The sequence below is a fragment of the Micromonospora sp. WMMC264 genome (assembly GCF_027497275.1).
GTDB lineage: Bacteria > Actinomycetota > Actinomycetes > Mycobacteriales > Micromonosporaceae > Micromonospora > Micromonospora chalcea.
This window is the reverse complement of sequence record NZ_CP114907.1, coordinates 6,744,051-6,792,554: the sequence shown is the minus strand read 5'-3', so window position 1 is coordinate 6,792,554 and position 48,504 is coordinate 6,744,051. Positions and strand designations below refer to the sequence as shown.

Genomic DNA, 48,504 nt, shown 5'->3' with positions numbered 1-48,504 from the left:
CCGCCCTCGCCGCTGTAGGTGTAGTACTGCTCGCCACCGGTGGAGGTGGGCCGGTCGAACTCGACGTTGCGGTCGCCGTTCTGGCCGACGATCGCGTAGTCCCCGGGCTCCATCCGCTCGCCGTAGTAGATCCGCGGCTGCTGGGCCGGGATCTCCTCGGCCGGCGAGGAACACGCCTCCTGCGCCTTCTCACCCAGGAAGCCGGAGACGAAGTACGGCTGACCGCCGCAGACCACCTGGTTCGCCGGGGCGGCCACCAGACCGTACCCGTGGGTGTAGACGGTGTGGCGGTTGATCCAGTTGCTCTGCTGGTCGGTCAGCTCGCCGTAGTTGATCTCACGGACGCCGACCACGTAGTCGGAGGTCTTGTCCTTGACCGAGTACCTGTCGATGTCCAGCTTCGAGCCGAAGTCGTAGAAGCCACGTACCTGCTGGAGCTGGGTGTACGTCTCGGAGACCAGCTGCGGGTCGAGCAGCCGGATGTTCTGCACCACCGAGGTGTCGGTGGCCAGGCTGGCGGGTGGAACGAGGTTGCTCGCCGCGTACGGTGTGGTCTTCGTGCCTTCGAGGCCGAACGCGGTGCGGGTGGCCTTGATGCTGCGTTCGATGTACGGCGCTTCCTTGTCCCGGGCGCTCGGCTTGACCTCGAACGTCTGCACGGCCCACGGGTAGATGCCGCCGATCGCGACCGCGGAGACGCCGAGCAGGGCGAGCGAGATGCCCGGCCAGACCAGGTTCCGCATGACCGCGTTGGAGAACACGATGATCGCCAGCGCCACCAGGACGGAGATCCAGGCGAGGATCTCCTTCGCCGGCAGCAGCGCGTTGACGTCGGCGTAGCCGGCGCCGTAGAGCTTGGCGCTGTCGTTGTACTCCAGCAGCATGGCCCGCCGGTCCAGCACGTACGCGACGGCCTTGAGCAGCACGAAGAACGCGACCAGCGAGCTGAGGTGGGCGCGGGCGGCGTTCGTCATCCGGTCGCCGACGCCCTGCAGCCGCACCCCGCCGAAGATGTAGTGCACGGCGAGCGCGCCGAGCAGGGACAGCACGACGGCGGTGAAGCCGACGCCGAGCAGGTAGCGCCAGAACGGGAGCTGGAAGACGTAGAAGCCGACGTCGATGCCGAACTCGGGGTCCTTCACGCCGAAGTCGCCGCCGTTGCGGAACAGCAGCCACTGGCTCCACCGGCTCTGCGCGGACAGGCCGGCGAACAGCCCGACGACGGCGGCGGCGAGCGCGATCCAGGTGCCGAGGCGAGGGCTCAGGAGCATCCGGTAGCGCTCCAGCGTGGCCTGCTCGGCCGAGTGCGGGCGCATCCGGGGTCGCAGCCGGTAGGCGAGCCAGAGGTTGCCGGCCACGATCAGCGCCATGCCGACGCCGACCACCAGGAACAGCAGCAGCCGGGTGGCGAGCACGCCGGTGAAGACCTGGGTGTAGCGGACCTCGTTGAACCAGAGCCAGTCCGTCCATGCGTTGACGCCCCAGCCGAGCAGGGTGAACAAGACGAACACCCCGATCAGGACACCGATGGTGACGCGTCCGCGTCGGCTCATCCTCGGCAAGGGACTGCTACGCATGACCACTGTTGGCTCCGCACGCTCGATGTGATCGGCTCCGACCAGGCACCAAGAGTACGGGGTCATCCTGAGCACGTCGGGTCAAGGTCACGTCACGATCGGCACAGCAGTCGTGGTCCCGGCCGGTTCAGCAGCGCGTCGGCTGCCCCCCGGTACGCAGCGCCTCGAGTGCCTTCAATGCCTCGTCCAGCGTGGCGACCTTCAGCATCGGCAGGCCCGGCTGCGGGTTGCGGACGGCCTCGGCGCAGTTGTCGGCGGGCACCAGGAACGCGTTCGCGCCGGCCTCCTTGGCGCCGACGAGCTTCTGCGCGATACCGCCGATCGGGCCGACGCGGCCCTCGTCGTCGATGGTGCCGGTACCGGCGATGATCTTGCCGCCGGTCAGGTCGGCCGGCTCCAGCTTGTCGATGATGCCGAGCGAGAACATCAGCCCGGCGCTCGGCCCGCCGATGTCCCCCAGGTCGATCTTGAGGGTGAACGGGTGCGGCTGCTGCTGATCGATCTCCACGCCGATCCGCGGCCGGCCGTCCTGCTCCTGGCTGGTCACCGTGGCCGTGCCCGGGGTGTCACCACGGGTGTAGCCGATCCGCAGCGCGGTGCCGGCCGGCTTCGACCGGATCAGCTCGGTCAGCTTGGCCGCGCTCGTCACCGGCACCCCGTCGACCGAGGTGAGCACGTCGTCGGGGCGCAGCACGTCGGCCGACGGCCCGCCCGCCGTGACCGCCTTGACCAGCACCTTGATCGGGTAGCCCAGCTCACGCAGGGCCGCCGTCTCGGCGCTGGTCTGCGAGTTCTGGAAGTCCTCCGCGTTGCGCTTCTCGACCTCCTCCTGCGACTGCCCCGGCGGGTAGACCAGCTCGCGCGGCACCACCGCCTCGTCCGAGGAGAACCATCCGGCCAGCGCCGAACGGAGCCGCACCGTCGGCTGCACGCCGACCGTGGTGAGCCGGAGCTGACCGGCGGACGTCGACGTCGAGCGGCCGGTCACCTGGATGACCTCCTTGCCGTCCTCGCTGCCCAGCGTGTTCACCGTCGGACCCGGGCCGAGCACCACGTACGGCAGCGGCACGCTCAGCACACCGACGCTGAGCAGTGCGGTGAGCAGGGCACCGAGCAGGACGGTCACGCCGCGACGTCTCATGCGCCAGAGCGTACCGATCCGCGCCCCGCCGCCCGGCGCGGTGACCCGAGGACTTCGCCCTCAGCGCAACGCCGAGTGGCACGACCTGCGGCGGGGCCCGCGTACCGTAGACGTCGTGCCTGATATTCCGTTCGGTTTCGCGCTCCCGGGTGGTCAACCACCGGACCCCAACGATCCCGCGGCGATGCAGCAGTTCATGTCGCAGTTGCAGCACCTGCTCTCGGCGCCGGGCAGCGGGCCGGTCAACTGGGACCTGGCCCGGCAGGTAGCCGCCAGCCAGCTCGCCGCCGCCGGCGACCCGGCGGTGTCGCCGTTCGAACGCAACGCGGTCGAGGAGGCGCTGCGCATCGCCGACCTCTGGCTGGAGCCGGCGACCTCGTGGCCCTCCGGCATCCGCACCTCGGTCGCCTGGAACCGCAACGAGTGGATCTTCAAGACGCTCGACGTGTGGCGCAAGCTCTGCGACCCGGTCGCCAGCCGGATGGTCGGCGCGATGGGCGACCTGGTGCCGCCGGAGGCCCGCGCCCAGCTCGGCCCGATGCAGTCGATGGTCGCCACGCTGGGCGGCGCGCTCTTCGGCGGCCAGCTCGGCCAGGCGCTCGGCTCGCTCGCCGCCGAGGTGCTCTCCGCCGGCGACATCGGCCTGCCGCTCGGCCCCGCCGGCACCGCCGCGCTCGTCCCCGCCAACATCAAGGCGTACGGCGAGGGCCTGGAGCTGCCCGAGGACGAGGTACGCCTCTACGTGGCCCTGCGCGAGGCCGCCCACCAGCGGCTGTTCCAGCACGTGCCGTGGCTGCGCGGGCACGTGCTGACCGCGGTGGAGAACTACGCCGCGGGCATCCGGGTCAACCGGGAGGCGATCGAGGAGGCGATGGGCCGGGTCGACCCGACCGACCCGGAGTCGATGCAGGCGATCGCGCTGGAGGGCATCTTCACGCCCGAGGACACTCCCGCGCAGAAGGCGTCGCTGGCCCGGCTGGAGACCGTACTCGCCCTGGTCGAGGGCTGGGTCTGCCACGTCGTCGACAGCGCCGCCGGTGACCGCCTCCCCAACGTCGTACGCCTCGGCGAGGCGTTCCGCCGCCGCCGCGCCGCGGGTGGCCCGGCCGAGCAGACGTTCGCCGCGCTCGTCGGTCTCGAACTGCGGCCCCGCCGGCTGCGCGAGGCCACTGTGCTGTGGGCGGCGCTGACCGAGCACCGCGGCATCGCCGGCCGGGACGCGATCTGGGGCCACCCGGACCTGCTGCCCTCCGACGACGACTTCGCCGCGCCGGAGGCGTTCGCCACGACCAGCACCGATCTCGACGACGAGCTGGCGAACTTCGACTTCTCCGCGCCGGGCGCCCCGGAGGAGAAGTCCCCCGGCGAGGACGACGACAAGCGCTGACGCAGCACACCCCCGGGCCCGCCCCGGCCCGGCCCGCCCGCCCCGGCCCATCGATCTTGGAGTTGTGGCGCCCAGGATGCCCGGGTAGCGACGTTTGTCAGGCACCACAACTCCAAGATCGGCGGAGTGGCCGGATGCGCGGAGTGGCCGGATGCGCGGCGAGGCAGTAGGGACAGGGGTCAGACGGGGCGGCCGGACAGCAGGGCCCGGGTGGCCTCCCAGCCCTCGACGGCCGGGTCGAGCGCGGCCAGGTCGGCGGGACCGCGCATCCGGCGCCAGCCGGCGGTGACCGCCACGTCCCCCGGGCTCGGCGCGGCCCGGCGCACCTCGGCCGGCGCGGTCGTGTCCAGGTCCAGCGCCGGCAACCACGCCGGTACGGGCAGTCGAGCAGCCACTCCCAGCAGACCGGTTCCGCCTCCCTCGACCGGGGCCACCGCCACCGGCCGGGTGGTCAGCGGCCGCAGCAGCTTGCCGAGCGTCAGCCCCGGCACGTCCGGCGCGTCCGCCGCCACCACTGCCACCTGGTCGTAGCCCGCAGCGGCGAGCGCCGCGAACACCGCGTTCGGCGTCGGCTCCGGCACCTCGTACACCGGGGTGCCGGGCCAGACCACGGCGTCGGCCAGCCAGCGGTCCCGCGCGGCGACCGCGACGGCGGTCTCCACCTCGTTCAGCGTGGCCAGCAGGTCCACCACGTCCTCGGCGAGGGCGGTACGCCATCGCGCCGGCTCGATTCCGGGCGGCGTCCAGGTCACCGGGCCGAGCAACGCCACCACCACACGTCGGGACACCCGCCGACCTTAACCCCACCCCACACGCGATCATGAAGTTGACGGTGACGAAACGGACGGATCACCAGGTCAACTTCATGATCGACCGCGCGGGCGCCAGAGGGCGGGGGCGCGGTCAGGGGATGGCGGCGGTGGCGGCCACGCCCTCCAGGTAGCCGCGCGCCCGCTCCGAGCGCGGGTACCGGGCGACCAGCGCCCAGAACTCGGCGTTGTGACTGGGCACGATGAGGTGCGTCAGCTCGTGCAGGAGGACGTAGTCGATCACCCAGTCGGGCATGTCCTGGATCCGGTGCGAGATCCGGATGGTGCGGTCGGCGGGGGTGCAGGAGCCCCAGCGGCCGTTCTGGTTGGTCACCCAGCGCACGCTCGCGGGCACGGCGGCCGAGCCGTACTCGGGAAGGTAGCTGTCGATCAGGCGGCGGGCGCGGGCGAGCAGTTCGGCGTCCGAGCGGGCGAGCCGGCCCTCGCGGGCGGCGAGCCGGGCCAGCATCCGGTCGACCCACTCGCTCTCCTCGGCCCGGGAGAACTGGTCGGGGATCAGCACGACGACGCGCTCCCCGTCCCGGTACGCGGACACCGTGCGCCGCCGGCGCTGACTGCGCCGTACCTCGACGACGGGCTTCCGCGTCACGGCCATTACCGGCCCGCGCAGCCTCGGTTGACTGTCACGATGGAAAGCTAATGCGTACTGACCAGGACTCCGCAAGAGTCAACACGACGACACGCGCCCGGAAAATGGCGGTTGATTGTCAGGAGTCCAGAAAAAATTCTTTGCGCTGGTAGATGACCATCACCAACCGACCCTCTGCAACGTTAAGTGATCTACGGTGAGTGACCGGCGTCAGGGGCACACGAAGGGGATCTGGGCGCTTTTACCCGGCGTGTCCGCGCGAAACTGACTTATCCGACGTAACTCGGCATGCACACTCTCGACGTCGACTAGCTCACAGAGTCGGCGTACAGCTGACATGGAACCGCCCAGACCTGGGTAGGGTCCGCCAACCACGGTCAGGTGACTGATCGCGGAGAACCCCCCGGCGCCGACGTCACGTTCGGCCGCAGGGAGACCGCCGGGACAACCTCCGGCGGACGAGACGAGGAGGCTACCGTGGCCGACCAGGCCCAGACCTACAACGGTTACTGCGTCAAGTGCAAGGAGAAGCGGGACTTCGAGGGGCACGTGGAGGTCTCGAAGACCGGCATGAACATGGCCAAGGGCAAGTGCCCGGTGTGCGGCACAACAGTGAACCGCATCCTGGGCAAGGCCAAGGTCTGACCGCTCCACGGGGAGGGCGGCCCTCGGCCGCCCTCCCCGTCGGGTAACCGACACAGTTACCCGCCAGTTGTGGAAAACCGGCGAGATCCTGTGGACAAGGCTGGCCACGGCTCGCCGCACCTGTGGACAACGAACGACGGAGCGCTTGGAGACGGTCACTATCGGTGCCGTGACCGATCCGACACCGCTCGTCCGTCCGATCCTGCTGCCCGGCCTGACCCGGCTCTGGCGCGACCGCCACACGCTCCAACTCGGTGAGCTGCCCGGCCGGGCGGTGCTGCTGGAGATGTCCTCGCCGGGCACGGCCCGCCTGCTCGACCTGCTCGACGGCACCCGCAGCGAACGCGCCGTGCTGGCCGAGGCCGGCGCCGCCCGGGTGCCGCCCGACGAGGCACGCGCGCTGCTCGACACGCTCCGCGACGCCGGCCTGGTGGTGCCCGCGCAGGCCCTGTTCCCCCGTGACCTCGCCGGCGCGGTCCGGACCCGGTTGGCAGCCGAGGCCGCCGCGCTGGCGCTTACCTGCCCCGACCTGCCCGGCACACCGGCCCGGCTGCTGCGCCGCCGCCGGTCCGCCCGGGTGCTGGTCACCGGCACGGGACGACTCGGCGCGGCGGTCGCCGTCGCGCTGGCCCAGGCCGGCGTCGGGCACGTCGTACCCGATCTGGCCGGCCCGGTCGGCGTCGGCGACCTGGTCGGGACCGGCCTGACCGCCGCGGAGCTGGGCCGGCCGCTGGGCCCGGCGGTACGCGCGGCGCTGGAGCGGTGCGCGCCGGGCACTGCCACGACCCCGATCCGGGCGGCCCGGCCGGACCTGGTGGTGCAGCTCGGCGTGGACCGGCCGGCCGAGCTGCTGGCCACCGGGTACGCCCGGCGACGCCAGCCCCACCTGCTGCTCGACCTGCGCGGCGGCGTACCCGTGATCGGCCCGCTGGTCCGCCCACCCGTCGGTCCGTGCCTGCGCTGCCTCGACCTGCACCGCGGCGACCGGGACCCGGACTGGCCGGCGCTCGCCGCCCAGCTCGCCGCCGACCGGGGCGAGCGGGCCTGCGCCGCCACCACCCGGCTCGCCGCCGCCGCGTTCGCCACGGCCGAGGCGCTGGCCCAGCTCGACGGCGGCCACCCGGAGACGCTCGGCGGCGCGGTGGAGGTCGCAGCCCCGGGCCGGGTGCGTCACCGACGGTGGCCGCCGCACCCCTCCTGTGGCTGCTGCCGGCGTCGCCCGATCCGGTCGGCCCCGGCCGCTCCCGGCCGCACGGCAGCAGCGAGGGCCCCGAGTCGGTAACAATGGCCGGGTGACCGACATCCCGCGCCGGGCCGTGTCCCGCACCGCCAAACTCGCCGCCCTGCCGCTCGGATTCGCCGGTCGAACCGTCCTCGGCATGGGCAAGCGGGTGACCGGGCTCGCGTCCGACGTCATCTCCGCCGAGATCCAGCAGCGCACCGCCGAGCAGCTGTTCAGCGTGCTCGGGCAGCTCAAGGGCGGGGCGATGAAGTTCGGCCAGGCCCTGTCGGTGTTCGAGGCGGCGCTGCCCGAGGAGGTGGCCGCACCCTACCGGCAGGCGCTCACCAAGCTCCAGGAGGCCGCCCCGCCGCTGCCGGCGGCGACAGTGCACAAGGTGCTCGCCGAGCAGCTCGGCCCGGACTGGCGCGACCGGTTCGTCGAGTTCAACGACACCCCGGCCGCGGCGGCCAGCATCGGCCAGGTGCACCGCGCCCTCTGGCGCGACCCCGGGTACGGCCCGAACGGCGGCCCGCAGCACCGGGACGTGGCCGTGAAGATCCAGTACCCGGGCGCAGGTGACGCCCTGCTCGCCGACCTCAAGCAGCTCTCCCGGCTCGGCGGCATGTTCCGGGCGATCCAGCCGGGGCTGGACGTGAAGCCGCTCCTGGCCGAACTGCGCGAGCGCATCACCGAGGAACTGGACTACGAGCTGGAGGCGGAGTCGCAGCGGGCGTTCGCCGCCGCGTACGCCGACGACCCGGACATCTTCATCCCCGAGGTGCTCGACGCCGCGCCCCGGGTGCTGATCACCGAGTGGGTCGAGGGCATCCCGCTGTCCCAGATCATCCGGGAGGGCACCGAGGAGCAGCGCGACGAGGCCGGCCGGCTGATGGCCGAGCTGCACCTCTCCGCGCCGGAGCGGGCCGGGTTGCTGCACGCCGACCCGCACCCGGGCAACTTCCGGCTGCTGCCGGACGGGCGGCTCGGCGTGATCGACTTCGGCGCGGTGGCCCGGATGCCGCAGGGCACGCCGGAGCCGATCGGCCGGATCGCGGCGCTCGCGCTGAACGGCGACGCCGACGCCGTGGTGGAGGGGCTGCGCGCCGAGGGCTTCGTCAGCCGCACCGAGTCGATCGACGCCCCGGCGGTGCTCGACTTCCTGCGTCCGATGCTGGAGCCGATCGCGGCCGACGAGTTCCGCTTCACCCGGGCCTGGCTGCGCGCCGAGGCGACCCGGCTGGCCAGTCCCCGCTCCCCCGCGTACCAGCTCAGCCGCCAGCTCAACCTGCCCCCGTCGTATCTGATGATCCACCGGGTCACGCTGGGTTCGATCGGCGTGCTCTGCCAGCTGGAGGCGAAGGCGTCCTACCGGTCGATCCTGGAACGCTGGCTGCCCGGCTTCGCGCCGGTGCCCTGAGCACCGGCTGGGCACGGAACAGGCGAAGGGGCGGTGACCAGCAGGTCACCGCCCCTTCCTCACGCGATCGTTCTACAGGACGCCCAGGTCGCGTGCCGACTGGCTGCGACTCCGCATGGCGACGGTACGGGCGGAACGGGTTGCCTCAGTGCTCGTGGTGGTGCGACCGGCCTGAGGCCGGCGCATTCGGGCCCTGGACAACGCTTCGTGGAGTAGTTGCATCTCGAATCCGTTCGGCAGGTTCAGCATCAGAATTTCTCTCTCAGGTCGGCCGGTGGAGGGACACCGGCATCGGTCGGTCTTGGAACGTAGGTGTGTCAGGCTGCCAGCCGGACGGCGCTACGCGACTCGGACAGCCCGCTGGCCGCCAGTCGCGCCTCCGCCTCGACCCGGAGCTGCGCGTCGCGGGCGAGGTCCTCCTTGCGCGGACGGCCACGGGGCCGCTTGCGCGGGACGACCGCGCCACGCTCGAAGATCTCGCCGCCCCAGACGCCCCAGGGCTCGGCTCGCTCGACCGCCCCGGCCAGGCACTCGACGCGCAGCGGGCAGTCCCCGCAGAGCGACTTGGCCAGCTCGAGCTCGGCGGGCGAGTCGGAGAACCACAGGTCGGGGTCGAACTTCCGGCAGGGCAGGTTCGCCTCCACGTCGACGCTCACGTCGAGGGGGGCCAACGCCAGACTCATCCTCCGGTCACCTCTCTCTCACTTCGATCTCGTGGATCGCATTCCGACGTACTTCGGCGGGACAAAAAACTGAGGCCGCGGATCCCGGTGTGCGGGTTCCGCGGCCTCGAGGTGAGCCGGCGTCTGATGGATCAGACCGGTCTACCTCGAGGTGGAACGCCGCGGACATCCGTGCGCTTCTTGGCGCCATCGATGCCCTTGCCCGCGAAGCCACTGGTCCCCTCGACTCCGGCGATCGGCGCAACGGTCAGGTTCAGCTCGGCCTGAACCTGGACCTGGTGCACCTGCGGAGCCGACGGTCGAGCGGCGAGGGCCACCCGGACAGCCGACAGCGGAGCGACGGCAGACGGCATCGCCGCGAGACGCTCATAGTTGAAGATCTTCACTGGTGCCACCTCCCTACTCTCCTCGTGCCGACCGTGGACTCATCCCCGTTGAGCAGCCAGAACAGCGCCGCTCGCGAGGTGTGTCATGAGGCTATTCCTCGCCCTCGGGCGAGGGCAAACGATTTACGGCTAGTTTTCAGAAGTTTTCTGTGAGCAGACCTCGTCCACCGTGGCGCCCGCCACCAGGGCGAGGACCGTATCACCGTAAAGCCCGACTTTTCGGGGCCCGATCCCGGCGATCGCCACCAGTTCCTCGGTGCGACCGGGCTTCCGTTCGGCCAGCGCGGTGAGCGTGGCGTCGGTGAAGACCACGTACGCCGGCACCTTCTGCGCTCCCGCGACCCGCTGCCGCCACTCGCGCAGCCGCTCGTACAGCTCCTCGTCGATGTCCGACGGGCAGGTCGGGCAGCGGCCCAGTTTGCGGTCCGCGCCGGCGAGCAGCGTCGCGCCGCAGATCCGGCACGAGACCACCTGCGGCCGGCGCCGCTCGGCCCGCCGCGCCGGTCCGCCGCCGCCGGCCCGCTCGCCGCCGCCGGAGCGGTCGAGCTGCGGCAGGAAGCGCGACGGCCTCCGGGCCCGCCCACCCGGCGAGCGCGCCGTGGCGTACGACAGCCAGAGCCACTCCCGGGCCCGGGTGATCCCGACGTAGAGCAGCCGCCGTTCCTCCTCGACCTGCTCCATGGTCTTCGCGTACGTGGTGGGCAGCGTGCCCTCGGCCAGCCCGACCAGGAACACCGCGTCCCACTCCAGCCCCTTCGCCGAGTGCAGCGACGCGAGCGTGACCCCCTCGACGGTGGGCACGTGCTGCTGGGCGGCCCGCCGGGCCAGTTCCTCGGTGAACCCGGTCAGCCCCGGCTCCGCCTCGGCGTCGGCGGCGTACTCCTCGGCGAGCTGGACCAGCGCGGCGAGCGCCTCCCACCGCTCGCGCGCGGCGCCGCCGGGCGGGGGCGCGTCGGGCGCCCAGCCGACCGCCGAGAGCCCTTCGACCACGGCGGCCGGCAGCGGCGTGTCGACGGACGCCGACCGGGTGGCGGCGCGCAGCGCGATCATCGCCTGGCGCACCTCGGGCCGTTCGAAGAACCGCTCCGCGCCCTGGAGCACGTACGGCACGCCGGCCTCGGAGAGCGCCTTCTCGTACGCCTCGGACTGCGCGTTGGTGCGGAACAGCACAGCGATCTCCCGCGCCGGGGTGCCGCCCGCGACCAGCGCCCGGCAGCGGGCGGCGACCGCGTTCGCCTCGGCCGGCTCGTCGGTGAAGATCCGCAGTTCCGGCTCCGGACCGGGCCGGCGCTGGCCGTGCAGCTCCAGCCGCAGCCGCGCCTCGGTGCCCCGCGCCTGGGAGATCACCGCGTTGGCCAGCCCGACCACCTGCGGGGTGGAGCGGTAGTCGCGGACCAGCCGGACCACTGTCGCGCCCCGGTGCAGCCGGGGGAAGTCGACCAGGTACGACGAGGTCGCGCCGGTGAACGAGTAGATCGTCTGGCTGGCGTCGCCGACCACTGTCAGGTCGTCCCGGCCACCCAGCCACGCCTCCAGCAGCCGCTGCTGGAGCGGGTTGACGTCCTGGTACTCGTCGACCACGAAGTGCCGGTACTGGTTGCGCACCTGCTCGGCGACGTCCGGATGCTCCTCGATGCCCCAGACCGCGGCGCGCAGCATGTCCTCGAAGTCGATCACCCCGTTGCCGCGCTTGAGCCGCTCGTACGCGTCGAACACGTCGGCCACCCGGGCCGGCTCGTACGGCGTCTCGCGCAGCGCCTTGGCCGCGGCGACCACGTATTCCCCGGGCTCGACCAGCGACGACTTGGCCCATTCGATCTCGGCGGCGAGGTCGCGCGCGGCGGCCCGGTCGGCGCGCAGCCCGACCTTGGCGGCGGCGAGCGTGACCACCCGCACCTTGCTGTCCAGCAGCTCCGGCATGGCCCGCCCGGCCAGCAGCCGGGGCGCGAAGTAGCGGACCTGCCGCAGCGCCGCCGCGTGGAACGTGCGCGCCTGCACCCCCTGCACGCCGAGCACGGTGAGGCGGCTGCGCATCTCGGCCGCGGCGCGGGCGGTGAACGTGACCGCCAGCACGTGCCGGCCGGCGATGTCGCCGGTCAGCGCCCGGTACGCGATCCGCGACGTCACCGCCCGCGTCTTGCCGGTGCCGGCGCCGGCCAGGATGCAGACCGGCCCGGCCGGGGCGGTCACCGCGGACCGCTGCTCCGGATCCAGCCCGGCCAGCACCCGTTCCGCACCTGAGTGAACGCCCACAGCAGGGAATCATCCCAGCATCGTGTGACGTTGCAGCGGTTAGCCTGGCCTGATCGGACCGGGCGCGAGCCACCCCTTGGAGGACCAGACCATGCTGACGATGTATTCCACCCCGTGGTGCGGCTACTGCCACCGGCTGAAGTCGCAGCTCGACCGGGAGGGCATCGCGTACGAGGTGGTCGACATCGAGCAGGACCCCGCGGCCGCGGACTTCGTGATGAGCGTCAACGGCGGCAACCAGACCGTGCCGACGCTGCGCTTCGCCGACGGCAGCGCCCTGACCAACCCCTCGATCAACCAGGTCAAGCAGCACCTGGCCGCGCTGCCCGGCTGATCTCCCGCGACACTGCGAGCGGCCGTACCCGACCCGGGGTACGGCCGCTCGCCGTCGTTCAGGAGCCGCCCCGACTGAGCACGCCGTCGTCGGCCGGCTTCCGGGGCCCCGGGATCCGCACCGGCCCGGCGACCGGCGCGCTCAGCCCGCGGCCCCGCCACAGGTAGAGGCCGGCCGCCGTGGTGACCGCCCCGACCACTGCGAACAGCAGCCGGTAGTCGAACACCCCGACGAGCAGCGCGCCGGTGCCGATGGAGAGCGCCTGCGGACCGCTGACCAGGGCCTCCGACGCCGCGGTGACCCGGCCGAGCAGCCGCGGCGGCGTCCGCCGCTGGATCAGCGTGTTCAACCCCACCATGGTCAGCGGCAGCGACAGGCCGGCCAGCAGCAGCGCCACCACCCCGAGCCACAACCGGGGGTACGCGAGCGCCAGCGCGGCCGGTCCGAAGAACGTCACCCCGGCGGCCAGCGCCCCGACTTCGCCGTACCGGCGGACCACGGCGGCCGAGAACAGGCCGCCGACCAGGCCGCCGACGCCCTGCACCATGACCAGCACGCCGACGAACGCGGCCTCGCGGCGCAGACCCAGGTCGACGTACGCGAAGATCAGCGACTCGGTGAAGCCCATCACCAGCGAGCCGAGCCCGTACCCGAGCAGCGCCCGGCGCAGCGCCGGCTCGCCGGTCAGGTGGCGCAGCCCGGCGCTCAGCTCGGACGGCCCGCGGCGGCCGGACCGGGACGGTTCCCGCTCCTGCGCCCGCAGCCGGCCGACCACCGCCGCGGCCACCAGGAATCCGGTCATGGCCAGGACGGCGAGCAGCCAGCCGCCGACGGCGGCGTAGACGCCCGCCCCGGCGAGCGGCCCGATCAGCCGCAGGCCCTGCCGGACCGTCTGCAGCAGTCCGTTCGCGTCGGCCAGCGACTCGGCCGGAACCAGATGCCGGATCAGTCCGTTGAGCACGGCGGCGAGGGTGATGTACGACAGTCCGTAGAACGCCGCGACCACGTAGATCACCCAGACGTCGGAGCGGTCCCGGACCGTGAGCAGCGGACTGAGCAGCGCCGCGGCGACCAGGTTGGCGGCGATGAAGAAGGGTTTCCGGCGGTAGCGGTCGACCACCCAGCCGACGAGCGGGGCGAGGGCCATCGGTGCGATGACCGCGAAGATGGTCGCCCCCGCCATGCTGTCCGACCCGGTCAGATCCTTGACCCAGACGGCCAGGGCGAGCAGCAGCACCGACTCCGCCGCCATGCTCGCCACCACTGCGGCGAAGAGGAGACGGAAGTCGGGGCGGCGCAGGACGGTGCGCATCGGGTTGCCTCCGGCAGGGGTGCGCCACCAGGGGCGCGTCGGGGGTGGGCGCTGGTGAAGACACCCTCCACAGTCCTCTTTTTGTCTCGTGACACGCCCGTGCCGGAACCTCCGACGCCGGTCGCGACGTCCATACTGACCGTGGGGGGCGAATTTCATACAGTTACCGTCGCGTCCTGCGACGGTCGACGGGAAAGAGGACGCCGTGCCTCCTGCCGTACCAGGCCCGATTCTGCGCCGCCGTCGACTCGGCATCGAGCTGCGCCGGCTCCGCGAACAGGCCGGTCTGACCGGTGACCAGGTCATCGAGCGGATCGGCTGGGCCTCCGCATCCAAGTTGTCCCGCCTGGAGAACGGCCGCAGCCGGCCCGACCCGGACGACGTGGACGTGCTGTTGACGCTCTACGGCGCCGACGAGGAGCAGCGCGCGGAACTGACCGGCATCACCCACGAGGCCGGCGACATGCGCGGCTGGCTGCGCAACTTCCCGGTGATGACCCAGCAGCAGCGCGCCTTCGCCGAGCTGGAGGCCGGCTGCGCGGAGATCTCCGAGTACAACCCGGTGCTGGTCCCGGGGCTGCTGCAGACGCCCGGGTACGCCCGGCACCGGATCATGTCGGCCGCGCAGGTCGCCGCCCAGGCCGGCGACCAGGAGCACGAGGACCCGGAGACCGAGGTACGCGCGCGGCAGGCCCGCCAGTCGCTGCTGACCCGCTCCCCCGACGTGCCCCGGTACACGGCCGTGCTGGAGGAGGCCGCCCTCGGCCGGCGGGCCGGCCCGCCGGAGGTGCTGCACGACCAGCTCGTCCACCTGTGCGAGATGGCCCTGCTCCCGAACGTGACGTTGCTGCTGCTGTTGCGGGACACCCGGGTCGGCGACTGGTACCTTCCGCCGACCGCGTTCTCGGTCTACCGGTTCGCCGATCCGCTCGATCCGGAGACATTGGCCATCGAAGGTGGGTTCACCGACGTCATGTCGACCGAGGTGAACACCCTAAATCGCTATAAAGTGGTGTTCGAGTGGCTATGCTCGTCGGCACTCTCCGCATCGGACACCCTCTCCTGGTTGATCGAGGCGACAGGACGGCTGACCGGCACGGCAGTCGAGTCCACGGCGGTGTACGGGCCGGCAACGGCGCCGACCCAGCGCCGCCGGGACTCGGGGCGCCTCACCACGGAGCGGTGATCCGGTAGGACACCGTCCGCGCTCCGGCGTCGCTCGGTCCCATCGGAGCACCTCACCAGGAGCAAGCACCATGAACAAGATCCGTACCAGCACGACCGCCCTCTCGGGACAGCTCGTGGGCGCCGCCTGGCGCAAGAGCACCCGCAGCCAGACCTCCAACTGCGTGGAGGTCGCGCCGCTCGGCACCGGGCCGGCGACCATGGCGCTGCGGGACAGCAAGGACCCGAGCGGGCCGGTCCTGCTGTTCGACCGGGCCGGCTGGCTCGGCTTCCTCGCCGGAGCGAAGAACGGTCAGTTCGATCTAGACTGATCCGGCGAACGTTCGGGGCCGTCGGCGTCACGCCGGCGGCCCCTCGCGTGTCCGGCCCCGACAACGGTGCTGACCTGGCATCCCCCGATCGGTCGAGGTGGCGCGTTCCACTTGTCGGGAGGACACATCGGCGTAACATGACGCGGGAGTGACGTGGAAGTTCCAGCGGGTAACCGTCCACTCTCCGGGGGACACCATGCGGTTCCTGATCGTCCGCACCGAGATCCGTACCGCCGCCGACGCCGACATCGCCGCCGCCTGGGCCGGTGGGGGCCGCCTGCGGGACGAGACGAGCACGCCGGAACCCCGCCGCCAGGTCGTCCACGCCGAGGACCGGGACGCCGCGCTCCTGCTCGCCCGAGCGCTGTCCGCCGTCGGGGCGGTACGCGCCGGCCGGCACCGGGTCAAGGTGCTGCCCATCGAGGAGCCCGCACCGGGGCAGCCGTACCGCTGGCACGGTGGATGACCGGACGCTGACGTCCGTCGTGGCCGGACCGGCTTCCCCCGCCGATCATCGCCTCACCCGGCCACGACGGCCCGTGTTCCCGGCCCGCGACCGTCGCGGCAACGACGGTCCGGGCCGGGACCGTGCCCGCCCGGCCCTGCGCCCGCCAGCCGAAACGCCCCAACCCGACGGGCGGGCGGAACCAGGGCGGGTCAGCAGTGGCCGTCGAGCCAGCGGTGCACCAGGAACAGCGCGATCGACGACGGCGGCGGCAGGACCAGCCGGTCTCCCCCGCCCACCGGCACCGGCTCGCCGGCCAGCGCGCCCCCGATCTCCCGGCGGGTGAACCAGCGCGCGTGCGCGATCTCAGCCAGGTCGACCCGGATCGGCGCGTCGGCGTCGGCGCGGGCCAGGAAGCCGAGCATCAGCGAGCCGGGGAACGGCCAGGACTGGCTGCCCACGTACGCGATCTCCTCGACCGGGACGCCTACCTCCTCGCGGACCTCGCGGAGCACGGCGGCCTCGGCCGACTCGCCGGGCTCGACGTATCCGGCCAGGCAGGAGTAGCGGCGCTGTCCCGGGGTGCGCGGCCAGGCCGCGTTGTTGCCGAGCAGGCAGCGGCCGTCCGCGCCGTCCATGCCGTCGTGCACCAGCACGATCATGGCCGGGTCGGTACGCGGCCAGACCCGGTCGCCGCCCGGGTCGATCCGTGACCAGCCGGCCTCGTCGGCCTGCGTCGCCTTCCCGGTCGTGGACGAGTAGCCGTGCCGCAGGTGCCAGTTCAGCAGCGCCAGCGCGGTGGTGAACAGGCCCGCGTCCCGGTCGGTCATCAGGTGGCCGACCTCGCGCAGGTGCGCCGGGCGGGTCTCCGGCAGCGCCGGCAGCGGCCCGTCGACCGCGAAGACCGGCACGCCGTCCGGCTCGACGCCGAGGAACATCGGCACCGACCGGGGCACCTCGGGCAGGTCGCCGGGGCCGACCAGGACCAGTTCGGGTGGGCTCGCCACGCCCCGGACCAGGGCACGCCCCTCGGCGGCGGAGTCGAGCACCAGCACCCGCGCCCGCTCCCACGCCTCGGCCAGCCAGGCCGGGTCGGTACGCCGGTGGGCGGCCCGGTCGAGCGTGGACCGGGCCAGCGGCGGCGCGGGCTCGCCGCTCACGCGGATTCCGTACGCACCGGTGTCAGCGCGGCGAGCGAGTCGGCCACCCGTTCGGCGTCGCCGAGCACGACGGTGACCGCGCGGGCCGGCGCCAGGTAGCGGGCGGCCACCTCGGCCACGTCGTCCACAGTCGCGGCGGCGAGCCGGGCTGCGTGCTCGGCGAGGAAGTCCAGCCGCAGCCCGTTGCCGGCGTACGCGCTGGTCAGCGACGCGAGCCCGGCCTGGGTCGACATGCCGAGCTGGAGCGTGCCGAGCGCGTACTGGCGGGCCTGCTCCAGCTCGTCGGCCTTCGGCGGCACCGTGGCGAGCCGGCCCAGCTCGTAGTTCGTCTCCACCAGCGCCGCCGCTGTCACCTCGGTGGCCACCTCGGCGCCGGCGACGAGCACCGAACCGGCCACCGAGTGCTCGACGAGCGAGTGCGGCCCGTACGTGTAGCCCTTGTCCTCGCGGATGTTCTCCACCCAGCGGGAGGAGAAGTAGCCACCGAAGATGAGGTTCGCCAGTTGCAGCGCGGCGTGGTCCGGGTGGGTGCGCGGCACCGCGGGCAGGGCGAGGCGCAGCGACGACTGCACCGAGCCGGGCCGGTCGACCAGCAGCAGCGGCCCGGGTTCCAGCGGCGGCGCGGGCGGCAGTTCGGCGACGTGGCCGTCGCCGCGCCAGCCGGCGAGCGCCTGCTCGGCCGCGTCCAGCGCCCGCTCCGGCGCCACGTCGCCGACGAGCACGAGCACCGCCCCGGCCGGGTGCACCCGCTCGGCGTGCAGCCGGCGCAACGCGGCCGGGCGGACCGCCCGGACCTGGTCCGGGTCGGGCGTCTGCACGGCGTACGGGTGGCGGCCGTACACCCGCTTGAGCAGGGCGGTTCGGGCCAGGTGCGAGGGCTGGCTCTGGGCGACCTGGATGCGGTCGACCAGCCGGTCCCGTTCGGTCTCCACCCAGTCGGCCGGGTAGTTGGCGCCGGTGAGCACCTCGGCGAGCAGTTCCAGCATCCGGTCCAGGCCGGTGACCAGGCCCGCGCCGGAGAGCATCAACCGGTCCGGGTCGAGCCCGGCGGTCAGTCCGCCGCCGACCTTCTGCAGCTCGGCCGCGATCTCGGTGGCGCTGTGCGCCTGCGTGCCGGCGAGCATGGTCTGCGCCAGCATCGCGCCGCGGGCCAGGTGCGTGCGCCCGAACGGCATCCACAGTCGCAGCTCGACCAGCGGTACGGCGGAGCGGCGTACCGCGATCACGGTGAGGCCGTTGCGCAGCGTGCGCTCGGCCTGCTTGGGCACCTTGAGACGGCGGTTCGGGCGCAGCGCCGGAAGCGGCCGGACGGCGGTGGCGGTGGTCGTACTCGTGCTCATCGGGCTCCTCCGGCGACGACCTCGACGGACGCGCGGCGCTCGGGCCGCAGGGTCGCGGCGGCGGCGCGGACCTGGTCCTCGGTCACCGCGCCGACCAGCCGGGGCAGCTCGTTGAGCAGGCCCGGCTCGCCGCGCTGCTGTTCCAGCACGGCCATCCGCAGCGCCCGGCCGAGCACCGCGTCGGTGTCGCGCAGCAGGTGGGTGGCCATCCGGGCCTGGGTGCGCGCCAGCTCCCCGTCGGTCAGCCCGTCGGTCGCCAGCCGGTCCAGTTCCTCGTCGATGGTGCGCAGCACCTTGTCCACGTCGCCGCCGGGCGGCAGGTGCGCCTGGAGCAGCAGCGCGGTGGGATCGCGCACGTCGAACGGGTCGCCCATGAAACCGACGTACCCGCCGAGGCTGGTGACCGACCGGTCGCGCTGCACCAGCCGCTCGACCAGCCGGGACGCGTCGCCGTCGGTGAGCACCTCGGCCAGCACCACGTAGGGCAGGTAGCCGGCGAAGTCGTCGACCGGGTCGGGCACCCGCCACGCGCCGGCCACCGCCGGCAGCGGCGCCAGCGCGTCGGTGTACGTGCTGCGCCGCTCGGTGGTCAGGTCGGGCTCGGCGAAGTCGGGCCGCTGCGGGGCGGGACGGGCCGGGACGTCGCCGAAGTGCCGTTCGATGAGCGTGGTCGCCTCGGCCACGTCGATGTCGCCGCTGACCGCCAGTACGGCGTTGCCGCTGGCGTAGTAGCGGCGGAAGAAGTCGGCGGCGTCGGCCACCGTCGCCGACTCCAGGTCGTCGAAGGAGCCGTAGCCGTCGTGCGCGTTGGGGAAGGTGTCGAACATCACCGGAGGCAGCGTCAGCCAGGGGAACCCGCCGTACGGCCGGTTCAGCACGTTGACCCGGATCTCCTCCTTGACCACGTCGACCTGGTTGCGCAGGTTCTCCTCGGTCAGCCGGGGGCCGCGCATCCGGTCGGCCTCCAGGAACAGCGCGCGTTCCAGGGCGTTGGCGGGCAGCGTCTCGAAGTAGTCGGTGTAGTCCAGGTGGGTGGAGCCGTTGAACGTCCCGCCGGCGCCCTGGACGTGCCGGAAGTGGGCCAGCTTCTCCAGGTTCTCCGACCCCTGGAACATCAGGTGCTCGAAGAGGTGGGCGAAGCCGGTGCGTCCCTCCGGCTCGGAGCGGATGCCGACGTCGTAGACCACAGCCACCCCGATGACCGGGGCGCTGCGGTCCGGCGTGAGCACCACACGCAGGCCGTTGTCGAGGGTGAACCGTTCGGCCGGGTACTTCGTCGCTGGGATCTTCGCTCTCCGCGTGGACACGAGATCGACATTAGCGCTTCCGTACCGGCTCTATCGCCGGTGTGCCCTGGCCGAACGGTGGACTGTTGCGGGACGGGTCTTGACGCCGACGGCCACTTGCCCCACTCTTCCTACCAACTAAATAGGAATACTGCGGATTGGACATTCGATGAGAGGGCTTCCCCTGCGCCGCCTGGTCACCCTGGCGACCCTGGCCGCGGTCGGCGCGGCCACGCTCGGCACCACCGCCGCCTGCGGCGAGGACAGCGACGCCGCCGGCGGGTCCGGCCCGGTCACGCTGCGCCTGGGCTACTTCCCCAACATCACGCACGCCCCGGCCGTGGTCGGCGTGGAGAAGGGGATCTTCAAGGAGAAACTCGGCAGCGACGTCGAGCTGGACACCAAGACCTTCAACGCCGGCCCGGCCGCCATCGAGGCGGTCTTCTCCGGCGCGCTCGACGCCACGTACATCGGCCCGAACCCGACGGTGAACGCCTTCTCCAAGTCCAAGGGCGAGGCGGTCCGGGTCATCTCCGGCGCGGCGTCCGGCGGCGTCGCGCTCGTGGTCAAGCCCGGCATCACCTCGGTGGAGCAGCTGCGCGGCAAGAAGATCGCCACTCCGCAGCTCGGCAACACCCAGGACGTGGCGCTGCGCTTCTGGCTCAAGGAGAAGGGCCTGGAGACCACCAAGGAGGGCGGCGGCGACGTCAAGATCGTGCCGCAGGAGAACGCGCAGACGATCGAGACGTTCGGCAGCGGCGCCATCGACGGCGCATGGGTGCCCGAGCCGTTCGTCTCCCGGCTGGTCAACGCCGGCGGCAAGGTGCTCGTCGACGAGCGTGACCTCTGGCCGGACAAGAAGTTCGTCATCACCAACCTGCTGGTCAGCACCAAGTTCCTCAAGGCACACCCGGACGTGGTGAAGAAGCTGGTCGAGGGCCAGGTCGCGGCGAACGAGTTCGTCAACACCAAGCCGGACGAGGCGCAGCAGGCCATCTCCGACCACATCGGCAAGATCACCGGCAAGCCGCTGGACCTCAAGCTGATCAAGCAGGCCTGGCCGACGCTGGAGTTCACAAACGACCCGATCCCGGCCTCGCTGAAGACCGGCCTGGACCACGCCGTCGCGGTCGGGCTGACCCAGCCGGTCGACCTGAACGGCCTGTACGACCTCAAGTACCTCAACGAGGTCCTCAAGGCGCAGGGCAAGGCCGAGGTCAGCCAGCCGTGACGTCGACGACCACGACCCCGCGCAGCGCGACCGGCTCGGTCGCGCTGCGCGGCGTCACAAAGGTGTACGGCCAGGGCGACCAGGCCGTCCTGGCGCTGGACGGACTGTCCCTGGACATCGCGCCCGGCGAGTTCGTCTGCATGGTCGGCGCGTCCGGCTGCGGCAAGAGCACGCTGCTCAACCTGGTCGCCGGCCTGGACCGGGCCAGCGGCGGCACCATCGAGCTGGGCGAGGGCGTCAACCCGGGGCTCATGTTCCAGGAGCCGGCGCTCTTCCCGTGGCTCACCGTCGAGGGCAACGTCGAGGTGCCGCTGAAGCTGCGCGGTCTCCCCCGCGACCAGCGCAAGGAGCGGGTGGCCGAGCTGCTGCGCACGGTCCACCTGTCGGAGTTCGGCCGCAAGCGCCCGCACCAGCTCTCCGGCGGCATGCGGCAGCGCGTCGCGCTGGCCCGCACACTCGCGCTGGAGACGCCGGTGCTGCTGATGGACGAGCCGTTCGGCGCGCTGGACGCGATGACCCGCGACATCCTGCACGACGAGCTGGAGCGGATCTGGACCGAGCGCAAGCTCACCGTCCTGTTCGTCACGCACAACGTCCGCGAGGCGGCCCGGCTCGCCGACCGCATCGTGCTGCTCTCCAGCCGGCCCGGCCGGATCATCTACTCCACCGAGGTCGCCGTGCCGCGCCCCCGGCGGATCGACTCGCCGGAGGTCTCGGCCATCGCCGCCGAGGTCACCGACCGGCTGCGCAAGGAGGTGGGCCGGCATGGCCAGTGACACCCTGTCCGCGTCGGCGCGGGCCGACGCGGAGATCTCCGGGCTCGACGCGCTGGAGATCGCCGGCCGGGAGAAGGGCCCGTCCCGGGTACGCCGCCTGTGGTCGGCCACCTGGCCCAAGCTCGCCGCGCTCGCGCTCGCGGTGGCGATCTGGCAGGCGGTGGTCTGGTCCGGGTGGAAGGAGCCGTGGGCGCTGCCCGGCCCGGCCGTGGTCTTCGGCGACCTCGGGGAGTACCTGCTCAGCTCGGCGCTCTGGGAGGGCCTCGCCACCACGGCCCGGCGGGCGGCCGTCGGGTTCGCCGCCGCGGTCGCGGTCGGCCTGCTGCTCGGCCTCGGCGTGGCCCGGGTCAAGGTGCTCCGGGCCGCGCTCGGCTCGATGATCACCGCGTTGCAGACCATGCCGTCGATCGCCTGGTTCCCGCTGGCCATCCTGCTGTTCCAGCTCAGCGAGCAGGCGATCTTCTTCGTGGTGGTGCTCGGCGCCGCGCCGTCGGTCGCCAACGGCGTCATCCACGGCGTGGACTACGTGCCGCCGCTGCTGGTCCGCGCCGGCCGCAACCTCGGCGCCCGGGGGCTCAACCTCTACCGGTACGTGATCGCGCCGGCCGCGCTACCGGCCATCGTGGCCGGGCTCAAGCAGGGCTGGGCGTTCGCCTGGCGCAGCCTGATGGCCGGTGAGCTGCTGGTGGTCATCGCCACCCGCACCTCGATCGGCGCACAGCTGACGTACGCGCGTGAATTGAGCGAGGCGCCCCGGCTGATGGCCATCATGATCGTCATCCTGGTGGTGGGCCTGCTCGTGGACACCGCGTTCGGGGCCGCCGACAAGGCGATCCGCCGCCGCTGGGGCGTGCTGGACCAGGCCGGCAACTGACGTCGTGTACATCTCCGCGCGCGCCGACTACGCGCTCCGGGCCATGCTCGCCGTCGCCGACGCCGCCGGTACCCCCGGCGACGCGGTGTCCGGCGGCGGCGAGCTGGTCAAGGCGGCGAGCCTGGCCGAGAGCCAGGACATCCCGCTCAGCTTCCTCCAGGGGATCCTGCTCGACCTGCGGCGGGCCGGGCTGCTGCACAGCCATCGCGGCACCGAGGGCGGGTACGCGCTGACCCGCCCGCCGGACGAGATCAGCGTGGGCGACGTGCTCCGCGCGGTGGGTGGCGCGATCACCAGCGTCCGGGGCATCCCCGCCGACCGGGCCGGCTACCACGGCGTGGCCACCGGCCTGCGGGACGTGTGGCTGGCGGTGGACGGCGCGATCGCCCTGGTCGTGGACCGGACCACGCTCGCCGACCTGCTGAGCGACCGGGCGACGGCACCCTGACGCGCGTCCGGTCACAGGGCGACGGCGCGCGGGGTCGCGGACCCGGCCGGTTGTCGGCCACAGAGGGCATGACTCCTGGCCGATATGACTCTCGGGCATATTTATACCTGAGAGTCATATCGCTTTCCGGGCATCATCCGCCCGGCGCGGCTACTGAGCGTGCGGGATGCTCATCCCGGGCGTGAAGCTGCGGGCGGCGCCGCGATCCGGCGAGCCGCCGTCGGAGGGCCGCCAGGGCCCGAACGCGGCCACCGCGGCGAGCGCCAGGCCGGCCCCCGCCACCGCGAGCACCAGCAGCACTTCCCGTGCACCGCCCGATCCGGCTTCCCCCGCCATGAACCGCTCCCTCCGCGTCCGGCCGACCCCCCGACCGGTCCCCGCCCGACAGCATCGCCGCCACGGCGAGGCCGGACAGTCGGACAGCCGACCGAACGTCGACTGATTCCCGACTCAGGGACGGTCGGCCGGCCCGCTCGAAGCCGAGCCGGTCAGGCGCGGTCAGCGGCGGCGCGGACGCCGGCGAGGACGGGTCGCCGGGGCGGGGTGCGCGGCAGCGGGCGCGGCGATGGTCACCGGCACACCGGACGGCTCCCGGGCGCCGGTGAGCCGGCTCAGCTCGCTGTCGCCGGGGCGTACCCGGGTGGTCTTGGGGTTGATGCCCGCGGTGCTCATCAGCCGGGCGACGTCGCGGCGCTGCTCCGGCAGCACCAGCGTGACCACGGTGCCCGACTCGCCGGCCCGCGCGGTCCGGCCACCCCGGTGCAGGTAGTCCTTGGCCTCCGCGGGCGGGTCGGCGTTGACCACCAGGTCCAGCCCGTCGACGTGGATGCCCCGGGCCGCCACGTCGGTGGCCACCAGCGCGGTGACCTGGCCGGTGCGGAACTGCTCCAGGATGCGGGTGCGCTGCGGCTGCGACTTGCCGCCGTGCAGCGCCGCGGCACGTACGCCCTTGGCGAGCAACTGCCGGGCCACCCGGTCGGCGCGGTGCTTGGTGGCGATGAAGACGATGGTGCGGCCCTCGCGGGCGGCGATGTGCGCCAGGGCGGCCTGCTTGTCGTCCGCCTCGAGGTGCAGCACGTGGTGGGTCATCGCGGTGACGGTGGCGGTGCCCGGGTCGACGGAATGCGTCACCGGGTCGGCCAGGAATCGGCGGACCAGCCGGTCCACGCCCCGGTCCAGGGTGGCCGAGAAGAGCATCCGCTGCCCGCCCGGCGCGACCTGCTCCAGCAGCTTCGTCACCTGCGGCAGGAAGCCCATGTCGGCCATCTGGTCGGCCTCGTCCAGCACCGTGATGGTCACCTGGTCCAGCCGGGCGTCCCCGCGGTCGATCAGGTCGTGCAGCCGGCCCGGCGTGGCCACCAGCACCTCGGCGCCGGCGCGCAGCGCGGCCGCCTGCCGGGTCAGGGAGAGCCCGCCGACCACTGTGGCGCAGCGCAGCCCGAGCGTGGCAGCGTACGGGGTGAGCGCGGCGGTGACCTGCGCGGCCAGTTCCCGGGTGGGTACGAGCACCAGCGCGAGCGGACGGCCCGGGCGGGCCCGGCGGCCGGCCGTACGGTGCAGCAGCGGCAGCCCGAACGCGAGCGTCTTGCCGGAGCCGGTGCGGCCCCGGCCGAGCACGTCGCGGCCGGCCAGCGAGTCCGGCAGCGTGGCCGCCTGGATCGGGAACGGCGCGGAGATGCCCTGCGCGGTCAGCTCGGAGACGAGCGCCGGCGCCAGGCCGGTGGCGGCGAACGTGGGCAGGGTCGTGGTCATGCGGAAAGCCTTCCTCGAGGCGGCACGTGTCGAGGAAGGGCGCCGGGCTGCGGCGCGTCACCGGCGTCACCGGTGGTCACAAGCACGAACCGAAAGGGACGGGCCGGCCCGGCAGAGGCGGGCCGGCCCGTGCACCGCGCCCGAGAGGGCGCGGTGGTGGTGCCGGTTGATCCGAAGATCAGAGCGGGCGGATGTTCTCCGCCTGCGGGCCCTTCTGGCCCTGGGTCACCTCGAACTCGACCCGCTGGTTCTCGTCCAGGCTCCGGTAGCCGGAGGTCTGGATCGCCGAGAAGTGGGCGAAGACGTCGGCGCCGCCGTCGTCCGGGGTGATGAAGCCGAAGCCCTTGTCAGCGTTGAACCACTTGACGGTGCCAATTGCCATGTGTTTCGTCTCCTTGACGGAACGGTCGGCCCGCACGTGTTGCGGGCCGGAGAGGAGCACCCCGCGCGTGGAATACGCGGCGTGCCTGTCGCTGCTGGTCGCCCCGCCCGGAGAACTCCGGACACAACAAAGAGCGCCTGGGGCCACAATCCGCCAGGCGCACACAGAGTCTCTGGAAACCAAAACTGCAACCCGGACAACGTATCACGGACTCGTGCGCTGCGGTAGATCCCCCGGGATTTCCGGCACGGCGGCCACCAGATCGGCCAGCCCGTCCGCGTCGAGCAGGTCGGCCGGGCGGACGGTCACCGAGTCCCGGACGTAGTGGAACGCCGCGCCGACCCGCTCCACCGGCACCCCGGCCAGTTCCGCCCAGGCCAGCCGGTAGACCGCCAACTGCACCGCCGCCGCGTCGGCCTCCCGGCCGGTGGGCTGCCGCCCGGTCTTCCAGTCGACCACGTCGTAGCGCCCGCCCGGGCGGGCGAACACGGCGTCCATCCGGCCCCGGATCACCACCCCGGCGACGACAGTGGCGAACGGCACCTCCACCTCCACCGGCACCCGGTCGGCCCACTCGCTGGCCAGGAAGCGCTCCTGCAACTCGACCAGGGCCTCGTCCGGGGCCGCGTCCTCGTCCGCCGCGCCGGGCAGCTCGTCCACGTCGAGCAGCCGGTCCGCGCCGAAGCGCTGCTCCAGCCAGGCGTGGAACGCGGTGCCGCGCCGGGCGTACGGCGTCGGTTCGGTGGGCATCGGGCGGCGCAGCGTACGGGCCAGCGCCTCCGGGTCGCGGCGCAACGCCACCAGCTGGGTCACCGAGAGATGGCCGGGCAGTTCGACCTCGACCGCCTCGGCCTGCCGGGCCAGCTCCGCCCGCTCGGCGAGCAGCAGCTCGGCCTCACGCCGCCAGCGGGCCACCTCGGCGTCCTCCGCCGCGCCGGTGGTGGCGAGCAGCGCCGCCTCGCGCCGGGCCACCTCCGGGTCGGCGAGGTACCGGCGGACCAGCGCCGCCGCCTCGGTCAGCGCGGGCCGGCGGGCGCCCAGCGGGTCGGCCGGCCACTCGGCCCGCAGCACCGTCTCGGTGGTCGGGTTCACCGCGTCCCCGGCCGGCTCGGGCGTCCACGCGTCGACCACACGGCCGTCCGGGTCGGCCAGGCAGGCGTCGTGCACCTCCCGCAGGAACACCGACGGGCCGCGGAACCGCTTGGTCCCCTCCCCCCACCAGTAGCCGGAGCAGAGCAGCAGGCGGCGGGGGCGGGTCACCGCCACGTACGCCAGCCGGCGCTCCTCCCGCTCGTCGTGCGCCCGCCAGTCGTCGGTGAACTCGGTCAGCGCCCGGGCCACCCCGCGCTGGTCCTCCGCCTCCGGCAGGGCCAGCTCGGGCAGCCCGTCCGCGTCGCCGCGCAGCGGGAACGGCAGCACGCCCAGCCCGCCCAGCCAGTGGTCGGAGTTGCGCACCGGCCCCGGCCAGACGCCCCGGGTCATCCCGGCCACCGCCACCACGTCCCACTCCAGGCCCTTGGCGGCGTGCGAGGTGAGCACCTGCACCGCGCCGGCCACCACCTCGACCTCGCCCGGCGCCAGCCCGCGCTCCTCGTCCTCGGCGGCGGCCAGGTAGGCGAGGAAACCGGCGAGCGTCGCGCCGGGCGTCTCGCCGCTGAACCGGGCCGCCACGTCGCCGAGCGCGTCCAGGTGCGCGCGGGCCAGCCCGGCGTCGCCCGCGCCGTCCCGGCCGGCCCGGACCGCCACCTCGACGTCGAGGCCGATGGTCCGCTCGATGTCCGCGATCAGTTCCGGCAGCGACTGGTCCAGGCGGTAGCGCAGCAGCGCCAGTTCCATCCCGTACGAGCGCAGCCGCGCGTAGCCCTCGGCCGAGTACGCCTGCGCCGGCCCCAGGTCCGCCAGCGCCTCCACGAGCGTCGCCTCGTCCAGCACGTCCACGGTGATCTCCGGGCCCTCGTCGCCGGTCAGTTCCCGGCGGCTGCGGGCGATCGCGCGAGCGCGGCGGTGCAGGGCGACCAGGTCACGCGGGCCGATCCGCCAGCGCGCGCCGGTGAGCAGTCGCAGCAACGCCGCCCCGTCGGTCGGGTCGGCGAGCACGCGCAGCGTGCACACCACGTCCCGTACCTCGGGGGTGTCCAGCAGCCCGCCCAGGCCGACCACGTCGACAGGAAGCCCACGGGCGCGCAACGCCGCCTCGATCGCCGGGATCTGGCTGCGCAGCCGCACCAGCACCGCGGTGGTCGGGCGGCGGTCGGCCGGGATGTGCTCGGGCAGCGCGCCGGGCATCCCGGCCGCGCCCCGCCAGGCCGCCAGCACGCTGTCCGCGATCCAGTCGGCCTCGTCGGCGTACGTCTCCAGCAGCGCGCAGTGCACGGTGCCGGCGGCCTGCCCGCCCGGGGTACGGTGCGGGATCGGGTCGCGGACGCTGAGCGCGGCGTGCAGCTCCGGCACCCGCGCGCCGGCCGCCCGCAGCGGCACCGACAGCGTGTTGGCGACACCGAGGATCTCCGGCCGGTTGCGCCAGCTCGTGGTCAGGCTGAGCACGTCGGCGGGGCTGCCGTCGGTGCGGGCGAACTCGGCCGGGAACCGGTCGAGCGTGCCGGCGCTGGCCCCGCGCCAGCCGTAGATGGACTGGCACGGGTCGCCCACGGCGGTGACCGGGTGGCCGCCGCCGAACAGCGCGTTGAGCAGCACCACCTGGGCGTGGCTGGTGTCCTGGTACTCGTCGAGCAGCACCACCCGGAACCGGTCCCGCTCGATCACGCCGACGCCGGGGTGGTCGCGGGCCACCCGGGCCGCGCGGGCGAGCTGGTCGGCGAAGTCCATCGCCTCGAAGTCGTCCTTGCGCCGGGCGTACGCGCGCACCAGCGGCAGCAGCTTCAGCCGGGTCCGCTGGAGCTGGAGCGCCTTGCGCACGTCGGCGTAGACCCGGCCGGGACGCGACTGCACCTCGGCGAAGAACCGGCCGGTCCAGCCGGCCAGCTCGTCCGGGTCGACCAGGTGCTCGTCCAGCTCACCGGCGAGCGCCAGGACCGCGTCGGTGATGGTGGACGGCATCCGGTCCACCTCGGACATGTCCCCGTCGTAGTTGCGCACCAGCATGTCGACGAGCTGCCAGCGGGACGCCTCGGTGAGCAGCCGGGTGGTCGGCTCGTACCCGGCGCGCAGCCCGTGCTCGGTGACGATCCGCCCGGCGTACGAGTGGTACGTGGACACGGTCGGCTCGCCCGCCAGCGGGTCGTCGTGCGGGTCCCGCCCCTGCCGGCCGAGCCGCCGGATGAGCTGGTCGAGCCGCGTGCGGACCCGGTGGGCCAGCTCGCCGGCCGCCTTGCGGGTGAAGGTGAGGCCGAGGATGTGCTCGGGGCGTACGTAGGAGTTGGCGACCAGCCACACCACCCGCGCGGCCATCGTCTCGGTCTTGCCGGAGCCGGCGCCCGCGACCACCAGCAGCGGTTCCACCGGCGCGGCGATGATCGCGGCCTGTTCCCGGGTGGGCGCGGGCAGCCGCAGCAGCCGGGCCAGCTCGACGGGCGTGTAGCGGGGCCCGGCGTCGGCGGTACGCGGCGCGGGCGTGGCGGAGGCGCCGAACAGCGCCGGCTGAACGCTCACGGTGCCGTCCTTGTTCGCGACTGCGGGGCTCGCAGAACCGGCTCACTCCTCGCGCTCACGAGCCCTCCGGGGGCGGCTCGACCACCTGGCGGCCCTGGCCGGAGACCGGGCAGCTGGTGCGTACCGGGCAGACCCGGCACTTGGAGTTGGCCACCGCGGCGAACGTCGAGGCGGCCATCGTGTCGGCGGTACGGCGCACCAGCGCGGTGGCCCACCCGGCCTCCGGCCCCTCCCCGGCCGCGGCCTGGGTCTGCTCCTTGGCGTCCCGCGCTCCGGTGCCGAGCTGCACCAGCGCGGCCCCGCCCGGTTCCTCGCCGAACTCGGCGAACCCGCCCGCCTCCACCGCCGCCTGGTACGCGCCGAGCTGCGGATGCTCGGCCACCTCCCGCTCGGTGACCGCCGTCGACTTGCCGGTCTTCAGGTCGATCACCACGAGCCGCCCCTCGGCGTCGACCTCCAGCCGGTCGACCCGGCCGGTCAGCTCGATCGGGCGGGACGGATCGTCGAGGCGGACCGCGAACTCGTGCTCGATCGCCAGCAGCCGGCGCGGGTTGCCGGCCAGCCAGCGCAGCAGCTTGTCCACCATCGCCTCGGCGCGCTGCCGCTCCGGACCGGCCATCCACCGGGCGGCCAGCTCGATCGCGTCGAACCGCGCGGCCACGTACTCCAGCAACGCCTCCCGGTCGACGCTGGCGTCCTCGGCCAGCATCGCGGCGGCGTGCACCAGGTTGCCGACGCCCTGCGCGGCGCTCGCCGGCCCGCTGCCGCCGTGCCGTTCCAGCAGCCAGCGCAGGCTGCACCGCAACGCGCTCTCCATCGCCGACGGGGTGACCCGCACCGGCTCGCCCTCGTCGACCAGCGGCCGGTCGTCGGAGAGGCCGCGCAGCCCCCACCAGTCGTCCGGGTGCGCGCCGGGCACCCCGGCGGCGGCCAGCCGCGCCAGCTCACCCGCCGCCGCGTGCCGCCGGGTGATCGGCGCCGCCGGGTCGGTGACAGCGGTACGCAGCTCCGCCACCAGCGCGGACAGGGTGAGACCGCGTGGCGGCAGCGTGACCGGGAGTACGGCGGGCGGCCCGTCCTGCGGATGCTCGTCCCCGTGCGGCACCGGCCCGTCAGCGGTTTGCCCGCGCGTGACCTGGCCGGTCGGTCCGTTCCCGGTCGGGTCCGGGCCGGTCGGGTCCGGGCCGGTCGGGGCGGTGCCGCCTGCGCCGGTGGCGGGTGGGTCGGCGGCTGCGATTTCGTGCAGGAAGCGGCTCGGCTGCTCCTCGTGGTCGTCCCCGCCGACCGCCGCCGACGCCACAGCGGTGACCAGCAGCCGCCGCCGGGCCCGGCTGATCGCCACGTGGAACAGTCGCCGCTCCTCGTCCAGCAACGCCGACGTCTGCCCGACCAGGCTGGCCCGCAGGCCGGCCCCGTCGGCGCGACCGGCCAGCACGTCGACCAGGCGCTCCGAGCCGAGCAGGCTGCCGCGCAGGCGCAGGTCCGGCCAGACGCCCTCCTGCACCCCGGCCACCGCGACCAGGTCCCATTCCAGGCCCTTCGCGGCGTGCGCGGTGAGCAGGCGTACCGCGTCGCCCCGGTCGGCGGCGGCGGCGAGCGTGTCGGCGGGCAGTTCCTGCCCGAGAACGTGGTCGAGGAACACCTCGGTACGCGCGCCGGGCAGCCGGTCGGTGAACCGGGCCGCCGCGTCGAACAGCACGAGTACGGCGTCCAGGTCCCGGTCGGCGGCCTCGGCCCGCCACCGCTGGGCGGTCTCGTGCTCGCCGGTGGCCGCCCGCCCCCTGGTGATCGCCCCGGCCCAGCGTTCGGCCAGCCCGCTCTCCCGCCACACCGCCCAGAGCACGTCCTCGACCGTCGCGCCCGGGGTGGCGGCGGCCTGCCGGGCGGTCTCCAGCAGGTGCGCCACGGCCTGCGCGGGGGCCGCCCAGCGGCGCTCGATGGTGGACAGCTCGGCCGGGTCGCGCAGCGCCTCCACCAGCAGGTCGCCGGAGGGACGGCGGTCGCCGCCGGCCAGCGCCAGCGCCCGCAGCCCTTGACGCAGCCGCCGCTCGGCCAGCGGGTCGGCCCCGCCCAGCGGCGAGTGCAGCAGCGCGACAGCGGCCTCCTCGTCCAGCCGGTCCGGTTCGAGCGCACAGCGCAGCAGGAGCAGCAGCGGGGCGACCGCCGGCTGGAGGTGCAGCGGAAGGTCCTCGCCGTGCACGACGGTCGGCACCCCGGCCGTGTGCAGCGCGCGCCGCAGCGACGGCAGTTGCCGGCCGGTGGAGCGGACCAGCACCGCCATCCGGGACCACGGCACGCCGTCGAGCAGGTGCGCCTCGCGCAACGCGTGCGCCAGCCAGGCCGACTCGCTGGTGGCGGAGCGGAACGTCCGTACCTCCACCGTTCCGGCCGGCGCATCGGGCAGCGGGCGCAGCCGCCGGTGCGCCGCCGGGCCGCGCAGCCGCCGGGCCAGCCGGGCGGTGGCCGCGAGCAGTTCCGGCCCGGCCCGGTACGAGGTGGTGAGCGTGACCTGGGCAGCCGGCGCGCCGGAGGCGGTGCGGAAGCGGTGCGGGAACGTGGCGACGCCGGCCGGGTCGGCGCCCCGGAAGGCGTACGTGGACGAGTCCGGGTCGGCGAACGCCACCAGGGACCGCCCGCCTCCGGCCACCACGGCGAGCAGGTCGAGCTGCGCCGGGTCGGTGTCGGCCAGCTCGTCGACGTACACGTGGGCCAGGCGGCGGCGCTCAGCGGCGAGCAGCTCGGGATCGTCGAGCAGCATGCCGGTGGCGGCGCGCACCAGCTCCGCCGGGTCGTACGCGACCGAGCCCCTGTTGCTCACGTCGCGCAGGGCGAGCACGGCGACGTACTCGCGCAGGAAACGCGCGGCGGCCGGCCAGTCGGCGCGGCCCAGCTTCTCGCCGAGCCGGGCCAGCTCCACCGGCCCGACGCCGCGCTCCGCGGCCCGCATCAGCAGGTCGCGCAGCTGCTGGGCGAACGCCCGGGTACGCAGCGCGGGGCGCAGGTCCTCCGGCCAGCCGACCGGGTCGTCGCCGGGCTCCTCCCCCACCACGTCGAGCAGCTCGCGGATGATCAGATCCTGCTCCGGGCCGGTGAGCAGCCGGGGCGAGGGCTCGCCGCGTTCGGCCGCGGCACGACGCAGCAGCCCGAAGGCGTACGCCGGGAACGTGCGCACCAGCGGCTCGCGGACCACGCGGTGTCCGTCCCCGGCGATACGCGCCTCGATCCGGTGGCGCAGCTCGGTGGCGCCCCGCCGGCCGAAGGTGAGCACCAGGATCCGCTCCGGGTCGACGCCCTCGGCCACCCGGGCGGCGACCGCCTCGACGAGCGTGGACGTCTTGCCGGTGCCGGGACCACCGACGACGAGCATCGGCCCGTCGGTGTGCGCCACCACCTCGGCCTGCACCGGATCGACCCGGCGCGAGACGTTCGTGCCCGCCCCGGCCCCGGTCCCCGCCGAAGCGGCCGACGGTGACGACGCCCCGGTCCCGGTCTGCGGCGAAGCGCTGTCGTGCGGCGTGGCGGTCTGTGGGTGCGCGGCATCGCCCGCCGACCCCCCGGATCGCGGCTCCGCCTCGGCCGGCCCACCGGACCGACCCACCCCCTGCCCCGCCCCGGCGTCGTGGGTGACCCCCGCCCCCGCGCCGCCGGGCCGGCGCACCAACCGGTACGCCTGCATCACCGACATCCCACCACGCCGGTACGACACCCGGAAACCGACAGTCGTCCCGCCCGTCACCAGCTCACCTTGCCCGCGGCGCGCACCATTGCCGGCTCCGCCCCACGCCCGGCTCCATGCGTTCACGCCACCTCGGCGAAGTGGCCACATCACGCGCGCCCGGACACCACCACCTCCCCGAAGTGGTGTCGATCAAGCACGCCGAGACGGTGGTGAACAAGCACGCACGAGCCGGACAGGCGCACGTCAGGTGAGGCGGGCGTCGATCAGGTCGAGCGCGGCGGGCACGCTGTCGGCGACCATCAGCAGGTCCAGCGCGGCCGGCTTGAGGAAGCGCTGCTCGCCGAGCCCGCGGATCCAGTCGAGCAGCGGCCGGTAGAAGCCGTCCACGTCCACGATCACCATCGGCTTGGCGTGCAGGGCCAGGGTGGCTGTGGTCCACACCTCGAACAGCTCGTCCAACGTGCCCAGGCCGCCGGGCAGCGCCACGAACGCGTCGGACTTCTCGTCCATCAGCGTCTTGCGGTCGGCCAGGCTGTCGGTCACCAGCAGCTCGTCGGAGTCCAGGTCGGCGACCTCCAGGTCGACCAGGGACTGCGGGATGACGCCGATGGTGCGGCCGCCGGCCGCCCGCGCGCCCTCCACCACGGCGCCCATCATGCCGACGCAGCCGCCGCCGCTCACCAGCGTGTGACCGCGCCGGGCGAGTTCCTCGCCGGTCTCGGTGGCCAGCGCGAGCCAGCGGTCGTCGAGGGTACGGGAGGACGCGCAGAAGACACAGACGTTCGCCACGTTCAGCTCCGTCCGGCCGGGCCCTCGGGGGCGGCCTCGGCGGCGGCGCGCTGGTCGGCGGCGACCCGGGCGACCGCCTCCTCGCGTACCGCCTCCTGCTCGGCGGAGAGCACCGCCTCGGCCTCCACGATGTGCCGGACCGCTTCGTTGACGTCGTCGGTGAGCCGGATCAGGTCGAGGTCGGCCGGGCCGATCTTGCCCTCGGCGGCCATCGTCGTACGCAACCAGTCGAGCAGTCCGCGCCAGTAGTCGGTGCCCATCAGCACCACCGGGAACCGGGTCACCTTGCCGGTCTGCACCAGGGTGAGCGCCTCGAACAGCTCGTCCAGGGTGCCGAAGCCGCCGGGCAGCACCACGAACGCCTGGGCGTACTTGACGAACATGGTCTTGCGGGCGAAGAAGTAGCGGAAGTCGATGGCCAGGTCGACCCAGTCGTTGAGGCCCTGCTCGAACGGCAGCTCGATGCCGAGCCCGACGGAGAGGCCGCCGGCTTCGCCGGCGCCACGGTTGGCGGCCTCCATCACGCCGGGGCCGCCCCCGGTGATCACCGCGTAGCCGGCCCGGGCCAGTGCCGCGCCCACTTCCTCGGCCATCCGGCACTCCGGGCTGTCCGGCTTGCTGCGGGCGGAGCCGAAGACGCTCACCGCCGGGGGCAGGTCGGCGAGGGTGTCGAAGCCCTCGACGAACTCGGACAGGATCCGCAGGGCCCGCCAGGCGTCCTTGGTCTTCCAGTCGCTGCGTCCCCGGGAGTCGAGCAGTCGCTGATCAGCGGTACTCGTCGGAATCGCCCGGTTGCGCAGCGTCACCGCACCGCGGTGCCGTTCCGCCCGACGCGTCTCCCCCCGCTGCCCCTGCCCAGCCGTCTTCCCGCTGCTCTCGCCCATGTGGTCACCGTAATGGAGCGGATCCGGCGGGACGCGCTGGCCCGGGAGCCGAAGAAAATCTGGGATACGGGCAACTAAATCGCTGGCTCGTACGTCTTACTATTCACATACCCGGTATACCCCGGGCGACGCGCCTTCGGGGGAGGAGCCAGCGTTGATCAGTAACAGCGAGATGATCCGGATTCGCCGTCAGATGCAGCGGCGGATCCGCGACGTGGTGGCCGAGCGCCGCCGCGCCCGGATGATGGAGACCCACCGCACCGACCTCACCGGCGAGACCGGCGAGGCGGACGCGCCCCTGACGACCAGCGTCTGACGATCCGGGGCCCGCCAGGCGGGTGCGGGCCCCGGATCGCGGCGCGTCAGGCCGGGGCCAGCCAGCGGTGCAGGGTGGCCGCGCCGTCCCGGATCTTGGTCAGTTCGACGTGCTCGTCCTTGTGGTGCGCCAGGTTCGGGTCGCCGGGCCCGAAGTTCAGCGCCGGGATGCCCATGGCCGCGAACCGCGCCACGTCCGTCCAGCCCAGCTTGCCGATCGGGGCGGCGCCCACCGCCGCCAGGAACTCCTGCGCCGCCGGGTTGTCCAGCCCGGGTGGCGCGCCGGCCGCCGCGTCGGTGACCGCCAGGTCGAAGCCGGCGAAGACCTCGCGCAGGTGCGCCTCGGCGCCCGCCGGGTCGCGGTCCGGGGCGTACCGGTAGTTGATCTCGATCTCGCACCGGTCGGGGATGACGTTGCCGGCCACCCCGCCGGTGATCCGTACCGCGTTGAGGCCCTCGCGGTAGTCGCAGCCCTCGATCGTCACCCGGCGCGCCTCGTACGTGGTCAGCCGCCGCAGCACCTCGCTCGCGCCGTGGATGGCGTTCACCCCGTGCCAGGAACGCGCCGCGTGGGCCCGCTCCCCGTGCGTGGTGATCACCGCCCGCATGGTGCCCTGGCAGCCCGCCTCGACGATGCCGTACGTCGGCTCCAGCAGCACCGCGAAGTCGGCCTCCAGCCACTCCGGGTGGGTCTGCGCGACCAGGGTGAGGCCGTTGTACTTCGACTCGATCTCCTCGGCCTCGTAGAAGAAGTACGTGACGTCGTAGCGCGGGTCGGGCAGCGTGACCGCCAGGTGCAGGGCGAACGCCACGCCGGACTTCATGTCGGAGGTGCCGCAGCCGTACATCAGGTCGCCGCGCATGGTCGAGGGGAAGTTGCCGTTGAGCGGGACGGTGTCCAGGTGGCCGGCGAGCACCACGCGCTGGGCCCGGCCCAGGTCGGTACGGGCCATGACGGTGTTCTGGTGCCGGTACGTGGTCAGGTGCGGCACACGGCGCAGCACCTCCTCGACGCAGTCGGCGATCGCCTTCTCGTTGAGGGAGACCGACTCGATGTCGACCAGGGCGCGGGTCAGCGCCACCGGATCGGCCAGGACCTCGGGGGTCAACGGGTTCTGCATGTCTCGCACGGTACCGTCAACCTCGGCGGGCCAGGGAACACGTTCGGCGAGGCCCGCGGCCGCGAGCAGCGGCGGACGCCGTTGCCGGAGGAGAAGGGTGACATCGTGACGTCCGCACCATCTGCCTGGGGCATCGGCCTGGCCACCGTCACCGCCGAGGACCAGGTGCTCGACACCTGGTACCCGACCGGCAAGCTGGGCCTGGGCGAGCTGCCGCTGGTGCCCGGCGAGGACCAGGCCGACGTGCTCGACCTGCCGCCGGGCGCGATCGGCGCGCGTGCGCTGCCCGGTCTGCGCACGGTCGAGGTGACCACGGTGATCGGTTCGCTGGACGACCCGATCAAGGACGCGGCCGACGCGTACCTGCGGTTGCACCTGCTCTCCCACCGCCTGGTGCGGCCGAACGAGCTGAACCTCGACGGCATCTTCGGCAAGCTGGCGAACGTGGCCTGGACGTCGGCCGGGCCGTGCCCGCCGGAGCGGGTGGACGAGCTGCGTGTCATCGAGCGGGCGGCGGGCCGCCACCTGGCCGTGTACGGGGTCGACAAGTTCCCCCGGATGACCGACTACGTGGTGCCGTCCGGGGTGCGGATCGCCGACGCGGACCGGGTCCGGCTGGGCGCGTACCTGTCCTCCGGCACCACCGTGATGCACGAGGGCTTCGTCAACTTCAACGCGGGCACGCTGGGCACCTCGATGGTCGAGGGCCGCATCGTGCAGGGCGTGGTGGTCGGCGACGGCTCCGACGTCGGCGGCGGCGCCTCGATCATGGGCACGCTCTCCGGCGGCGGCACGGAGAGGGTGCGCATCGGTGAACGCAGCCTGATCGGCGCGAACGCCGGTGTCGGCATCACGCTCGGCGACGACTGCGTGGTGGAGGCCGGCTGCTACATCACCGCCGCCTCGAAGATCACCCTGCCGGACGGCCGGACGGTCAAGGCCCGCGAGCTGTCCGGCGTCGACGGGCTGCTGTTCTGGCGCAACTCGGTGACCGGCGCGCTGGAGGCGAAGCCCCGCACCGGCCAGGGCATCAAACTGAACGCCGCGCTGCACGCCAACGACTGAGCCGTACCCCCGTCCGGGTCCGCGCCCACCGCGCGGACCCGGACGGCCGGCTCACCGCAGGCGGTACGCCTGGATGATCCGCTGGGTCACGGTGTTGCCGGCGTCGTCACGGGCGGTGGCCCGCAGCGACGCGTACCCCGGGCCGGCCGGGTGCCGGACGGTGGCCGTCCACGCCCCGCCCTGCTTCTTCACTGTCGCCTTGCGCCAGGTCTTCCCGCCGTCGTAGGAGACGTCGACGGTGAGCGCGACGACCCGGCCGGACGGCGCGCCGGGCTGGCGCTGAACCGCCACCGGCACGGTGAACGTCCGGCCCGCCGGTGCCGAGCTGTCCACCGCCAGCGGCGGGGTGAACCGGACCGCCATGGCCGGCAGCCGGGCCGGCACGTCACCCGGAACCCGCTTGGAGCGGAACGTCCAGCTCGCCGAGACCTCGGTGCTCAGGTCGGTGAAGCCGCGCTTCGCCACGGTCTCCAGCCGGTAGTTCGCCGCGCCCGGCGGCACTGTGAACTCGCCGTACCCCGGGTAGGGCGACTCGCCGACCAGCTTGCCGTTGCGGAACAGCCGCGTGTGCTCGGTGTCGTTCAGCGAACCGCCCGGGTGCCCGGCCGCGTCGCTGTGCACCGGCAGCGCGACCACGATGCTGTCGCCGATGCGGGTGATGCTCTCCTCCGGCCAGCGCGGCTGCGGGAACGACGGGCCGAAGGGGCCCTTGTTCCATTCCTCGGTGTAGGTGCGCCCGGCCCGGTAGCGGGTGGGCACGGACTGCAGCACCGCCCGCGCCTCCAGCCAGCCGTCCTCGTCCCGCTCACCGAAGTCCAGCTCGGCGCTCCAGCGGGTCTTGGCGGTGGAGAGGTGCTCGATCCGCTTGCCGGGCACCTGGACCGGCAGGACGATCGCCGAGCCGCCGATGTCGTAGTCGGACTCCGGGAACACGACCCGTTCGTTGTCCATCCCGGTGTAGCCGGCGGCGAACCGGCTCGTGACGGTGGCGAAGTCGGCGGGCCGGTAGTGCCTGACGAAACCGGTCGGGAACCGGCCCGGGAACTGCTCGTTCAGGCCGTAGAAGTACGGGCTGCGCTCGGGCGCCTTCGCCTCGGTCCACTGGCTGGCGACCGCGCCGACGAAGAGGTCGCCGGAGACGTTGCGGCCGACCTGGCCCGAGTAGAGACCGTCGAACTTGTCGGCCCAGAGCCCGAAGCTGGCTTGGAAGTCGTCGAGCTTCCAGGCCGCGGTGAGGTCGATCAGCAGCGGTGCCGCGCCGCGCTGCGGCACCGTGGTACGGACCGGCTTCGCCGCCCGCGCGTCCAGCACGAGCCGCTGGTTGCCGGTCACCACCAGCTCCGGCTGGGCGAGGAAGGAGACCTCCGACCAGCCCTCGTCGCCGGCTGCGAAGATCAGGCTCTGCACGCCGTACCGGCCCTTTGGCACCCGCAGCCGGGCCTCGCCGTCGGCGTCGTACACGTCGCGGTAGCTGGCGTCGTCGAGCCCGAGCAGGCTGGTGAAGTAGTCACCGGTCAGAGCGCCGGAGCGGTTGCGGTGCGTCACCGTCAGGTCGTAGCTCTCCACCTCGCGGTCGACCGCGAGCGGGGTCACCGCCACCGCGTCGCCGGCGCGGGCGACCAGGCGGCCGGTCCAGTAGCCGTCGGCGCCGCCGAGCCGGGTGTCCACGACCACCGTCACCTGGGCGCTGCCGCCCGCCGGGACGGTGAGCCGGGAGGCGCTGAGGGCGAGCATGCCGGCCGGTGCGGACCGTCCGCCCGGCCCGGTGAACTCGGTGCTCAGGTCCAGCGTGACCGGGGCGGTCCCGCCGTTGCGGTAGGTGACGGTCCGGCTGATCGGCTGGTCGTCGGTGTGCGGCCAGGTCGCCACGCCGAACGAGACGGACGGCGGGTCGCTGGTCACCTGCTGGGTGATCGCGCGGGCGAGGTCGACCCGGCCCGCGCCCTGCTGGTACGCGGTCTGCTCCGGGTGCGGCTTGGCCGAGGCCATCAACGTCGCCTTGTAGCTGGCGGGCGTCCAGCCGGGGTGCTGCTGGGCGAGGAGCGCGACCGCGCCGGCCACGTGCGGCGTGGCCATCGACGTGCCGGACAGTGCGGCGTACTTGTCGCCCACCGGGTCGCCGATCTCGCCGTGTGCGGCCCGGGCGGCCACGATCTCCACGCCGGGCGCGGTGATGTCCGGCTTGATCGCTCCGTCGCCGACCCGGGGGCCACGGCTGGAGAAGTCGGCGAGCGCGTCGTCGCGGTCCACGGCGCCGACCGCCAGCGCGGCGTCGGCGCTGGCCGGCGACCCGACCGAGCCGTCGGCGCCGTCGTTGCCGGCGGCGATCACGAAGAGCGTCCCGTGCTGCTCGGTGAGCGTCCCCACCGCCTCCTCCAGCGGGTCCACCTCCGGCGTGTCGCCGCCGCCGAGACTCATGTTGACCACAGTGGCGTGCTGTTCGGCGGCGGCCCACTGCATGCCGGCCAGGATGGCCGACTCGGTGCAGCCGTAGACCTCGCAGACCTTCCCGGACAGCAGCGTGGCGTCCGGCGCGACGCCCCGGTACTTCCCGCCGGAGGCGGCCCCGCTGCCGGCGATGGTCGAGGCCACGTGGGTTCCGTGCCCGACGATGTCGTCCGGGTTGGTCTCCTCGGTGAAGTTGCGCGACTCGGCGACCTTGCCCGCCAGGTCCGGGTGGGTGAGGTCGACGCCGGTGTCGAGCACCGCGACCCGGACGCCCTTGCCGGTGTATCCGGCGGCCCAGGCGGTCGGCGCGCCGATCTGCGGCACGCTGTGGTCGAGCGTCACCCGCCGCCGGCCGTCGAGCCAGATCCGCTCGACACCCCCCGCCGCGTCGAGCCGGGCACCGGAACTGTCGGCGCTGACCGCGTTCCAGAGCGCGCCGGTGTCGCTCTTGGACGCGACGACCGCCGCGCCGGTGATCGCCGGCAGGTCGCGGGTCACCCGGGCGCCGGCGAGCGGAGCCGCCGCGCGCCGGGCCACCCCCGGCCGGTACGTCACGAGCAGCGGTACGGTGTCGCGCCGCGCGTCGTCGTAGCCGGCCTCAATCAGCCCGGTGACGTCGAACAGCCGCCGGTCGAGTTTGCCGGCGCGGACCAGCGGGAGCGCGTCCTGCGGCAGCACGGTGAGGCGGTCGCGCTCGCGGCGGACCAGGAACTCGATGCCGGTACGCCCGGCACCGGGGCGTACCGCGGCGTGGCCGCCGGTGACGGTGACCCGGTCCCCGGTGATCAGGGTGACGGTGGCCGTACGGTTGCCGGCCTGTTCGGACGGGCCGGTGGGCGCGGTCGGGCCGGTGGGCGCGGCAGCCCGCGCGGGCACCGGCAGACCGAGCGCCAGCGCCAGGGCCATGCCCAGCGCGCCCAGTTTTCTGCGATTCCGGAGCAACCTTCCTCCTTCGTCGAACGTTTCATCGATGAGGGACACATCGATGCGGGTATCAGCATTGCATACCGCGTATGCATCGGGAAGTCGCCGATCCGACGGAACCGCCACCACGCTTCCGAACCGGCCGGGACGATCGAGCGATGACCTCCATGAAGGACCGGATGCTGGCCGGCGAGCAGTACATCGCCGACGATCCCGCGATCATCGCCGACCTGGAGCGCGCGGCCCGGCTCAGCGAACGCTTCAACCGCAGCTCCGCCGACGATCCGGCGGGCCGCCTCGCCGCGCTGCGCGAACTGCTCGGCTCACTCGGCGAGGACGCCTGGGTCCGGCCGCCACTGCACTGCGACTACGGACACCAGACGCACATCGGCCCGCGCACGTTCGTCAACTTCAACGCGGTCCTTCTCGACGTCGCCCGCATCACCATCGGCGCGGACGTCCAGATCGGACCGAACGTGCAGTTGCTCACCGCCACCCACCCGGTCGAACCGGAGGCGCGCCGGGCCAAGTGGGAATCCGCACAGCCGATCACCATCGGTGACAACGTCTGGCTCGGCGGCGGAGTGATCGTCCTGGCCGGGGTGACCATCGGCGAGAACACGGTGGTCGGCGCCGGCGCTGTCGTGACCCGCGACCTGCCGGCCAATGTGGTGGCGGTGGGTAACCCCGCTCGTCCGATCAGAAGCCTGACTCAGCCATCCTGAGCTGCGGGAACAACCGCTCCAGCGGATGCGGACTCCAGCCCCGGCGTGCACTCTGAGTAGTAGGGCGTTCACCGGGAGGCACTATGGAGCGGGTCCTCGAACTACGGGTGCACGGGGTGTCGAACACCCCGCCGGATCAGCTGCTCGGCCTGAAAGCAGGCGCGAACGGTGACGGTGGGCAACCAGCACTCGTCGCCGGCGGTCAGGTGACCGGCTTCTACCGGTCCACCACAGCCGGCCGGGACGACCCGATCACCGTCGAGGCGTACAGCTGGGGGCAGTTGACCTCCGGCGCGCGGACCCGGCGGGACGTGGAACGGGCGCTGTGGACGCTGCTGCTCCCTTTCGCCCTGGCGAACGTCGCGCTGCACGCCCGCGCGGGCATCCCGCCCGACCCGGACCAGGAGCGCTGGGCCAGCCGGTCCGGCATCACCGCCTGGCTCATCCGCCTGTTCTGCCTGAGCCTGACCTGCACGCTCGTCATGACCGTGACCGGCGTCGGCGTGGACCTGATCGGCTGGCAGTGCGTGGAGGCGGACTGCCTCGGCCGGCTCCCCGGGCCGTGGCAGTTCCTCGGCGACTCCTGGTGGCGGCAGGGCACCCGGGCGCTCGCGCTCGGACTGCTGCTGCCGCTGCTCGTGCTGGCCGCGATCGGACTCGTCGCCTTCCGCACCTACCAGTACGAGGCGCAGATGCCCGCCGACCCGCACCACCATGCGCCCGTCCGGGAAGACGGTGAGCCGGTCGAACCACCGGAGCCGCGCGAGCCGCCGCAGAACCCGCTCCAGGATCCGACGTTCTGGAACGGGGAAGGGCAACTGCGCCGCGCCGCCGTGCTGCACCTGTGCACGGGCGCGGTCACCGCCGCCGCCGTACCCGTCACCGCGGTTCTCATCATGGATCCGCCGCGCGGCCTGCGGGCCGCTGTCGCCTGGCCGACCGTCGCGCTGCTCGCCGCCGTGGTGACGATCGCCGTGATCGCGGTGGCCCGGCCCTGGTTGAGCCGGCGCCAGGGCGCCACCCCGCTCGGCCGGTGGAGCATCGCCGTCGCGGCGCTCACCGCGCTCGGTCTGGTCGGCACGTTCGTCCTGCTGCTGCTGCCCGAGGGCCCGGCCGGCCAGCCGCTGTCGGCGTACCGGCCGCCGCTCGGGTGCGCGGCGCAGCCGGAGATCGCCGGCTGCCATGCCGACCGGTCACTGCCCGGGTACGACACCGCCATCGCCTGGCTCGTCGCCTACCAGGTGCTGCTGCTGGTGGCCATCGCCGCGGCGAACCGCTCCGGCCGGCGGGCACTGGCCGGTCCGGCCGCCGGGGCGCTGCTGCTGCCGCTGGGCGCGACCTGGATCGAACGCGGGCTGCCCGGCCTGCCCGACGCGCCGGACGCGCTGCGCACCTGGATGCTCGTCGGCCCGGCCGGTGTGCTGGCCGGCATCGGACTGCTCCTGCCCCGCCTGCGCCCGGCGGTGCCGACCCAGCCGCTCGGCGCGTACACCGATCTGGCCTGGCGGGGCTGCGCCCCGGCGGTCATCGCCGGTTTCGGCTGGATGATGGCGGCGGCCTACTGCGCCGGACTGCTCTACTGGGTCAGCGACCGGCTGGACGCGTCGGCCGAGCCGAGCGGCCCGAGCCGGGTGATACCTCCGCTCGCCGTCTTCTGGGCCGGGCTGGCCTGCGCGGTCGGCCTGCTCGCGCTGATCGGGCTGCTGGTCCGGGTCGCGGTCCTGCTGCACCGCCTGCGCCGGGTGGAGTACGCCCGGCTCACCGCTGCCCCCGGCCTGTCCGCGCACGACCGGCGACGCTGCCGCGACGTCAGCACGTACCGGGCGCTGCACCGGCTGGTCGGCGAGCACGCGGTCCGGCTGATGGGCTGCTACGCCGCGTTCTGCGCGGTCCTGGTCACGCTCTGCTGCGCCGCCGCGCTCTCCGGCGAACGGCCGAGCCCGCTGTCCCCCTCCGGCTGGCAGACCGCCATCCACTGGACCGCCGAACGGGGAGACGCCATCCTCGGCTGGCTGCCGGTGGTGATGGCGGCGCTCGGGCTGCTGGTCTACCGCACCGACTCGGTACGCCGCTCGGTCGGCGTGATCTGGGACGTGTGCACGTTCTGGCCCCGGGCCGCGCACCCGCTCGCCCCGCCCAGCTACGCCGAGCGCGCCGTACCGGAACTCCAGACCCGGGTCGCGGGCCTGCTGGCGCTACCGCCGCACCACAGCGACCGGATGGACGGCGTCATCCTCTCCGGGCACAGCCAGGGCACCGTCATCTGCGCCGCAGTGCTTCTGCAACTGCCCCGCCGGTGGCGGCTGCGTACCTGGTTCTTCTCCTACGGCTGCCAGCTCACCCGGCTCTACGGGCGGGTCTTCCCGTCCTACTTCGGCCCGGAGCGGCTGCGTACGCTGGCCGGCGCGCTCACCTGGCCCGGCGGCCACGTGGCCTGGACGAACTTCTGGCGGGACACGGATCCGCTCGGCTGGCAGGTCAGCGCCGGGCAGCGGGACGTGCCGGTGGCGGACCCGGAGGCGCTGCACCCGACCGGCGGCGAGGTGGCCGACCCGCCCATCCGCAGCCACAGCGGCTACCCGGAGGCGGCGGAGTTCACCCGCGAGCGCGCCGTGGTGGCCCGGTTGCTGCGCCGCACCGTGCCGTCGCCCCGGCAACGGGCCGGCTGACCGTGCGCCGGTGCGGCGGCGGGTCTGCGGCAGCGCCCGGCGTCACGCCGGCGGCGGGTCGGCCAGGCGGACCACCAGGTCGGCGTGCACGGCCGTGCCCGCGACCAGCCGGGCGTTCTCCTCGTCGCTGCCCAGCGCCCAGGCCCGGGCCTGCTCCGGCGACTTCCCGTACGCCTCGTGCCGCGCGGTGAGCCGGCGCACCCGCACCTCCGCGTCCAGATCGAGGAACCATGCCTCGTGCAGGAGCGTCCGCACCTCCTCCCACGGGTCGTCCCGCAGCAGCAGGTAGTTGCCCTCGGTGACCACCAGGCGCACCTCGGGCGGGACCTCGATCGCCCCGGCGACCGGCTCCTCCAGGTCACGGCGGAACTCCGGCGCCCACACCGACGTCGGCTCCAGCCGGCGCAACCGGCGCAGCATCGAGGCGAACCCGTTGACGTCGAACGTGTCCGGCGCGCCCTTGCGCCCCGACCGGCCGAGCCGCTCCAACGCCGTCCCGGCCAGGTGGAAGCCGTCCATCGGGACCAGCCGGGCGACCGGGCCGAGCGCGGCCACGATCCCTTCCGCCAGGGTGGACTTGCCCGCACCGGGTGCCCCGGCGATGCCGAGCAGCTGACGCGGGCCGGCCTCGGCCAGCGCGCGCGCCCGGGCGACCAGGTCGTCGAGCCCGAGCACCTCCGCCGCCGGCATCAGCCCAGCACCGGCTCGCTGATGGTGAACCGCGCCTCGACCGCCGCCTGCACCGGCTGCGGCGCCGGGTCCAGCTCCAACTCCAGCTCCGGCTGCTCGCCGGAGCGCGCGTACGCCGCCTTGACCATCATCGGCGGGGACGCGCTCAGCCCGGTGTCGGACAGCTCCCGCAGCGCCGTCACCCGGGCGCCGAGCGCCTCGGCGTACTCCCGGGCCCGGACCAGCGCGTCCGCGATCGCCGCCTGCCGCGCCTCCCGGTAGGCCGGGCTGTCCGGCCGCAGCGACCACACCGGGCCGGCCACCTCGACCTGCTCCTGGTCGGCCAGGCGGAGCATCAGCTCGCCCAGCGCGGTGAAGTCGCTCGTCGTGACAGTGGTGCTCACGCTGCCCTGGTAGGCCACCACGCGGTCGCCGGAACGCCTCGTCACCGGCCAGACGTGCACCTGGCCCGTCTCCCGCCGCTCCACCGCCGGCTCGGCCGCGTCGAGCAGCGCCCGCACCGCGGCGGCCCGTTCGGCCAGCCGGGTCAGCGTGGTCTCGCGATCCCGGTCCCGGGCCGTCGCCGTCACCGTGAACCGCGCCAGCTCGGGCGCCACCTCCCGGTACGCCTCACCGCGTACCGCCACGACCGGTGCGTCCGCCATGCCGCTCAGCCTAACGGCGGCGTGGCCGGCAGGTGCCCCGTGTAGGTGACCGCGCCGCCCGCCTCGCGTACCCCGGTCAGGTGACCGCCCGCGGCGCCCAGCTCCCGCAGGTACGCCAGCTCGCCGACGTGGTCGGCGGCGCACGGGAACTCCCGCCGGTGCGCGGTGAACTCGCGCGCCCGCAGCGTGGACCGGGTCTGCCGCCCCTCGGCGAGGCGCTCGGCCAGCGCGTCGGCGTCGCCGGCGCGCAGCGCCTCGGTCAGCTCGCCCAGGAAGACGCCGAGCGCGTCCAGCTCGGCGAGGACGCGGTCGCGGTTCCCGAGCAGCATGTTCGCGGTCCGTTCGGGCGGCCCGCCGGCGACCCGGGTGCCGTCGGAGAAGCTCCCGGCCGCGAGCGTCAGAACCGCGTCCCGCAGCGCCGACCGGTGCACGGTGCCGGCCAGCGCCCCGGCGAGCACGTGCGGCACGTGCGAGGCGAGCGCCGCCGCTCCGTCGTGCTCCGGGGCGGACATCGGCACCACCCGGGCGTGGAAGACGTCCACGAGCAGCGCGGCCAGCCGCCGGAAGGCGTCCAGCCCGGTCGGCCCCGGGCAGAGCACCCAGGCGGCGCCGTCGAGCAGGCCCGGCTCGGCCGCGTCCGGTCCGGCCCGGTCGGCCCCGGCCATCGGGTGGCCCGGCACGAACCGGTGCCCGAGCCCCTGCACGGTGGCGACGGTGCTCACCTCGGCCTTGACGCTGCCGACGTCGGTGAGCACGCACCTGTCGTCGGTGACGGCGGCGACCCGGGCCAACGTCGCCGGCAACGTCGGCAGGGGGCCGCAGAGGAACACCACGTCCCGGCCGGCCACCGCGTCCTCGACCGTGTCGGCCACCACGACGCCCCGCTCGCGTACCCGCCCGCGGGTCTCCGGGTCCGGGTCCCAGCCGGTCACGTCGAGCCCGGCGTCGCGCAACCGGAGCAGCAGCGAACCGCCGATCAGCCCGGTGCCGACCACCGCCGCCCGTGCCAGCTCGCCCGCCATGTCAGGACCCGGCGAGCCGCCCGGCCACCGCGTCGACACGCTCGTCGGACTCGGTGAGCGCCACCCGGACGTGCCGGGCGCCGGCCGGGCCGTAGAAGATCCCGGCCGCGACCAGGATGCCCCGGCGGGCCAGCCAGTCCACCGTGTCCCAGCAGTCCTCGTCGCGGGTCAGCCAGAGGTAGAGGCCGGCCTCCGAGTGCTCGACCGTGAAGCCGGCCCCGGTGAACGCCGCACGCAGCTTCTCCCGCCGGACGCGGTAGCGCTCCCGCTGGGCGTCGGCGTGCTCCTGGTCGCCGAGCGCGGCCACCATCGCGGCCTGCACCGGCGCAGGCACGATCAGACCCGCGTGCTTGCGGATCTTGAGCAGCTCGGCCACCAGCGCCGGGTCACCGGCGACGAAACCGGCCCGGTACCCGGCCAGGTTCGAGCGCTTGGACAGCGAGTGCACCGCCAACACGCCGTCGTACGAGCCGCCGCACACCTCGGGCGAGAGCACCGAGACGGGCTCGGCGTCCCAGCCCAGCGGCAGGTAGCACTCGTCGCTGGCCACCACGGCCCCGCGCTCGCGCGCCCACTCGACCACCTTGCGCAGGTGGGCGGCGGGCAGCACCCGGCCGGTCGGGTTGCCCGGCGAGTTGACCCAGACCAGCCGGACCCGGGGATCCGGGCCGAGCGCAGTCAGCGAGTCGGTGCGTACGGTGGTCGCGCCGACCAGCCGCGCCCCGTCCTCGTACGTCGGGTAGGCCACCGACGGCACCACCACCACGTCACCGGGGCCGAGCCCGAGCAGCGTGGGCAGCCACGCCACCAGCTCCTTGGAGCCGATCGTGGGCAGCACGCCCAGCCCGTCGACGCCCGCGCCGCAGGCCCGGGCGACCCACGCCGCGATCGCGTCCCGCAGCGCCGCGGTGCCGGCGGTCAGCGGGTAGCCCGGCGCGTTCGACGCGTCGGCCAGCGCCTGCCGGATCAGCTGTGGCACCGGGTCGACCGGCGTGCCCATCGACAGATTGATGAGACCGTCCGGATGCGCCGCGGCCGTGGCGGCCGCGGCGTCCAGGGTGTCCCAGGTGAAGTCGGGCAGCCGTGCCGAGACCGGCGAGCGCCGGTTCAGTGGCCCTCGCCGCGCGGCGGCTGCGCGGCGACGAAGGTGGCGTCCTTCTCCACCTTGCCGATCTTCGAGGCGCCACCGGGCGAGCCCAGGTCCTCGAAGAACTCGTAGTTGGCCCCGGTGTAGTCCTTCCACTGCTCCGGGACGTCGTCCTCGTAGAAGATCGCTTCTACCGGGCAGACCGGCTCGCAGGCACCACAGTCGACGCACTCGTCGGGGTGGATGTAGAGCATCCGGTTGCCCTCGTAGATGCAGTCGACCGGGCACTCCTCGATGCATGCCTTGTCGAGCACATCCACGCACGGCTCGGCGATGATGTAGGTCACCGGTCTTCTCCTCCGCAGACTCGTCGCGATCACCCGCAACGGTAAGAGCCTAGTATCTCGCCGGGGAGGGGGTCGATCGTGCTCCGACAGCAGGACGTGGGACACCGGATCGTGGTCCGCCGGATTGTGGGGATTCGTGAGGGCCGCACGCTGTTCTCCGACGCGCTCGGCGAACTCGTCGAGCTGAGCGAGACCCACATCACCCTCGCCACCGACGCCGGCCCGCTGCGCGTACCGGTCGCCGAGGTGCACCGGGCCAAGCGGGTGCCGCCGGCCCGCCGCCCCACCGCCGCCGCCGTGGTCGCGCTGGAGCTGGCCGCCGACGAGGCGTGGCCCGCACCGGTACGCGGACGGCTCGGCGACTGGCGGCTGCGCTGGGCCGACGGCTGGACCGGCCGGGCCAACAGCGCGCTGCCGGTCGGCGACCCGGACCGGCCCCTGCCCGCCGCGCTGGACGCGGTGCAGCGCTGGTACGCCGAGCGGGGCGGCACCGCGCTGGTGAACACCCCGCTGCCGCTGGCCGCCCCGGTCGGCGCCGAACTGGACGCGCGCGGCTGGACGGCCCGGCCCCCGGTGCTGGTGCAGACCGTGCCGCTGCGCGCCCTGGCCGCGCCGCCGGACGCCGGGCTCGCCGACACGCCGCCGGATGCCGACACGCCGACCGCCGGCCCGGACGGCCCGCCGCCGCTCGCCGGTCCGGACGGCACGCCGCCGGTGACGCTGGCCGGCGCGCCCGCCGACGACTGGCTGGCGATCGCCGCCGGTCGCAAGGGAGGCCTGCCGGACGCCGCGCGGCACGTGCTCACGGCCGTCGACCGGGTCCGCTTCGCGGAGCTGCGGATCGACGGCCGGCTGCTCGCGGTCGGCCGGGGCACGGTGACCGGCGAAGGCCGCTGGCTCGGCGTCAGCCTGCTCGAAGTGCTGCCCGAGGCGCGTCGGCGCGGATTCGCCGTCGCGGTCGTCCGCGCCCTGGCCCGCTGGGGCGCGGACGAGGGCGCCACGCGGGCGTTCCTCCAGGTGGAGCAGAGCAACACCGGCGCGGTCGAGCTCTACCGCCGGCTCGGGTTCACCACCCACCACACCTACCTGACCCGGGTCGCCCCGGCCGCCTGAACGGCCGGAGGGTCAGCGCCGGACGACCCGGCGCGGCCGGGACCGCTTCATCTCGGCGTACCGCTTGAGCTGCCGGGACCGGTAGTCCCGGCCGAGCGCGGTGAGGATCAGGTAGCCGACCAGCACACCGGCGGCGGTGGCGGCGAGATAGAGCCAGATCTGGGCGAAGAAGAGACCGGCGCCACCGCCGAACGGGTTCTCCCCGACCACCAGCGGACCGACGAACACGGTGAGCGCCAGCGCCACCCCCACCGCGGCGGCCAGGTCACCGGCCAGGCGGCCGAGCGGACGGTCGGCCCCCCACCGGAACGCGACGCCCGCCAGGATCAGCCCGATCACCAGGAACATCACCAGCGACACCCGGTCGGACGCGGCGTCGTCGTCCGGGAACGCGAATCTGGTGACCA

General features: G+C 73.8%; 43 protein-coding genes (1 of these 43 cut by a window edge). 17 read left to right on the top strand and 26 right to left on the bottom strand.

Annotation, left to right across the window (positions count from 1 at the left end; translation table 11 throughout):
- A partial coding sequence (locus O7542_RS30495) for a UPF0182 family protein (protein WP_281605537.1) occupies positions 1–1,553 on the bottom strand: 1,553 nt, incomplete at its 3' end.
- Between the two features lie 151 nt (positions 1,554–1,704).
- The gene (locus O7542_RS30490) at positions 1,705–2,718 is read right to left on the bottom strand and encodes a PDZ domain-containing protein (RefSeq protein ID WP_176722737.1); all 1,014 of its coding nucleotides are present in this window, start codon (positions 2,716–2,718) and stop codon (positions 1,705–1,707) included.
- 115 nt (positions 2,719–2,833) lie between these two features.
- Here O7542_RS30490 and O7542_RS30485 point away from each other — a divergent pair, with 115 nt between their 5' ends.
- Positions 2,834–4,105 carry a zinc-dependent metalloprotease gene (locus O7542_RS30485; protein ID WP_082931089.1) on the top strand — a complete coding sequence of 424 codons (1,272 nt, stop codon included), beginning with the start codon at positions 2,834–2,836 and terminating at the stop codon, positions 4,103–4,105.
- 179 nt (positions 4,106–4,284) lie between these two features.
- Here the strand turns inward: O7542_RS30485 and O7542_RS30480 are convergent, their stop codons facing one another.
- A complete protein-coding gene (locus O7542_RS30480; protein ID WP_281605536.1) occupies positions 4,285–4,893 on the bottom strand; it encodes a hypothetical protein in 609 nt (202 codons plus the stop codon).
- A gap of 115 nt (positions 4,894–5,008) precedes the next feature.
- Positions 5,009–5,530: a M48 family metallopeptidase gene (locus tag O7542_RS30475; RefSeq protein ID WP_043328464.1), complete on the bottom strand. Its 522-nt coding sequence runs from the start codon at positions 5,528–5,530 to the stop codon at positions 5,009–5,011.
- A 471-nt stretch (positions 5,531–6,001) separates the two neighbouring features.
- Here O7542_RS30475 and O7542_RS30470 point away from each other — a divergent pair, with 471 nt between their 5' ends.
- The 3 genes from O7542_RS30470 to O7542_RS30460 all read left to right on the top strand — a co-directional run bounded on the left by O7542_RS30470 (position 6,002) and on the right by O7542_RS30460 (position 8,808).
- A complete protein-coding gene (locus O7542_RS30470) occupies positions 6,002–6,169 on the top strand; it encodes a DUF5679 domain-containing protein (protein WP_007464795.1) in 168 nt (55 codons plus the stop codon).
- A gap of 169 nt (positions 6,170–6,338) precedes the next feature.
- Positions 6,339–7,451 (top strand): TOMM precursor leader peptide-binding protein, encoded by a 1,113-nt coding sequence (locus O7542_RS30465; protein WP_140946507.1) that lies wholly within the window; start codon positions 6,339–6,341, stop codon positions 7,449–7,451.
- A 10-nt stretch (positions 7,452–7,461) separates the two neighbouring features.
- The gene (locus O7542_RS30460) at positions 7,462–8,808 is read left to right on the top strand and encodes an AarF/ABC1/UbiB kinase family protein (protein WP_030503671.1); all 1,347 of its coding nucleotides are present in this window, start codon (positions 7,462–7,464) and stop codon (positions 8,806–8,808) included.
- Positions 8,809–9,125: 317 nt separating this feature from the next.
- Here the strand turns inward: O7542_RS30460 and O7542_RS30455 are convergent, their stop codons facing one another.
- The 3 genes from O7542_RS30455 to O7542_RS30445 form a co-directional block, all read right to left on the bottom strand.
- Positions 9,126–9,491 (bottom strand): WhiB family transcriptional regulator, encoded by a 366-nt coding sequence (locus O7542_RS30455; RefSeq protein ID WP_030503670.1) that lies wholly within the window; start codon positions 9,489–9,491, stop codon positions 9,126–9,128.
- A 131-nt stretch (positions 9,492–9,622) separates the two neighbouring features.
- Positions 9,623–9,877: a hypothetical protein gene (locus O7542_RS30450; protein WP_082931090.1), complete on the bottom strand. Its 255-nt coding sequence runs from the start codon at positions 9,875–9,877 to the stop codon at positions 9,623–9,625.
- A gap of 129 nt (positions 9,878–10,006) precedes the next feature.
- The gene (locus O7542_RS30445; RefSeq protein WP_281605535.1) at positions 10,007–12,130 is read right to left on the bottom strand and encodes an ATP-dependent DNA helicase UvrD2; all 2,124 of its coding nucleotides are present in this window, start codon (positions 12,128–12,130) and stop codon (positions 10,007–10,009) included.
- 91 nt (positions 12,131–12,221) lie between these two features.
- On the opposite strand from O7542_RS30445, the gene O7542_RS30440 reads away from it, so the two are divergent.
- The gene (locus O7542_RS30440) at positions 12,222–12,464 is read left to right on the top strand and encodes a mycoredoxin (protein ID WP_043328458.1); all 243 of its coding nucleotides are present in this window, start codon (positions 12,222–12,224) and stop codon (positions 12,462–12,464) included.
- 58 nt (positions 12,465–12,522) lie between these two features.
- Here the strand turns inward: O7542_RS30440 and O7542_RS30435 are convergent, their stop codons facing one another.
- Entirely contained in the window at positions 12,523–13,776 is a 1,254-nt protein-coding gene (locus tag O7542_RS30435; protein WP_043328456.1) for an MFS transporter, read from the bottom strand.
- 205 nt (positions 13,777–13,981) lie between these two features.
- On the opposite strand from O7542_RS30435, the gene O7542_RS30430 reads away from it, so the two are divergent.
- From O7542_RS30430 to O7542_RS30420, 3 genes are all read left to right on the top strand, one after another.
- Positions 13,982–14,962, top strand: a complete 981-nt coding sequence (locus O7542_RS30430) for a helix-turn-helix transcriptional regulator (protein WP_030503665.1) — start codon at positions 13,982–13,984, stop codon at positions 14,960–14,962.
- 70 nt (positions 14,963–15,032) lie between these two features.
- On the top strand, positions 15,033–15,272 hold the full coding sequence (locus O7542_RS30425; protein WP_069087338.1) for a DUF397 domain-containing protein: 240 nt from the start codon (positions 15,033–15,035) through the stop codon (positions 15,270–15,272).
- A gap of 196 nt (positions 15,273–15,468) precedes the next feature.
- The gene (locus O7542_RS30420) at positions 15,469–15,738 is read left to right on the top strand and encodes a hypothetical protein (RefSeq protein WP_064447902.1); all 270 of its coding nucleotides are present in this window, start codon (positions 15,469–15,471) and stop codon (positions 15,736–15,738) included.
- A gap of 191 nt (positions 15,739–15,929) precedes the next feature.
- Here O7542_RS30420 and nudC read toward each other — a convergent pair whose 3' ends face one another.
- The 3 genes from nudC to O7542_RS30405 are packed head-to-tail and all read right to left on the bottom strand — an operon-like array spanning position 15,930 to position 19,524.
- A complete protein-coding gene (nudC, locus tag O7542_RS30415; RefSeq protein WP_281605534.1) occupies positions 15,930–16,877 on the bottom strand; it encodes an NAD(+) diphosphatase in 948 nt (315 codons plus the stop codon).
- Positions 16,874–18,217, bottom strand: a complete 1,344-nt coding sequence (locus O7542_RS30410) for a pitrilysin family protein (protein WP_281605533.1) — start codon at positions 18,215–18,217, stop codon at positions 16,874–16,876. Before O7542_RS30410 ends, nudC begins: the two co-directional genes overlap by 4 nt.
- Positions 18,214–19,524, bottom strand: coding sequence for a pitrilysin family protein (locus O7542_RS30405; protein ID WP_064447904.1), 1,311 nt, complete (start codon positions 19,522–19,524; stop codon positions 18,214–18,216). The genes O7542_RS30410 and O7542_RS30405 overlap by 4 nt, the downstream gene beginning before the upstream one ends.
- A 148-nt stretch (positions 19,525–19,672) precedes the next feature.
- Here O7542_RS30405 and O7542_RS30400 point away from each other — a divergent pair, with 148 nt between their 5' ends.
- From O7542_RS30400 to O7542_RS30385, 4 genes are read left to right on the top strand one after another with little or no spacing between them, the layout of a single operon-like run.
- A complete protein-coding gene (locus O7542_RS30400) occupies positions 19,673–20,734 on the top strand; it encodes an ABC transporter substrate-binding protein (RefSeq protein ID WP_064447905.1) in 1,062 nt (353 codons plus the stop codon).
- Positions 20,731–21,510, top strand: coding sequence for an ABC transporter ATP-binding protein (locus O7542_RS30395; RefSeq protein WP_030503658.1), 780 nt, complete (start codon positions 20,731–20,733; stop codon positions 21,508–21,510). Before O7542_RS30400 ends, O7542_RS30395 begins: the two co-directional genes overlap by 4 nt.
- The gene (locus O7542_RS30390; protein ID WP_030503657.1) at positions 21,500–22,384 is read left to right on the top strand and encodes an ABC transporter permease subunit; all 885 of its coding nucleotides are present in this window, start codon (positions 21,500–21,502) and stop codon (positions 22,382–22,384) included. Before O7542_RS30395 ends, O7542_RS30390 begins: the two co-directional genes overlap by 11 nt.
- A 4-nt stretch (positions 22,385–22,388) precedes the next feature.
- A complete protein-coding gene (locus O7542_RS30385) occupies positions 22,389–22,832 on the top strand; it encodes an Rrf2 family transcriptional regulator (protein WP_069087336.1) in 444 nt (147 codons plus the stop codon).
- Positions 22,833–22,982: 150 nt separating this feature from the next.
- On the opposite strand, the gene O7542_RS30380 is transcribed toward O7542_RS30385, so the two are convergent.
- From O7542_RS30380 to O7542_RS30350, 7 genes are all read right to left on the bottom strand, one after another.
- On the bottom strand, positions 22,983–23,168 hold the full coding sequence (locus tag O7542_RS30380) for a hypothetical protein (protein ID WP_281605532.1): 186 nt from the start codon (positions 23,166–23,168) through the stop codon (positions 22,983–22,985).
- A gap of 162 nt (positions 23,169–23,330) precedes the next feature.
- Positions 23,331–24,584 carry a DEAD/DEAH box helicase gene (locus tag O7542_RS30375; RefSeq protein ID WP_030503654.1) on the bottom strand — a complete coding sequence of 418 codons (1,254 nt, stop codon included), beginning with the start codon at positions 24,582–24,584 and terminating at the stop codon, positions 23,331–23,333.
- 178 nt (positions 24,585–24,762) lie between these two features.
- Entirely contained in the window at positions 24,763–24,966 is a 204-nt protein-coding gene (locus tag O7542_RS30370) for a cold-shock protein (RefSeq protein WP_013288421.1), read from the bottom strand.
- Positions 24,967–25,170: 204 nt separating this feature from the next.
- On the bottom strand, positions 25,171–28,575 hold the full coding sequence (locus O7542_RS30365; RefSeq protein WP_281605531.1) for a UvrD-helicase domain-containing protein: 3,405 nt from the start codon (positions 28,573–28,575) through the stop codon (positions 25,171–25,173).
- Between the two features lie 55 nt (positions 28,576–28,630).
- On the bottom strand, positions 28,631–32,251 hold the full coding sequence (locus tag O7542_RS30360; protein WP_281606516.1) for a PD-(D/E)XK nuclease family protein: 3,621 nt from the start codon (positions 32,249–32,251) through the stop codon (positions 28,631–28,633).
- Between the two features lie 246 nt (positions 32,252–32,497).
- On the bottom strand, positions 32,498–33,043 hold the full coding sequence (locus tag O7542_RS30355) for a TIGR00730 family Rossman fold protein (protein WP_043328444.1): 546 nt from the start codon (positions 33,041–33,043) through the stop codon (positions 32,498–32,500).
- Positions 33,044–33,045: 2 nt separating this feature from the next.
- Positions 33,046–33,927, bottom strand: coding sequence for a TIGR00730 family Rossman fold protein (locus O7542_RS30350; protein ID WP_043328443.1), 882 nt, complete (start codon positions 33,925–33,927; stop codon positions 33,046–33,048).
- Positions 33,928–34,081: 154 nt separating this feature from the next.
- Between O7542_RS30350 and O7542_RS30345 the strand changes: the two genes are divergently transcribed.
- Positions 34,082–34,243, top strand: a complete 162-nt coding sequence (locus tag O7542_RS30345) for a hypothetical protein (protein WP_166457212.1) — start codon at positions 34,082–34,084, stop codon at positions 34,241–34,243.
- Between the two features lie 46 nt (positions 34,244–34,289).
- On the opposite strand, the gene dapE is transcribed toward O7542_RS30345, so the two are convergent.
- The gene (dapE, locus tag O7542_RS30340; RefSeq protein ID WP_043328442.1) at positions 34,290–35,363 is read right to left on the bottom strand and encodes a succinyl-diaminopimelate desuccinylase; all 1,074 of its coding nucleotides are present in this window, start codon (positions 35,361–35,363) and stop codon (positions 34,290–34,292) included.
- A gap of 105 nt (positions 35,364–35,468) precedes the next feature.
- Here dapE and dapD point away from each other — a divergent pair, with 105 nt between their 5' ends.
- Positions 35,469–36,428, top strand: coding sequence for a 2,3,4,5-tetrahydropyridine-2,6-dicarboxylate N-succinyltransferase (dapD, locus tag O7542_RS30335; protein ID WP_043330947.1), 960 nt, complete (start codon positions 35,469–35,471; stop codon positions 36,426–36,428).
- Positions 36,429–36,479: 51 nt separating this feature from the next.
- Here the strand turns inward: dapD and O7542_RS30330 are convergent, their stop codons facing one another.
- Positions 36,480–39,782: a S8 family serine peptidase gene (locus O7542_RS30330; protein ID WP_281605530.1), complete on the bottom strand. Its 3,303-nt coding sequence runs from the start codon at positions 39,780–39,782 to the stop codon at positions 36,480–36,482.
- Positions 39,783–39,958: 176 nt separating this feature from the next.
- On the opposite strand from O7542_RS30330, the gene O7542_RS30325 reads away from it, so the two are divergent.
- Entirely contained in the window at positions 39,959–40,525 is a 567-nt protein-coding gene (locus tag O7542_RS30325; protein ID WP_166457214.1) for a sugar O-acetyltransferase, read from the top strand.
- Between the two features lie 83 nt (positions 40,526–40,608).
- Positions 40,609–43,194 (top strand): hypothetical protein, encoded by a 2,586-nt coding sequence (locus tag O7542_RS30320; RefSeq protein ID WP_281605529.1) that lies wholly within the window; start codon positions 40,609–40,611, stop codon positions 43,192–43,194.
- Between the two features lie 42 nt (positions 43,195–43,236).
- Here O7542_RS30320 and O7542_RS30315 read toward each other — a convergent pair whose 3' ends face one another.
- From O7542_RS30315 to fdxA, 5 genes are read right to left on the bottom strand one after another with little or no spacing between them, the layout of a single operon-like run.
- Positions 43,237–43,884: a nucleoside/nucleotide kinase family protein gene (locus tag O7542_RS30315; RefSeq protein WP_043328439.1), complete on the bottom strand. Its 648-nt coding sequence runs from the start codon at positions 43,882–43,884 to the stop codon at positions 43,237–43,239.
- Entirely contained in the window at positions 43,884–44,528 is a 645-nt protein-coding gene (locus tag O7542_RS30310; RefSeq protein ID WP_030504648.1) for an SIMPL domain-containing protein, read from the bottom strand. Before O7542_RS30310 ends, O7542_RS30315 begins: the two co-directional genes overlap by 1 nt.
- A gap of 5 nt (positions 44,529–44,533) precedes the next feature.
- Positions 44,534–45,550, bottom strand: a complete 1,017-nt coding sequence (locus O7542_RS30305; protein WP_069087329.1) for a prephenate dehydrogenase/arogenate dehydrogenase family protein — start codon at positions 45,548–45,550, stop codon at positions 44,534–44,536.
- A gap of 1 nt (position 45,551) precedes the next feature.
- On the bottom strand, positions 45,552–46,661 hold the full coding sequence (gene dapC, locus O7542_RS30300; RefSeq protein ID WP_043330946.1) for a succinyldiaminopimelate transaminase: 1,110 nt from the start codon (positions 46,659–46,661) through the stop codon (positions 45,552–45,554).
- Positions 46,658–46,984 carry a ferredoxin gene (gene fdxA, locus O7542_RS30295; protein WP_007464872.1) on the bottom strand — a complete coding sequence of 109 codons (327 nt, stop codon included), beginning with the start codon at positions 46,982–46,984 and terminating at the stop codon, positions 46,658–46,660. The genes dapC and fdxA overlap by 4 nt, the downstream gene beginning before the upstream one ends.
- A 78-nt stretch (positions 46,985–47,062) precedes the next feature.
- Between fdxA and O7542_RS30290 the strand changes: the two genes are divergently transcribed.
- Positions 47,063–48,097, top strand: a complete 1,035-nt coding sequence (locus O7542_RS30290; protein WP_104115156.1) for a GNAT family N-acetyltransferase — start codon at positions 47,063–47,065, stop codon at positions 48,095–48,097.
- A gap of 12 nt (positions 48,098–48,109) precedes the next feature.
- Here the strand turns inward: O7542_RS30290 and O7542_RS30285 are convergent, their stop codons facing one another.
- Positions 48,110–48,504, bottom strand: the 3' portion of a protein-coding gene (locus O7542_RS30285; RefSeq protein WP_104115157.1) for a hypothetical protein. It continues 70 nt past the right edge of the window; only the last 395 of its 465 coding nucleotides appear in the window; the start codon falls outside the window, past its right edge — the gene reads right to left on this strand; its stop codon occupies positions 48,110–48,112.

Bases quoted from the DNA above. Each gene is read 5' to 3' on its own strand.
- O7542_RS30435 (WP_043328456.1), bottom strand. From the start codon at position 13,776: ATGCGCACCGTCCTGCGCCGCCCCGACTTCCGTCTCCTCTTCGCCGCA.
- O7542_RS30315 (WP_043328439.1), bottom strand. From the start codon at position 43,884: ATGCCGGCGGCGGAGGTGCTCGGGCTCGACGACCTGGTCGCCCGGGCG.
- O7542_RS30305 (WP_069087329.1), bottom strand. From the start codon at position 45,550: ATGGCGGGCGAGCTGGCACGGGCGGCGGTGGTCGGCACCGGGCTGATC.
- O7542_RS30490 (WP_176722737.1), bottom strand. From the start codon at position 2,718: ATGAGACGTCGCGGCGTGACCGTCCTGCTCGGTGCCCTGCTCACCGCA.
- O7542_RS30375 (WP_030503654.1), bottom strand. From the start codon at position 24,584: ATGACCACGACCCTGCCCACGTTCGCCGCCACCGGCCTGGCGCCGGCG.
- O7542_RS30400 (WP_064447905.1), top strand. From the start codon at position 19,673: ATGAGAGGGCTTCCCCTGCGCCGCCTGGTCACCCTGGCGACCCTGGCC.
- O7542_RS30370 (WP_013288421.1), bottom strand. From the start codon at position 24,966: ATGGCAATTGGCACCGTCAAGTGGTTCAACGCTGACAAGGGCTTCGGC.
- O7542_RS30440 (WP_043328458.1), top strand. From the start codon at position 12,222: ATGCTGACGATGTATTCCACCCCGTGGTGCGGCTACTGCCACCGGCTG.
- O7542_RS30455 (WP_030503670.1), bottom strand. From the start codon at position 9,491: ATGAGTCTGGCGTTGGCCCCCCTCGACGTGAGCGTCGACGTGGAGGCG.
- O7542_RS30330 (WP_281605530.1), bottom strand. From the start codon at position 39,782: ATGGCCCTGGCGCTGGCGCTCGGTCTGCCGGTGCCCGCGCGGGCTGCC.
- O7542_RS30420 (WP_064447902.1), top strand. From the start codon at position 15,469: ATGCGGTTCCTGATCGTCCGCACCGAGATCCGTACCGCCGCCGACGCC.
- O7542_RS30425 (WP_069087338.1), top strand. From the start codon at position 15,033: ATGAACAAGATCCGTACCAGCACGACCGCCCTCTCGGGACAGCTCGTG.
- O7542_RS30410 (WP_281605533.1), bottom strand. From the start codon at position 18,217: ATGAGCACGAGTACGACCACCGCCACCGCCGTCCGGCCGCTTCCGGCG.
- O7542_RS30475 (WP_043328464.1), bottom strand. From the start codon at position 5,530: ATGGCCGTGACGCGGAAGCCCGTCGTCGAGGTACGGCGCAGTCAGCGC.
- O7542_RS30320 (WP_281605529.1), top strand. From the start codon at position 40,609: ATGGAGCGGGTCCTCGAACTACGGGTGCACGGGGTGTCGAACACCCCG.
- O7542_RS30310 (WP_030504648.1), bottom strand. From the start codon at position 44,528: ATGGCGGACGCACCGGTCGTGGCGGTACGCGGTGAGGCGTACCGGGAG.
- dapE (WP_043328442.1), bottom strand. From the start codon at position 35,363: ATGCAGAACCCGTTGACCCCCGAGGTCCTGGCCGATCCGGTGGCGCTG.
- O7542_RS30360 (WP_281606516.1), bottom strand. From the start codon at position 32,251: ATGCAGGCGTACCGGTTGGTGCGCCGGCCCGGCGGCGCGGGGGCGGGG.
- O7542_RS30380 (WP_281605532.1), bottom strand. From the start codon at position 23,168: ATGGCGGGGGAAGCCGGATCGGGCGGTGCACGGGAAGTGCTGCTGGTG.
- O7542_RS30325 (WP_166457214.1), top strand. From the start codon at position 39,959: ATGACCTCCATGAAGGACCGGATGCTGGCCGGCGAGCAGTACATCGCC.
- O7542_RS30390 (WP_030503657.1), top strand. From the start codon at position 21,500: ATGGCCAGTGACACCCTGTCCGCGTCGGCGCGGGCCGACGCGGAGATC.
- O7542_RS30350 (WP_043328443.1), bottom strand. From the start codon at position 33,927: ATGGGCGAGAGCAGCGGGAAGACGGCTGGGCAGGGGCAGCGGGGGGAG.